The sequence below is a fragment of the Streptomyces sporangiiformans genome (assembly GCF_005768555.2).
In the GTDB taxonomy this organism is placed as follows: Bacteria; Actinomycetota; Actinomycetes; order Streptomycetales; family Streptomycetaceae; genus Streptomyces; species Streptomyces sporangiiformans.
On the sequence record NZ_VCHX02000104.1, the window covers coordinates 1 to 49,962 of the forward strand.

The following is a 49,962-nucleotide window of genomic DNA, read 5'->3' on the forward strand; positions in this document are numbered from 1 at the left end:
TCGCTCTCTCCACTCCCACCGCTCACGCCGCGGTGGGTGACGACCAGCCGCTGGTCGTCGCCCACCGCGGCGCCTCCGCCTACGCCCCCGAGAACACCCTGGCCGCCGTCGACAAGGCGGCGAAGCTGGGATTCCGCTGGGTCGAGAACGACGTCCAGCGCACCAAGGACGGCGAACTCGTGGTGATCCACGACGACAACCTCAAGCGCACCACCAACGTCGAGGAGGTCTTCCCCGACCGGGCGCCGTGGAAGGTCAAGGACTTCACCGCCGCGGAGATCGCACGCCTGGACGCGGGCAGCTGGTTCAGCGCCAAGTACGCGGGCGCGCGCGTGCCGACGCTGAAGCAGTACATGAACCGTGTCTCCCGCAACCATCAGAAGCTCGTGCTGGAGATCAAGAACCCGGCCCTCTACCCGGGAATCGAGAAGGAGACCCTCAAGGTCCTCAGCAACGAGGGCTGGCTGTGGCCGTACAACGTACGGAGCAAGCTGGTCATCCAGAGCTTCAGCGCGGACAGCGTACGGACCGTGCACGAGCTGCGGCCCGACGTCAAGACGGGCTTTCTGGGCACCCCGGCCGTCGCGGACCTGCCCACGTACGCGAAGTTCGCCGACCAGATCAACTCGACGCACACGTCCATCTCCGCCGACTACGTCGCGTCGATCCACAAGCTCGACGGACCGCACGGCAAGCCGCTGGAAATCTTCACATGGACCGTCGACACCGCGGACGGCGCGCGGCGCGTCGCGGACTTCGGTGTGAACGGCATCATCACGAACAAGCCCGACGTGATCCGGGCGGCGCTGGACTAGTTCTGAGGCCCGCTCCCGGGCCTGCCGGTGGCGCGGACGCCCGCATGCGTCCGCGCCACCGGCGTTGTCAGTGGTGCGCCGTACGGTGGACCGCATGAACAGCCATGGGCAGAACGAGCAGCAGGTGGTGTGGACCGTCGTCGGCACCGACATCGGCCCGTTGCTGCTGGCCGCGACCGGCGAGGGCCTGGTCAACGTCGTCTTCCACGCCACGGACGAGGTGCGCCACAAGGCGCTCGACCGGCTCGGATCCAGGCTCGGCGCCGAGCCGGTCGAGGCGCCCGGGTCCCCACTGCTTGCCGAGGCGATACGCCAGGTCGAGGCGTACTTCGCGGGTGCGCGGCACGACTTCGAGCTGCCGCTGGACTGGTCGCTGATCTCCGGGTTCAACCGCCAGGTGCTACGTGAACTGTCGTCCGGCGTTCCGTACGGGACGGTTGTCGGGTACGGCGACCTGGCCGGGCGGGTCGGTCAGCCGGGCGCGGCCCAGGCCGTGGGCATCGCCATGGGCGCCAATCCGCTGCCGGTCGTCGTGCCGTGTCACCGGGTCGTCGAGAGCGACGGCGGCATCGGTGGTTTCGGCGGCGGCCTGGAGACCAAGCGGAAGCTGCTGGCCCTGGAAGGGGTGCTTCCGGAGCCCTTGTTCTAAAGGGCGGGTACTCGCAAGGCACTGGGGAGGCATGGAGCCTCGAGTTCGGGAAAGGCCGTTGCGCTCAGGGCGTCCCGGGTTCCGGGAAAAGGGGGAGACCGCGGTCCGGGAGAAGGGGGAGACTGCGCCGGTGACCACATCCTGCGCTCGCCTGCCCGCGTCCGCCACGGCTCGGTGCACCACTGAGACCGACGTGCGCGCGTTCTGTTGCGCCGCCCCGGGGCGTTCGCGATGACCGCCGTCGAGCGACAGGTCGCCGCGCCTGTCGACGCGGACGGGATACCGGCACTGCGGCGCCGCATATCCGCTGTACTCATCGCGAGTCAGATCCTCGGCGGACTGGGCGTCGCCACCGGTATCGCGCTCGCCGCTGTGCTGGCCCAACAGGTGGCCGGCACCGAGTCACTGGCCGGGCTCGCGCCCACCGCGACCGTCGCGGGGACGGCTCTGCTCTCCATGCCGCTGGCCGCACTGATGACCGCGCGCGGTCGCCGCCCGGGGCTCGTCCTGGCGTATCTCATCGGTGCGTTGGGAGCCGGCGTCGTCGTGGCCGCCGCGACCGCCGGCAGCTTTCCGCTGCTGCTGCTCGGTATGGCGGCGTTCGGTGCGGCCTCGTCCGCGAATCTGCAGGCCCGGTTCGCGGCCGCCGATCTCGCCGAACCCCAGCGGCGGGCCCGGGCCATCTCGAACGTCGTGTGGGCCACCACCATCGGTGCGGTTCTCGGTCCCAACATCGCCGCGCCCGCGGGACGCAGCGTCTCCGGGCTCGGCATACCGGAGACGGCGGGCCCCTTCCTATGGGCCGCCGGCGTCTTCCTCGTCTCGGCGCTCCTGGTCGCGGTGCTGCTGCGGCCCGACCCGCTGCTCACCGCCCGCGCGCTCGCGCCGGTCGAGGAGCAGTCCGCCGACGCGCGCTCGATCCGGGCCGGGCTGGCGGCGGTGCGGGCCTCGCCGCGCGCCCGCCTGGCCCTGGTGACGGTGGCCGTCTCGCACACGGCGATGGTCTCGGTCATGTCGATGACGCCGGTCGACCTCGGCCACCACGGCGCGAGCATCGACCTGATCGGCCTGGTCATCAGTGGCCATATCGCGGGCATGTACGCGTTCTCACCGATCATGGGGCGGCTGTCGGACCACCTCGGGCGGCTCTCGGTGATCGGACTCGCCGTGGCCCTGCTGGCCTGTGCGGCGCTGCTCGCGGGCACCGCGGGCGCCCATCACGGGCAGAGCGCCGCCGGGCTCTTCGTACTGGGCCTCGGCTGGTCGGCGGGCCTCGTCTCCGGCTCCGCGCTCCTCACGGACTCCGTGCCCCAGCCCGCGCGCGCCGCCGCGCAGGGGCTGTCCGACCTGACCATGAACACCTCGGCGGGCGTCGGCGGCGTGGCCGCGGGCCTCATCGTCGCGCAGGCGAGCTACGGCTGGCTGAACCTCATCGCCGCCTGCCTGTTGCTGCCGCTCGGCGCGCTGGCCCTGTTCACCCGGAGCAAGCGCGTCGCAGACCCGGCGACACCGGAGGAGCCGCGCGACCTGCTCTAGGCCCTGTCGGTCGCGCGGCAGGCGGGAACATGCCGACAGGGCCTGGGCCCTGTCGGCCCGGCGCTACTCGTAGTGCCGGGCCTCGAAGACGTTTCCGTCCGGGTCCCGGAAGTAGAAGCTTCGCCTGGCCGTTCCCCGGGCCCCGAACGCGTCGTACGAGAAGTCCGAGACCGGGACGGCCCGCTCCTCCAGACGAGCGCGAAGCTCATCGAAGTCGTCACCCCGAAGGGACAGGCATACGTGGTTGACGGGGTGGCCCGCGCTCTCGTCCGCCCCGGGGACCATGTCCATGCCCGCGGCCAGCGACAGTGGTGCCAGGTCGAAGATGGTCTCCTCGTTGAGGCGTACGGAGGGGAATGACACCTTCCCCGCGGTGAATTCGGTGATTCTGAGAGGTTCCAGGCCGACCGACTTCTCGTAGAAGTCGGCCGAGGCGACCGGGTCGCGCACCCAGAGGACGACATGGTCGAGACGTGCCGAGTTGTCCGTCATGCCCCTAGGCTGCTGCCCTCTTCCGGCCGTCGCAAGGGTTTGGCCGGGCGCGCCGCCCGCCAGGGATGAGGGGAGAACCGACAGACAGGAGGCAGGCGCGTGCTGGTGGTGTCCGAAGAGGTACGGGAGGCGCTCGCCGCGCACCGGCCGGTGGTGGCCCTGGAGTCCACGATCATCGCGCACGGGCTGCCGCGGCCGCGCAATCTCCAGGTGGCGCTGGAGCTGGAGACGGCCGTACGCCAGGAGGGTGCCGTTCCCGCGACGATCGCCGTCCTGGACGGGGAGCCCCGGGTGGGCCTCGACAAGGAGCAGTTGGAGCGGGTGGCGAACGAGGACGCCATGCGCAAGCTCGGCCATCGCGATCTGCCGCTCGCCGTCGCCACGGGCGCGAGCGGGGCGACGACGGTGTCGGCGACAGCGCTGCTGGCCGCGCGGGCGGGCGTCCGGGTGTTCGCGACGGGCGGGCTCGGTGGAGTGCACCGGGAGTGGACGCTCACCCAGGACGAGTCCGCCGACCTGGGTCTCCTCGCGCGTACCCGGATCACGGTGGTGTGCGCGGGCGTGAAGTCCATCCTTGACGTGCCGGCGACCCTGCAGCGCCTGGAGACACTGGGCGTCGCGGTCGCCGGGTACGCGACCGCGCGCTTTCCCGGCTTCTATCTGTCCGACTCGGGGCACCCGGTCGACTGGACGCTGGAGTCGCCCGACGAGGTCTCGGCTGTCATGCGCGCGCAGGACGCGCTCGACGGACCCGAGTCCGCGCTGATCGTCGCCAATCCGGTTCCCGAGGCGGAGCAGCTGGATCCCGAGCTCCACGCGCGCGTGCTGGCCGACGCGCTGCACGCATGCGAGGCGGAGGGTGTGACCGGCCAGGCGGTCACGCCGTTCCTGCTCGACTATCTGGTGCGGCACACCGACGGGGCGTCCCTGAGCGCCAATCTGGCGGCCGTACGCGGCAACGTACGACTCGCGGGCCGGATCGCGGCGGCCTGGGCCGGGGCGTGACCGGGGCAGGCGGAGGCGCGGGCGAGGCCGAGGGGGCCGCGAGAGCGCCGGGCTCGAGCACGAAGGGGCCCGGCTGGGAGACGAGGGGGCCCGGCTGGGAGACGAGGGGGCCCGGCTGGGAGACGAGGGGGCCCGGCTGGGAAGCGACGGGGCAGGGGCGTCATCACGGCGCCCTGCTGGTCGTCGGTGACATCGTCACAGACGTCGTCGCCCGGCATCGAGGACCGCTCGCCTCGGGCACCGACACGGCCGCCGCCATCCGGACCATGCCGGGCGGCGCGGGCGCCAACGTCGCGTGCTGGGCGGCCCATTGGGGCTGTCCGGACGTGCGAATCCTCGGCCGGGTGGGCGCCGACTCGGCGGCGTGGCACGAGCGGGAGCTGACCGCTTCAGGGGTGCGTCCCCAACTGGTCGTCGATCCCACAGCACCGACAGGCACCGTGATCTGCCTGGTGGACGCGGATGCGGCGGCGGAGCGCACCTTCCTCACGGACAGCGGCGCTTCCCTTCGGCTCGACCCCGGTGACTGGTCGCCGTCGCTGCTCGACAACGTCGCGTGGCTGCACCTGTCGGGCTACCTGTTCTTCTCCGAGCCGGGCCGGGCACTGGTCGCGGTGACTCTGGAATCGGCACGCGCGCGTGGCGTGCCGGTGAGTCTGGATCCCGCGTCGGCGGGGTTCCTCTCCGTGCTCGGCGTCGACCGCTTTCTGGCACTCGCCGAGGGAGTCGACGTACTGCTGCCGAGCCGGGACGAGGCCTGCCTGCTCACCGGGCTGCCCGATCCGGGGGACGCGGCGGCCAAGTTGAGCCGCCACGTCCCGCTGGTGGTGGTCAAACAAGGCGGAGCCGGAGCACTGGTGGCCGAGTCGGGTGCCGTAAGGGAGCACGTCCCGGCGGCGCCCGCGACACCCGTCGACACCACGGGGGCCGGGGACGCTTTCACCGGCGCCTTCCTCGCTGCCGTGCTCTCGGGCAGCCGGCCCCGGGAGGCGGCGGCGGAGGGGTGCCGGGCGGGAGCTCGGGCGGTGGAGCGGGTGGGCGGGAGGCCGGAGAGGAACGCGTGACGGCGCCTGGGCTACGGCTTGCGCCCCCACGCCGAGACCAGTGGTGCCGTCGTCAGATCCATGACGCCTGCTGTCACGTTCGCCAAGTGACGCTCGATGTCCTGATCCGAGACAAGGCCCGCCGCTACGAGCTCTTCGCGGACCTGGCCGACCGTCACGGACTCCAGCGCGGCGCAGGCCGGCGAGGCGATCGCGAAGCATGCCTCGGCCTCCACGCGACGCAGTCCGGCCTCGCGGAGCAGGCGCGGGAGTTGCCGTCCGTACGCCAGGTCGGCGCCGCGCTTGGCGAGCAGTTTGTCGCAGGCGTGGCGCAGCTTGTTGGCCAGCTGCTGCTCAGCGCCGTGCTCGTCGGGGCAGAGCCGCGATTGCAGCGCGGGATCGGCGTCCTCGATCAGGAGTCGTCCACCGGACCGCAGCGCCCCGGCCATCGACCGCAATGCCCGTTCCCTGTCCGGCACATGGGACAGGACGAGCCGGGCGTGCACGAGATCGAAGCCGTCGCCCGGCGGCTCGTCCACGCCCACGTCATGGACACGCACCTCGACCGGCGGGCGGGCGACCGAGGCAGCCCACGAGTCGTCGGTGTCGGTCGCGACGACCCGTCCGGTGGGGCCGACCTTCTTGGCGAGCCAGGACACCACGGACGTGCCGCCGGCGCCGACCTCCCAGCAGCGCCAGCCGGATCCGATGCCAAGCCGCTCGATGTGCCGGAACGTCGTGGGGTCGAAGAGGGTGGCGAGGGCCTGGAAGCGCTGACTCGCCTCGGTCTGCCGGTTGTCGAGGAGATACCCGTGGGTTCGCGTCATGCGTAGATCATCCCAGTTGTCCGGCTTGCCCACTATGGCCGACTCTCGCGTTCTTCACGTGTCGCGGCAGGCAGCGGAACGGAACGCTCCATTCCTCCAGGCTTTTCCCGGCCATCGGTACATCCTGGCAAACTGGCCGCGGCAAGGCGCAGAGTGCGGCGCGAGGAGATCCACACGAGGAGATCCAGATGTCCATGGCAGGGAATCTGCGGAAGGTCACGGGCTTGGGCAGGGCCGGTGGGCTTCGCAAGGTGGCGCGGTTGGGACGGCGGCGTGCCCGCGTGGACCTCAGCCACCCCGCCCGGTCCCCACTGGGCTCCTCGGTGGTGAACTGCGTGGCGTACGAGGACGGGGTCAGAGTGCCCGGCGGCCGTGACCTCGTCGAGACGGTGGAGAAGATCCGCAAGGACGGCGAAGGCTTCGTCTGGCTCGGGCTGCACGAGCCGACGGAGGCGGAGTTCTCGGTCATCGCCCAGCTCTTCGACCTGCACCCGCTGGCGGTCGAGGACTCGGTGCACGCCCATCAGCGCCCGAAACTGGAGCGGTACGGCGAGACACTGTTCGCGGTGTTCAAAACGGTCTGCTACGTCGAGCACGCTGAACTGACCGCGACCAGCGAGGTGGTGAACACCGGCGAGATCATGGTCTTCGTCGGCTCCGACTTCGTGATCACGGTGCGGCACGGCCTGCACGGTTCGCTGGGCCCGCTGCGCGAGGAGCTGGAGGCCGACCCCGAGCAGCTCGCCAAGGGGCCGGCCGCGGTACTGCACGCGATCGCGGACCATGTCGTCGATGACTATCTGAACGTCACCGACGCGGTGCAGGAGGACATCGACCAGGTCGAGACCGACGTGTTCGCGGAGAACGGCGCGCGGGCCGACCCCGGGCGTATCTACCAGCTCAAGCGCGAACTCCTCGAACTGAAGCGGGCGGTGGTGCCCCTGAGCCGCCCGATCACGGACCTCGCCACCCGGCCGATACGGGTGGTCGACCAGGAGATACAGGCGTACTTCCGGGATGTCTCCGACCATCTGCTGCGGGTGACCGAGCAGATAGCCGCGTTCGACGACCTGCTCAACTCGATTCTGCAGGCACACCTCGCGCAGGTCAGCGTCGCGCAGAACGAGGACATGCGGAAGATCACGGCGTGGGCGGCGCTGATCGCCGTGCCGACGATGGTCTGCGGTGTCTACGGCATGAACTTCGAATTCATGCCGGAGCTGCACTGGAAGTTCGGTTACGCCTGGGCCATCGGTGTGATCGCTGTCGCCTGCTTCTTCCTGCACCGGGGGTTCAAGCGAAACGGCTGGTTGTGACACACGTGTGCCCCTCGTCCGGCACGGCCGGCCGGACGAGGGCGGCTCGTGCCGGACGAGGGCGGCTCGTGCCGGACGAGGGTGTGTTTCCGGTGTCAGCGTGTCGTGGCCTTCGCGTAGACGCTCTCGGCCCAGCCCGCGAGCTGTTCCTCCGTCAGATGCGCGGCCAGATCGGCCTCGCTGATCATTCCGACCAGGCGCTTGTTCTTGATCACAGGAAGGCGGCGGATCTGGTGGCCCTGCATTTCGCCGAGCACTTCACTGACATCGGCGTCGGCGTCGATCCAGCGCGGCGTGCCCTTGGCCATCTCGCCCGCGGTGACGCGGGCCGGGTCATGCCCCATGGCCACGCAGCCGACCACGATGTCGCGGTCCGTGAGAATGCCGCAGAGCCGTTCGTTCTGGTCGCTGATGGGCAGCGCGCCCACGTTGAGCTCCCGCATCAGCTGGGCGGCACGGTCCAGGGTCTCGTGAGCGGGGATCCACTGGGCGCCGCGGTGCATGATTTCTCCGGCGGTGGTCATGTAATACCTCCCGTTGCCGGCGGGCCGGCGCGGCGCGGGGACGCACCGCTGGTCCCGGCGCCTCTACATTCTCGCCAAGGACGCGGAGATGCGCACCCGGAGTTCGCCGACGTCAGCCGTTCCACGCCGGGTGGCGCGGGTCATCGGCGCGCACCAGGACGTCGGCCGTGTCGCCCGGGGCGACCTCGCTCTCGTAGCGCTCGTACGCGGGCAGCGTCCAGTGTTCGCTCTCGGGGGTGCGCCGCCGCAGGGCGCCCGGGGAGAGGCGTGTGTGGACGGCCAGGTCGAACGGGAACCAGTGGCGCAGGAGCAGCGGGCCGTGCAGCAACAGCAGGGCACCGGGTGGGAGTTGGACGTACGGACTGCGGGTGGCGCGGTCGGCGGCGGGGTCCCAGAGGTCGGGCAGGACACGGCCGTCGCCCGCCGGTTCCAGCGGGCCGAAGACCTCGCGCCACAGGGCTCCGGTGTCGAACCAGCCGTTGTAGTAGGCCTCCACGTCCTGGTGGCCGTACTCGAACCGGAGTGACGCGGGGCGCAGGAAGCCCTCTGCGCCGATGACCAGTGCGGAGCGGCCACGTACGCGCAGCGCCTCGGCCACGCGTTCGGCGAGGTGGCCGGGCTGTGCGGCCGGTGCTCCGTCGAAGGCGATGCGCGGCCAGGGACTGCCGTCACTCGGCTTCAGGTCGAGCAGCCGCTCGGCGAGGAGGTCGCCGAGCCGTTCCCAGGTGATCGCTTCGAGTCGCACAAGGCCCATGATGCCGCGCGGGCCGACATGCCCGGCGGCTCCCGGCTCCGTTCGGCGGCCACTCGGCGGCCGATCGGCATTCGAGGCATACGCTCGGCGTCCAAGACGCGCGCGTATGGCCTCGAGCCTCTCAACCATGGTCACTCTTCTCGTACGGGGTTTCACTTGTAGTGACAGGGAGTGCCGGGCAGGATCTTGGGGTTCGGGAGCGTTCGGCCCGACGGTTCTGGGAGCGGTGCGCCGAGTTGCTGCCCACGGGCTTGCTCTATGCGGGGAGTTGCCATGATCGATGGACCGTACTTCGTGTTCACGTTGCTGGGTGTGCTCGGCACCGGGCTGGTGGCCGGGGTCTTCTGCGCGTTCTCGACGTTCGTGATGAAGGGGCTCGCCGCGCTGCCGCCCGCGCAGGGTGTCGCGGCGATGCAAGCGATCAACGTGACCGCTTTGATGCCGGCTTTCATGGTCGTGTTCGTCGGGTCGGCGGTGCTGTGCACCGTGCTCGCGGTGGTCACGTTCGTGCTGTGGCCCGACGAGGGCACGGTGGAGCTGCTGCTCGGCAGCGCGCTGTATCTGTTCGGCTCGTTCGGAGTCACGATGGTCGCGAACGTCCCGCGCAACGAGGCGCTGGCCAAGATGGACCCCGGCACCCCGGAGGCCGCCGCCTACTGGCCCACGTTCGTGAGCGAGTGGACGATGTGGAACCACGCCCGCATGGTCGCGTCGGCCGCCGCGGCGATCTCGTACGTGCTGGCCCTCACCTGAGGCGTACACGCCGGGCGCGCACCCCTTGGGCACACGGGCCGGTGCATGCCTGAGGCGTGCGCGGCGCGGGCGACGTATCGTGGCGGGGAGAGTCAACCGAAGGCCCTGCTCCCTGCCGCCCGGCCGCCGCCCGGAGGCCGAAGGCCCAAGGGCGCACGGGCCCCCGTACGCGCACGTGAGTGAGACGGCCATGGCCGATCCCAAGGGTTTTCTCAACGCCTCCCGCGAGGAGTGGCCACGCCGCCCCGTCGAGGAGCGGGTCCGTGACTGGGACGAGGTGTACGTCCCCGGGGCACTGCTGCCCATCATCCGCACGCAGGCCGACCGCTGCATGGACTGCGGCATCCCCTTCTGCCACGAGGCCTGTCCGCTCGGCAACCTGATCCCCGAGTGGAACGACCTCGTCTCGCGCGACGACTGGCGCGTGGCGAGCGACCGGTTGCACGCCACCAACAACTTTCCCGAGTTCACCGGGCGGTTGTGCCCCGCGCCGTGCGAGGCGGGCTGTGTGCTGGCGATCAACCAGCCCGCGGTCACCATCAAGAACGTCGAGGCCGCCATCGCCGACCGGGCCTGGGAGGACGGGTTCACTCCGCCGCGACCGCCGGACCGGCTGTCCGGGCGGACGGTCGCGGTGATCGGCTCGGGGCCCACCGGACTCGCCGCGGCCCAGCAGTTGACCCGGGCCGGGCACACCGTCGCCGTGTACGAACGGGACGACCGGATCGGCGGGCTGATGCGGTACGGGATCCCCGAGTTCAAGATGGAGAAGCGGCACCTGGAGCGACGGCTCGGCCAAATGACGGCGGAGGGAACCAAGTTCCGCACCTCGATGGCCGTCGGCAGGGACCTTGGAGCTGCCGAGCTGCGGGCCCGTTACGACGCCGTGGTCCTCGCGGTGGGCGCAACGGCCTGGCGTGAACTTCCTGTGCCTGGCAGGGAGTTGGACGGCATTCATCAGGCGATGGAGTATCTGCCGCTGGCCAACCGGGTGTGCGAGGGAGACCTGGAGGCGTCCCCGCTGTCCGCTGCCGGCAAGCACGTCGTCATAGTCGGGGGCGGCGACACGGGTGCCGACTGCCTGGGCACGGCGGTACGCGAGGGCGCGGCGTCCGTGACCCAGCTGGACATCTACGCGCAGCCGGGCGCGGAGCGCGACGAGGACACCGAGCCGTGGCCGGTGTATCCGAAGATCTACCGCCTGTCGGCCGCGCACGAGGAGGCTCGCGACCTGCGGACCTCGCCCGCGGCGGACGCGGACGCGCGGCTCTTCGCGGCGTCCACGCTCCGCTTCACCGGCGACGCGAACGGACACGTCCGCGCACTGCGCATCGTCGAGGTCGACCCCGAACGCCGGCCGCTCCCCGGCACCGAGCGCTCGATCCCCGCCGACCTGGTCCTGCTCGCCCTCGGCTTCTCCGGCCCCGACCGCACCGACGGCCTCGTCGACCAGCTCGGCCTCTCCCTCACCCCCCGCGGCACGATCAGCCGCGACGCGGACTTCGCGACCAACGTCCCGGGCGTGTACGCCGCGGGGGACGCCGCCCGCGGCCAGTCCCTGATCGTGTGGGCCATCGCCGAGGGGCGGGCGGTCGCGGCAGCGGTGGACCGTCATCTGACGGGGAACTCACGGCTTCCGGCACCGATAGGGCCGCACGACCGGCCGATGACGGTATGAGCCCACGAGGGAATGACGGGGTGGACGCCGCTGTGCGCCCGTCACCGCCTCAGCGGCCGTCCGTCCCCGCCTTCTTCGCCGTCGACAGGGCGATCCGGTTCCACGTGTTGATCGCGAAGATCAGCGCCAGCACATGGGCCAGCTCCTGGTCGTCGAAGTGTGCGGCGGCCTCCGCGTAGACCTCGTCGGGGACTCCCCCGTCGGCCACCAGCGTCACCGCCTCCGTCAGTGCCAGCGCCGCGCGTTCCTGCGCGCTGAAGAAGTGCGGAGCCTCGCGCCACACCGCGACCATGTGGAGGCGGTCCTCGCTCTCGCCCGCCTTGCGCGCGTCGTTGGTGTGCATGTGGAGGCAGTACGCGCAGTGGTTGAGATGTGAGGCGCGGATCTGGATCAGCTCGACCAGCGCGGGGTCCAGACTCTCGCGCGCCGCGGCGTCGAAGCCGATGAGGGCACGGAAGGCCTTCGGGGCGGACTTCGCGAAGTCGAGTCGAGAATTTCCGGCCACTGCGGTTCCCGTCGTCCTGCCTGCTGTGTTCGTCGTCATGCCTATGAATCTATGGGCCGGAAAGACCCCTTGTATGGTTCATTTTCATGGCGGATTCATGGGTCAATTCAGCGGAGCGCATCGGTGCCGACCTGCACCTGGAACTGGAACGGGAGCTGTCGGGGGCGGGCGGTCGCCGCGCCGCCCTCATCCGCGCCCTGCGCGAGGCCGTACGCGGCGGACGCCTCGCCCCGGGCACTCGTCTTCCCCCGTACCGTTCGCTCGCCGCCGACCTCGGTGTCGCCCGCAACACGGTCGCCGACGCCTACGCGGAACTCGTCGCCGAGGGCTGGCTGACCGCGCGCCAGGGCTCGGGCACCCGGGTCGCCGAGCGCGCCGAGCCATTGGACGTCGCCCACGCGCGCGTCCCCAGAAAGACACCTCCACGCGCGCGTGGACCGCGCCACAACCTGCGGCAGGGCACGCCGGACGCGTCGTCGTTCCCGCGTGCCGCGTGGCTCGCTTCGTACCGGCGAGCGCTGAACGCCGCCCCCAACGAGGCCTTCGGGCCCGGCGATCCCGCGGGCCGAATCGAACTGCGGCGGGCGCTCACGGAGTACCTGGCACGCGCGCGTGGGGTACGCACCGAGCCCGGCCGGATCGTGATCTGCTCCGGCTTCGCCCACGCGCTGCGCCTCCTCTTCGCAGGCGCGGTGCTGCGGGGCCCGCTGGCCGTGGAGGCGTACGGGCTGGGCTTCCACCGCGAGTTGCTGACTGCGGCGGGCGTACGGACGGTGCCGCTGTCCCTCGACGAACACGGCGCCCAGGTCGAGGAACTGGGCAAGGAGAGGGCCGTACTGCTCACGCCGGCACACCAGTTCCCGACCGGCGGGCCGCTGCATCCCGCACGTCGTGCCGCCGTCATCGACTGGGCACGCGCGCGTGGCGGCGTGATTCTGGAGGACGACTACGACGGCGAGTTCCGCTACGACCGCAAGCCCGTCGGAGCCGTACAGGGCCTGGACCCTGAGCGGGTCATCCACATCGGCTCGGTCAGCAAGAGCCTGTCGCCCGCCCTGCGGCTGGGCTGGATGGTCCTTCCGGAGCGGTACGTCGACGCCGTACTGGAGGCGAAGGGCGATCGCGAGGCATGGGCGAGCGTCCTGGACCAGTTGACCCTCGCGGACTTCGTGGTCTCGGGGTCGTACGACCGCCATGTGCGGCGGATGCGTCAGCGGTACCGGAGGCGGCGCGACCGTCTCGTCGCCGCGCTCGCGCCGCATATCGAGGTCACCGGTATCGCGGCCGGCCTGCACGCGGTGCTGCGGCTGCCACCTGGAAGCGAGCGGTCCACCGTCAAGGGGGCCGCCTGGCAGGGGGTTGCCCTGGACGGTCTCTCGGACTTCCGCCACCCGGCGGCAACCATGCCCTCCATGGACGGACTGGTCGTCGGCTACGCGACCCCGCCGGAGCATGCGTACGCGGCGGCGCTCGACGCGTTGTGCGGAGTGCTGCCACCGGGGTGAGAGGGGGCGGGACAGAGCGAACGGGGCGGGCGCCGGGGCTCGCGCGACGCTCCCGAGTCCATCGCGCCCCCTTCTGATCCCAGCGGCCCCGTAGGACGACAACCGCCCCACTGTCATCACGGGCCGCTCCCGCCCCAGCACCCGAGGTTACGATGCTGGCGCGTCCCTCGTCCCCGAGCACCCCGGCTCGCTCATGGCTGTCATCGCCCCGTCCTCGCCCCGACTCACACTGCCGACCGGCCGGTCACGCGCGCCCCTGCGCCGAATGCTCCTCCGGGCGCTCGCCACCCTCGCTCTCGGCTATCTCGCCCTCTGGGCGACCGGCGCGCTGAGCATCCTCGCGGTGTCGTACTGGATGCGCGAACACACCCCGCCACCTCCGGGCACCCACCCCGTGCGGGGCATCCACCACTTCCAGCCCGTGGACGCCGACGGGCAGCTCTGGCGCGGTGCTGCCCCCTCCACCGCGGGCTACCGGGCGCTGGCACACCTCGGCTTCACCACCGTGGTCGATCTGCGCGCCGAGGACCTGAGCGCGGACCGGCTCGCCGGCCCCCACAAGGCCGGGCTCGACGTCGTCCGTCTTCCCATCCGGGACGGACAGACCCCGACACCTCACCAGGTGCGACGTTTCCTCGACGTCATCGGCTCGGTGCCGGGGCCGGTGTTCGTGCACTGTGGCGCAGGCGTGGGGCGTACGGGGACGATGGCGGCCGCGTATCTCGTCCACGCCGGACAGGAGTCACCGACGACGGCGGTCCGCCGCAACCTCGCGGTCGGACCGCCGTCGATCGAGCAGATCTACTACGGGTTGAGCCTTGGCCGGGACCACGCGGAACAGCCGCCGTTCCCGGTGATCGCGCTCAGCCGCCTTGTGGACGCGCCACGTCGCATGTGGTCATGGCGGTAGAGCACACGTCGGTCCGGACGGTCCGGACGGTGTCCTGAGAGGGGTCCTCCTCGGTCACGGTCATGAGGTACTCCGTAAGCATCTGCGGCTTCTGCCGTGGTTAGTCATCAATCAAATGCGCACGCATGCGCGATGCGGGGACATCAACAGCCTCAAGAGAGCAGGAAGTCCGCCTCTCCGGCCTTGGCGCCCTGGATGAACGCGGTCATCTCACCGGGGGTGTAGATAAGGGCGGGTCCGTCCGGGTCCGCCGACTGACGGACCGCGATGCGGCCGTCGGCGAGCTTCATCGCCTCCAGGCAGTTGCCGCCGTTGCCCCCGCTCCACGGCTTGTGCCAGCCTTCGCTGCCCAGCTCCCGTGCGGGCATGCCGTTGTAGATCGGCGCGTCGTGTACCCGGGCTTTGATGGGATTCATTCACAGCTCCTTGCGGAGATCGTTGAGGATCTCCTTCGTGCGATGTGCTGTGGCGGCGTGCGCCGCCATGCGGTCCATGACCTCGAGGTGGGTGGCCACCTCGGCACGCGCGTCCAGGTAGACGGCGCCGGTCAGGTACTCGCTGTAGACCATGTCCGGCAGTTCGGGCATGGCAAATCGGAAGAGCACGAAGGGCCCGTACGTGCCCGCGTGCGGCCCTGAGGAGAAGGGGGCGATCTGCAGCGTCACATTGGGCAGGTTCGTGGTCTCGATCAACTTGTCGATCTGTGCGCGCATCACGTCGGGGCCGCCGACGGGCCGGCGCAGCGCGGTCTCGTCCATCACGACCCACAACCGCGGCGCGTCCTCGCGCGTGAGCAGTTGCTGACGTTGCATGCGCAGCGCCACATGGCGCTCGATGTCCTCGGGTCTCGTCTGGCCGAGGGCGCCTGATTCCATGACGCCCCGTGCGTACTCCTGGGTCTGCATCAGACCGGGCACGAAGTGGGGCTCGTACGCCCGGATGAGGGTGGCCGCGCCCTCCAGGCTCACGTACATCGAGAACCAGCCCGGCAGGATGTCGTGGAACCGCTGCCACCAGCCGGGTTGGTTGGCCTCCTCGGCGAGTGTGACGAAGGCCTCAGCTTCCTCGTCGGACACACCGTACGACTTCAGCAGGAGTTGAAGGTACGGGATCTTCAGAGCGACCTCGGCCGTCTCCATGCGGCGGACGGTGGCGGCTGTGACGCGCAGGATGCGCGCGGCCTCCTCGCGCTTGAGCCCCGCGCGCTCCCGCAGGTCCAACAGGCGCCTTCCGAGGACGACCTGACCGACCGTCGGTGCGGACCGCGGCTCGCTCACGTCCACCTCCACATAGTCCTGACAGCCCGGGCGGCGCCCGGTGCGTACCCAGACCGGGTACCCAACTGACGCCGCGCCACATGCTGTTGCGAGCAGTGTGCCATGGCCCTTCTGCGCGTCACACTGCACTCTGCAATTTTCAGAGTGACACTTGCCAAGTGTTCACGGCGGGGAGATAGTGGCAAGCGTGACTCCGCCCGCGCCGTTAAGAGCAGACGCCGCCGAGGACTGGTTCGGTCTCGGTGCCGCCGGGGTGCGCCCCGATGCGGCCCCTCATCGCCGATTCAGCTTCGAGCTGGCCGCGCACCCGGGTTCTGCAGCGCAGGCCCGGCGCCTGACCCGTGCCCGGCTTTCGGGGTGGGCCGTCTGCGAGGACACCTGTGCGACGGCGGAGCTGGTCGTCTCCGAGCTGGTCACCAACGCGGTCGTGCACACGGCGAGCCGCCAGGTGGTGTGCGAGCTGCACGACAGCGACGACCAGGTTCGGATAGCCGTACGTGATGAGGGGTGTGCGCCGGGTGAACCCCACCCGTCGCCGCAGCGCCCCGAGGAGGAGCACGGAAGGGGACTGCTCCTCGTCGCGGCGGTGTGCAGTGCCTGGGGCGCCCAGGAGACCGGTCCCGGACTGCTGGTCTGGGCCGATCTACCGCGCTCGGCGAACAACGGCGCCGAGCCGCGGTCGGATCTGGGCTGGAGTGCGAGGAGCCGGCCGACCCCAGCCGGCTCCTCGCGGACCGAGGCCAGGACGCCGCCCTCGGCCGGACAGGAATGGTTCTGATGGTGCCGCGACCTTGAGATCGGACGGGGGCTGAATGGGTGTGAGGGCTACGTCAGCCGGAACTCCCCGGGTGCTGAACCTGGACACGCTGGTCCGTCTGCGGCGTGGACTGCGGACGTCCCGTGCCGGGTCACCGCAGCAGCTCGCCGTCCCGGAGGGCATGCAGGTGCCCCTCGGCTGCGACGCGGTGGCGGTGCCCGCCAGATTCGGGCCGCTGCTGATGCCCCGGCTGCCGCGCGTCGGGTGCGTGTACGCCGACGGGACCCAGTGGTGGTGGCTCGTCCCCTCCGACTCCGACGTCTCCCTCGAGTGGCCGGCTCCCGCGCACTACGCCACGGGAGCGGTCGTGCACGACGCACCGCGCCAGCCCGACCTCATCCACAAACCCGACAGCGAGATCCCGTACACCCCGCCGATCCCGCTCTATCTGGCGCTGTGCCGGATCATGGGGGCGGCCCCCTCGTGGTCGCGGCCGGTCAGCACCTGATCGGTACGTTCTTCCCCTTCCTTCCCCTTCTCGCTTCTTCCTCCTGTGAGCCTCGGCCTATGAGCCTCGGCCTGTGGGCCTCGGTCACCGCATCAGCGCCCCGCGGATCGTGAGGGCGTGAAGGGTTCGCAGTCTGCGGAGTTCCCAGAGCGCCACAGCGGTCACGGAGACGGGCGTTCCCAGGACGAACACCACGCGCACGATGAACGGCGCACCTTCGTAGGCTCCGTTGACAACGTCGAGGACGGCCATCTCCCACACCAGTACGGTGGCCAGCAGGGGTGGCACCACCTCGTGGATGTCGGCCGTGCGGAAGACGTGCACGAGCGACATGGCGGTGCCGTAGGCCACGAACGGCAGCACCCACAGGAATATGAGCACATGGCCGAATATCACCATCGCCTTACCCGCGGGCGTCAAAGTCCACTGGCTGACCGTCAACACGGCGAACGGGAACGTCGCCATCGCAGCGAAGAGCGCCACGAGGGAGCCGACCGGTTTGGCCGTCCGGCGCAGCAGCACCCGCCTGACGGGCGGGCGGGCCAGAGCGATGAAGCCACCGACCACGACCGGGAAGGTGGCGGCAAGCACGCAGATGCTGAGCCAGGCCTGCTCGCCGCGGTCGCTCGCCACGCCCTGGGCCGAGTCGACGAGCCTGTAGGCGAACATCACCGAGACGACCGCGGCCAGCCCCACGGCCGTACGGATCTTCTGGATTCTGCCGACGGTCTCGTCCTCGACGCGGTCCGGTCGCGACGGCCTGAACACCCGCCGACCGACGGCGATGGGCCCCACCGTGCTCCACAGTCTGCGCCCGAGACCCACGCGAGCGGGCGCGGGCGGGTACGGACCCTGCGGCGGGTAAGGCCCCTGAGGCGGAATCGGGCCCTGCGGCGGGTAAGGCCCCTGGGGCGGATACTGACCCTGCGGTGGATACGGCCCTTGTGGCTGCCCCGACCCCGGCGGATTCCAGGCGTTCATCTGTCCAACTCCCCCGATGATGGCTCTTGCTGACGCGCCCCGGAAGTCTATGAGACGCCTGTGACATCGCATGGTGTCCGAAGTGTGCTGGTCGTGAAGAAATCCCGTTGGCCGCGTAGGTGGATGGTCGCGTTCCTCGGCATGGCAGAGCGCGCGGCGGTATGACACGGCGTGGATCCTCGCGCCGTGTCATACCGGCGCGGATCCTCGCGCCGGGTGTGCTCCGGTCACGCCGGGGCGCACGGGACGCGCGCCTTCCCCGGCGGCCTCCGGCACCGCGATAGTGGCCGTTTCGCCCACGAGCGGGGGAGAGCCGTTGAGTTCAGGATCGACGAAGCGGAAACGCGGCTCGGGCAGGCCCGAGCCGTCCGAGTCGGAGCGGCTGCTGTTCGGCGGCCCGTTGCGCTACGACACCGGCTGGTCGCAACACTCCGACGCGTTCTTGGAACTGGGCTTCCGCGCCATGGTGACGCAGCTGCCCTCGCTCCTCGCGGCCAGCTTCCGCCTGGCCTGGCAGGCGGACCGGCGGGCCGCCCGGACCGTCGTGGGCGCGGAGGTGGGCCGGGGCGTGATCCAGGCGGTGAGTCTGCTCGCCGTCAACGTCGTGCTGGCCCGGCTGATGGCGGACGGGCCCGTGGACGACCGGCTGCGTGGCGCGGTGCCCGCGCTCGTCACGGTCGCCGTCGTGATGCTGCTCGCCGCGCTGCTGCGGGCCGCGTCGACGTACGCCACCGGCCGCCTCGAACCGAAGGTGGAGCGCGTCGCGACGGAGCTGTATCTGGAACGGGCCGCGGCGGTCGAGCTGTCCGCGATCGAGGACGACGCCTTCCACAAGCTGCTGGACACCGCGCAGTACGGCGCCTCGTCGGCCCGGCGCATGATCGCGATCGCCACGCGCGTCGTGAACGCGATGATCTCGCTCGTCGCGGCGGCCGGCGTCCTGACGGTGCTGCACCCGGCGCTGCTGCCGCTGCTGGTGACGATGACCCTGCCGAGCGCGTGGAGCGCGCTGACGATCGCCCGGCGCCGCTACGAATCGTTCCACACCTGGGTGCAGCACGCCCGGGCCGGCCACCTGATCAGCGGGCTGCTGACCGAACCGGCCGCCGCCCCGGAGATCCGCGTCCACGGGGTCGGCCCTTTCCTGCTGCGCCACTACCGCGCGATGTCGGAGTCCGCGGAGGACGAGCAGGCCCGGCTGGCCCGGCTCGCGGCCCGTACCGGCCTGATCGCGGCCGCGTGGACGGGCCTCGCGACCGTGGCGACGTACACGACGCTCGGCGGTCTGCTGCTCGTCGGCGCGATGTCGCTGTCCGTGGCGGGCACGGCCGTGATCGCCATCCGTACGGGCTCCGCGAACCTGGACACGCTCGTCCTGGAGGTCAACAGGCTGCACGAGGAAGCCCTGTTCGTCGGAGACCTGCAACGCCTGTATGCCGAGGCGGCGCGCCGCGCGATCCCGGCCGGCGGCGAGCCGCTGCCCGAGAACCCACGCGAGGTCCGCTTCGAGAACGTCACGTTCACCTACCCGGGCAGCGCCTCGCGCCCCGCCCTCTCCGAGGTGACGCTGACCGTGCCGCTCGGCAAGATCGTGGCGCTGGTCGGCGAGAACGGCTCCGGCAAGACCACCCTGGTCAAACTTCTGTCGGGTCTGTACGCGCCGCAGAGCGGCCGGATCATGTGGGACGACGTCGACGCGGCGACCGCCGACCGGCACCAACTCGCCGAGCGCATCGCGATGGTGGCGCAGGACTTCAAACGCTGGCCGTTCACCGCACGCGTGAACGTCGCGATCGGCCGGACCTCTGCCCCACTCACCGAGGAGCGGTTGTCCTCGTCCGTCACCGAGGCCGGCGCGGAGGAGGTCGTGGCCGATCTGCCGCACGGGTTCGACACGCTGCTGGCCCGCATGTTCAGCGGCGGGCACGAGCTGTCGGGCGGTCAGTGGCAGCGGCTCGGTATCGCGCGGGCCGCGTACCGGCGGGGCGCGATCCTGGTCGTCGACGAGCCGACGGCGGCCCTCGACGCCCGCGCCGAACTGGAGGTGTTCGAGAAGATCCGGGCCCTGGCGGGAACAGGTCAGACGGTCATCCTCATCACGCACCGCCTCGCCTCGGTACGCCACGCCGACCTGGTGTACGTCCTCGACCAGGGGCGTCTCGTGGAGTCCGGCACCCCGGACGAACTCCTCGCCACGGGTGGGGTCTACGCGGAGCTGTACTCCCTGCAGGCCGACCAGTTCGCGGTGAAGGTACCCGGGCCGCGCCCCCGCTCGCGGCTCACTCCGTGAGGTCCAGGTCCCGTACGACCACCAGGAACGCGTCCGACGTCAGATCCATCACGACCTCCGCCATCTGCCCCTCCAGGCGGCGCGCCTGCGCAAACTCCTCCGCCGGCCACGAGCCACGAGGCCCACCGGCGGGAAACCGCTCCAGCACCGTTCGCCCGTTCACCCTGCACCTCCATGTAGCGCTGTTCTCGTTCCAGCGCTGTTCTCATAGAGTTAAACGCCAATCAGCGCGTGAACGTCTCGCAAAGTAACCGTACTGAGACGTAGCTGACACTCTGTTACGTGCCCGTGTGAGTGAACTCTCAGCTTCGTCAGTAGGTCACGGGGAGCGCGAGCAGGCCGCGCGCCCGGAGGGAGGGGCGCCACCGCAGGTCGTCGGGTCCGGTTGCGAGCGCGAGATCCGGGAAGCGCTCCAGGAGTGCCGACAGGGCGATCTCCGTCTCCAGGCGGGCCAGCGGTGCGCCCAGGCAGTAGTGGATGCCGTGGCCGAGCGCGAGATGCCCGGAGGCGTCGCGGCCGAGGTCGAACCGGTCGGCGTCGGGGAAGCGGTGCGGGTCGCGGTTGGCGGCGGACAGGGACAGCAGGACGGTCTCGCCCGCGGGGACAGTGACGTCGCCGATCGTCACGTCCTCCAACGGAAAGCGCCGGATGGCGAGTAGGGCGGGTCCTTCGTAGCGGGCGATCTCCTCGACGGCGGCGGGCAGTCGGGCCGGGTCGGCGCGGAGGGCCGCTAGCTGTTCGGGGTGCTGGAGCAGCGCCAGGACAGCGTTGCCGATGAGCTGCACCGTGTTCTCGTATCCCGCGAAGAGGATCAGGAAGGCGAGCGACATCAGCTCGTCCTCGGTGAGCCGGTCGCCCTCCTCGCGGACCGCGATCAGGTCGGAGAGCAGATCGTCGGCGGGCTCTTTCCTCTTGTCGGCGAGGAGCTGGGTGAGGAAGCCGAGCATCGCCACGGCCGCTTCCTTGACGGCCTGCGGTTTCTCCGGGTCCGGGGTGACGAGCACGTCGGTCCAGGACCGGAAGTCCCTGCGGTGCTCGTCCGGTACCCCGAGCAGGTCGCAGATGACGGTGATCGGCAGGGGCGCGGCGTACGCGGTGATCAGATCCGTGCTGCCGTGCGGCCCGAGCGCGTCGAGGAGCCGGTCGGCGGTCTGCCTGATGGGGACACGCAGTTGCTCGACGCGGCGCGGCGTGAAGGCCCGCACGACCAGGCGGCGGATGCGGGTGTGGTCGGGCGGGTCCATGTTGAGGAGGTTGGCGTCCAGGGCCGGAGGCAGCGCCAAACCCTTGTAATTACCCGGCAGGGCATGGCTCTTGTCCAGCGACAGGAGCGGGTTCCCCAGGGCCTCGCGTACGTCCTCGTAGCGCGTGACGAGCCAGGCGGGCCTGCCGTCCGTGCCGGCGATGCGGTGAACGGGGGCGGTCCCGCGCAGACGCTCGTAGACGGCGTACGGGTCGGCGAGGATGTCTGCGGCCGGGTCCTGGTTCGGCGCGTGCGCCATGTTCGGCGCGTGCGCCATGTTCGGCGTGTGCCCCACGTTCGGCGTGTGCGCCATGTTCGGCATGTTCGGCATGCGCTCCACCCTAGATGTCGTACTCCTGGATCTTCCTGCCGTGGCTCCGGTCGAGCAGGGAGGGCATCCGCTCCCCCAACTCCCCCACGATTCCCGGGACATCGAGCGTCAGCAGCTCGCGCTCACGCATGAGCACCCGCCCGTCGACGATCGTCGTGCGTACGTCGCTGGAGCGGGCGCTGTGCACGAGTGTGGCCGCGAGGTCGTGCACGGGCTGGGTGTGCGGGCCGGTCAGGTCGACGAGGATGATGTCGGCCCTGCGTCCCGGAGCCAGGCTGCCGATCTCCTGGCCGAGTCCGACGGCCCGCGCGCTCTGGAGCGTGGCGTGGTGCAGGGCTTGACGGGACGTGAGCCAGCGCGGGTCGCCCTCGGTCGACTTCTGCACCAGCGCGGTGAGGGCCATGGCGTCCCACACGTCCAGGGAACTGTTCGAGGCGGCCCCGTCCGTGCCGAGCCCGACGGGGATCCCGAGTTCGCGAAGGGCACGTACCGGAGTCGTGGTGGGCCAGGCGAACTTGAGGTAGCCGCGGGGCGCGCTGGCCACGGCGACGCGTCCCGTCGCACCGGCGAGAACGGGCAGGTCGCGTTCCACGATGCCCGTGCCGTGGGCGATGAGCAGGTCGACGTCGAGCAGCCCCGCGCCCTGAAGGATCTCGATCGGCGTACGGCCGTGCCGGGCCAGGCTCGTGTCGGTCTGGTCGCGGTTCTCAGCAGCGTGGATGTGCACCAACAGACCGTGTTCACGGGCGAGTCGAGCGGTGGCGGCGAGGTCGGCGTCGTCGACGGTATAAGGGGCGTGCGGAGCGAGCGAGGTACTGATGCGGCCCGCGGCTCCGCCCCGGTGGCGCAACGCGAACTCCAGTGACCGCTCGCGCCCTTCGGCCCCTTGGGAGGAGAAGTAGGCCTGCCCGAGGTTGGCACGCATCCCGCTCTCCGCGGTGACGGCTGCGACCGTGTCCATCGAGAAGTAGTGATCCGCGAAGCAGGTGACCCCGCCCCGGATCATCTCGGCGCAGGCGAGCCGCGCTCCCAACTCCACGTCCTTGTCCGTGAGGTTGGACTCGATGGGCCAGATGACGTCGTTGAACCACTCCTCGATCGGGAGGTCCTCGGCGATGCCGCGCAGCGCGACCATCGGCGTGTGCGTATGGCAGTTGACGAGTCCGGGCATCGCGACCTGGCCGCGCGCGTCGATGTGTGTCAGTCCCCCGGCGGTGGGGAGGCCGGTCACGTCAGGGAGGCCGGAGAGGTCCTTGGGGTCGGTCGTGACGGCCTCGATGATCCCGTCCCGTACGACGATGGTGGCGTCCTCGACGAAGTCGATCTGTTCATGATCGTCGTGCACGAGGGCGGTGCATCCGGTGATGATGAGATCGGCGGCAGTCTTCGCTTCGGGCGAGATGTCGGACGAGGTCATCACGCCACGGTACGACGGGGTCGTGCCGCCGGGTGACGTTAACCGCGCATCCTGTTCCCCGCCCTGTCGCCGTAACGGTTTCGCGCGCACGCTGGCCACACCATTTCGACAGGCGGCGCTTCGGCAGCGCTTCCGGAAGGGAGCCCGGCATGCTTCTCGGCACATGGAACCTGGAGAACCTGTACCGGCCCGATGGGGAGTTCGGCCCGAAGACCGAGGCCGAGTACGAGGCAAAACTCACCTCCCTGGCCTCCACCATCACCGCACTCGACCCGACGCTGCTCGGCGTGCAGGAGGTCGGCGACCCGGAGGCGCTGGAGGACCTGGCCAAAAAGCTGGACGGCGACTGGCATGTCGCGCTCTCGGAGCACCCGGACGGCCGCGGCATCAGGGTCGGCTTCCTCAGCCGCGACGTCGTCCCGCGGGTGCTCGCCGACACGACCGCGTTCCCCGCGCTGCTCCGGCCCGTCCAGGGCGACGACGAAGGCGAGCCCGTGTCCCGGGCGGGCCGTGGCTTCCTGGCCGTGGAGATCGCCACGCGGGCGATGACGCTGAAGGTGGCGGTCTGCCATCTGAAGTCGAAGCTGCTGACGTACCCGGGTGGCCGCTTCAACCCGCGTGACGAGGGCGAACGGGCCCGCTACGGCGCGTACGCCCTCTACCGGCGGGCCGCCGAGGCGACGGCGCTGCGCGAGCTCGCCGACCGGCTTCTGGACGGCGACGGACGCGATCGCGACGTGGCGGTGCTCGGCGACCTCAACGACGAGGTGGGCGCCGCGACCACACAGATCCTGCTCGGCCCGCCCGGTTCCGAGATCGACAGGCCGGGATTCAAGATCAAGGACAAGGGCGACCGGTTCCGCCTGTGGAACGTAGCGCCGCTCATACCCGCCGAGCAGCGCTTCTCACGGATCCACGAGGGGCGTCCCGAACTCATCGACCACATACTGACCAGCCACCGTCTGGTGCACCGCATCACGGCCGCCGGTACGGGGCTGCCGGGCACGAAGGCGCCCGAGCTGCCGTCCGTGGGCCCCGAGCCCGGCAAACGAAGGGGCAAGCCGGCGTCGGACCACGCGCCGGTGTGGGTGCGGATACAGCCCTGACCGCTCGTGGTCCTTCGTGTTCCTCGGGAGCGTCTTCCTCAGGTGGCGTTCGCCAACTCCTGCCGCCGATAGGCCTCGTTGAGGCGCAGGGTGTCCTCCAGGACCGTGTCCTCGACCATGCGCCCCCAGCGGATCCGTACCCACTGAATGGCCTCGTTCTCGTACGCGCTGCCGTCCGCGAGCGTTCCGCGGACGCGCAGCCGCGTCACGACGGTGGTGTTCCAGGGCCAGCCCTTGACGACGACGTCCGTGAGCGTGAGCCGCAATCCCGGGAAGACCCGCTCGAAGCGCTCGAACCAGTCGGCGAAGGCCTCGCGGCCGTGCAGGTCGGCGCCCATGGGTGTGTCGCCGACGAAGCGGAAGTGCACGTCCGGGGAGGCGAGTTCGACGGCTTGACGGTAGGCGCCGTCACCGCTGCCGACGGTGCGCCACATCTTGCGGACCTTGCTACGGACGACGGCGTGGTACATCCGAGCCCTCCCTGATCTGACTCGCCAACTGACTTGCTGATTGCAAGCGACTGTCTCCGTCGAGGCTAGGCAAGTCCCTTGCAAACCACAAGGAAGTACGGTGGTGGGTGTGAGAAGCGAACGTTTCGCAGGAATGCACTGCTCGGTGGCGCGGGCCTCGGCAGTCGTGGCCGACCAGTGGACGGTGCTGATCCTCCGCGACCTCTTCCTCGGCCTGAACCGCTACGAGGATCTGCGCGCCGACCTGGGGATCGCGACCAACATCCTGGCGGACCGGCTCGATCACCTGGTCGCCGAGGAGGTCGTGGAGCGGGTCGCCTATCAGCAGCGGCCGGCGCGCTACGAGTACGTACTCACGTCGGCGGGCCGGGAGTTGTACGGGGTCGTACTGACCCTTCTCACCTGGGGCGACCGGCATCGGGTGGTGGCGGGGCCGCCGTTGGTCCCGGTGCACAGCGCGTGCGGCCGGCCGGCCGATCCGCGGGTCACGTGCGGGCACTGTGGGGGTGAGCTGACGCCCGAGGATGTGACGCACACGGCGGGCCCGGGCGGGCGGACGGCGCCCGGGACGGCGTTGGTGCACACGGTGCTCAGGCGCTGAGCAGGTTGGCCGGGGGCTCCGCGAGCCCGGCCCGCTCGCGCTGCTCCACGAGTTCGTCGAGGAGCGTGGCGAGACGCCCGGTGTGCCGTGGGGTGAGCCGCCCCGTGTCGTCGAGGTGGACGGCGCAGGCGGTGGTGGTGTCCACGAGACGTTCGAGCGTGGCGGCGACCTCGTCGGTGCCTTCCGTGTGCCGTGCCAGGGCGGGAAGTTCGGCGGAGGCGCGGTCGATCGCGGCACGGGCCTCGGCCAGCGTCCGATAGGCCTCGCGGCGCAGTGCCCAGCGCGCGGCACGGTCGTCGGCCCCGCTCAGCACGTGCGCCAGGTAGGCGTGTGCCGCCTCGGTCGCACGCCCCAGCCGGGCCCGTACGTTCCCGCCGCGCTGCCCCGGCACCGGCAGATGCCCGACGAGCAGCACGATCGCGCAGGCCAGCAGCGTCTCGCCGATCCGGCTCCAGGAGGCCTGCGGATCCCCGCCCACCATGACGAGTGAGAGCACCAGGACGGTGACGACGGCGGTCTGGGCGGCGAAGTGCCGCGTGGCGACAGGAATCAGCGCGCCACTGAGGGCGACGAGCGCCACGAGGCCTTCCGGTCGGGGCAGCACGGCGGCGAATCCGGCGAAGACGACGGCACCGAAGAGGGTGCCCGCCGCCCGGTTCAGTACGCGCGAGACGAGCGGCCCGAGGTCGGGCTTGACGAGGAAGACGGTGGTGGCCGGGAGCCAGTACCAGTGCACGTGGTGCAGCGCCTGCGCGACAGCGGCACTCGCGCCGAAGCACAGGGCCACCCGAAACCCGTACTCACGGCCACCGGCGCCGGTGATGGTACGGATCAGGAGCGGGACCTTGGCCCGGAGGGGACGCAGGCGCGGACCGTAGCGCGCGGTCCGCTGGGTACCGAGATCGAGAGGGCTGGTCTCGGAAGCGTCGCCGTGCGAACTCCGTGCCCCCGGAGAGCTCTTCGGGGAGTTGGTCCCGGAGTTCTTCCCACCGCCCCGGTCGAAGGCCTCGGCGGCATGCAGCAGGGCGTCATCGAGGGCGCGCAACCCCGGAACGGACCGCGAGGGCGCGGGCAACGGCCCGCAGGGCTCCCCCGTCCGTACGGCGACGGCGAGCCGCCGCGGGCCCTCCGCCGCCCGCTCGGGCAACGCGTCCTCCGCCCACGCGAGCGCGGTCGCCGCCTCGGCGAGGGGCAGGGCGGCGGCGTACTGCGCCCGCAACCGCCGCTCGGCCGAGGAACTGGCGTACCGCCGCAGCCGGGGCCCCGCGAGCGCGTCCTGAGCGTGATCGAGCGCGGCGGTCAGCGCGGCACGCCGCGCCGTGGCCGCCTCGTCGCCCACGGCGGAGAGCAGCGCCGCGATGGCGTCGTACACGGCGGCAACGGCGTCCCGCTCCCCGTCGAACCGAAAATCACTGACCAGGGCCGAGGGCGTGGGCAGCGCAAGCCGCAACACAATCAGCCAGCCCGCACCCCCGGCGAAGAACAGCGCCCGCTGCCACCCCGCCTCGGGCAACGGCATCCCGGCCCCAATGGCGGCAGCCACCAGCAACTGCGTCCCGGCACCCGACGCCACGGTCCCCACAGCGCTGACAGCCCCGGCGACGAGTCCGAGCCCGGTCAGCCCCAGGGTCAGCACCACCGCTCCGGCGTGCGCCCCGAGGTACGTCCCGAGGAACAACCCCGCGGCCCCGGCCAGCGCGGGCACACCGAGCCGCTTGACCGAAACCCTCCGGCTCCCGGGCCGGTCATTGATCCCGGCCAGCATGGCCCCGAGCGCGGCCACGACCCCGACGGAAACCCGGTCGACCAGAACAGCCGCGAGCAACAACGGCCCAGCGGCAAGCGCACCACGCACGACCGCACTCCACGGCACAGGCCCCCTCTGCGCACGGAGGGCATGAGCAAGCCATGGCGGCAGAGCAAGGGCGAGGCGGGACACGGGGCTCCTGTCAGGACGAGGGCGGGGGTGTGCCTTCGGGCGACGTCGGCCGGGCGGTGGGTGGGTGTGGTCTCCACGGTAGATCGCGGTCCTGGAGGAACTGGAACGCGGATGTTTCCACGATGTGACGATCCTCGGGAGACCCGCGTTCTTTATGAACGCAATCGGGGTGTGGGGGCTGTTGAGCGGGGGTGAATGTACGCAATCGGGAGCGGGCTGGGGGCGTAGCCGGCCAGGGCAGTTGGAGCAGATACGGGAACGGAAGGCCGCCCAGCGTGGTGGCTTCGCCGACCGGATCGTCTGGAGCGGCAACGCGGAGGCGGAGGAGCCGGGCGGGTCGCCGTGACGGGCGGCGCGCGGACCACAACAGACGCCGTGCCGCAGCTCGTCGAAGGCTGGGGAAACCGGCATATGTCGGCTTTCTGTGCGGGTTCGGGGGACTTCCCAGCGGGGACGAGGTCTGTGACGATGCCGACTCTCTCGGGGGGACGCACGGGGGTGAGGTCTGATGATCCGAAGGTCGCTGGAGTTACTCGGCGCTGCGATCGTCACCCTGTTTACGCTCGGGCTGATCGTCCTGTTCGCATTAGTCGCAGTGGGGATCATTGACCTGCCCGAATCGAAAGGGTCGACGACGACGCCGTCCGGCCCTTCCGATCCCTTCTGGCACCAGCGTTACCAGCACGATGATCCATTCTGGCCTCCGCCCGCCCCTGGCATGCCTGGCGGGCCGCAGCTTCCTATGAGGTGAGCACTGCACCTCGATGCTGCCGCTGGTGGGGGGCCGGGCCTCGGCCCCGGTCATCATCGGGTCCGCTACCGCGCGGCCGGTCCGGCGAGCCGGGCGACGCGGGCGCGGGTTGCGCCCTCGGTCATCGTGGTGCCACCGGGCGTGCGTAGGCCCGGCCGCGCACGGGCGCGATCCGGGCCGGTCAGCGTGTGTGCGTCAGTAGTTTCCGTTGGAGAGGATCTCGCCGTCCTTGTCGTAGACGGTTACGAGGCCGTTGTCCGATTCGTAGCAGGACGCGAACGCGGAAGCGATCAGCTTGCCGTCGCCCGTGTGCGGGCCCATGAGCCCGCCGGTGAAGTCGGTGAACACCTCAGGCGCGTCAAGGATGTTGTTCTGCTCGTCCGCGCCGGTCACCTTGGTGACGTGGCCGACGGCCTTCTTCTCCGAGGCGGTGCCCTCCTTGGCGACGCAGTCCTTGAACTGCTGAGCCTGGCTCTTCTGCGGCTCGTCGGCCTTCTTCGGCTCTTCCTCGGCAGGTGCTGCCTCGGCCGGCGCTTCCTGCTCGTTGACTTGCGAGTTGTCGTTGGCGGTGACGGTCTCGCCCTTGTCGTCGTCCGGGGAGGAGCCGCTGTTGGCCGCTACGCCGAACACGATGATCACGGCGACCGCACCGAGGACGCCCGCAATGATCTTCCCGGCGTTGCTCTTCTTCGGAGGAGGTGGCGGGGGCGCTCCCCAGCCGGGGTACTGCTGCTGTCCCTGCGGGGCTCCCCAGCCTGGTTGCTGAGGTGCTCCCCAGCCGGGTTGTTGCTGCGGGTACTGCGGCTGATTCATGGCGCCCCCCTGGCGTTGTACGAGGGGCAGGAATCTAGCTGATGTGGGGGAGTTGTGAAGGAGGTCGGGTGGTTCTGTGACTCATGGGTGACATTGCCGGAAACGCAGAACAGCCCCCTGAACGTCGGAGGGTTGAGAGAGGCCGAGCAACAAGCGGCCGCCGGGGTCCCTGCAGCACCGGCGTCCCCCGACGGCGAGTCAGGCCGTGACCCCCTCCTCGTCGACGCCCTCGCCGAGGACTGGGGTGTCGCCCCTCACCCGACCGCTCCCGGAAAGACCGTAGGGGCCGAGTGCGCCAGGGAAGCGTCCGACTTGATGTATTCCCGGTTGAGCCGGGAGGAATTCGGAGCATGTTCCTGGGCTGAATGACTCCACGTCCGCGAGGCCCACGCGGCAGGGCGAAATTGCGCCGCGAGGCGCTCTGTTGCATTCAGCCCCTTCACAGCAGCGTCGCCGCCACCGCCACGCAGCTCACAGTGGCGCGCGAGTTGAGGCTGCCGGTCGTGGCCATACGGGGGCCACCGGCCCCGGAGGGGGTCCGGTCACGGACCCGGCAGAGGCGGCCGCCTGGGGGCGCCGACTCTTCGGCTGACCGGCTGGATATCGCCGACGGCCAGTTGGGCATTTGGCATCCGATATGGGACAAATCCAGGACTCCTGCAACCCAAAGAATTTCAGGACGGAAAGACGCTGGCCAAGGCGGCGATTCGCGCCAACTCCGCATCTGTATACGAACTTTGGACGCATGGAACTCGCCGACCCTGGATAGCGATGCGCTCAGACCGCACGGCTCCTGAGGCCGGGGGCCTGAGCCGTGCGAGGCTGCTGCGCCCGGGCGTGATTCCCACAACCGAAGGGTTCCTCCACCGTGCAACCGGCCCAAGAGTTCGGCGACAACCCCGTCGAGGTACGAGAAACCGGGCACTACACCGAGGAGTACGTCCCCAGCTTCGTCGAGAAATGGGACTCACTCATAGATTGGGAGAAGAGAGCAGAGAGCGAAGGTAATTTCTTCATCGACCTGCTGCGTAAGTGGGGCGTGAAGAGCGTGCTCGACGTCGCCACGGGGACCGGCTTTCACTCCGTGCGGCTGCTGTCGGCCGGATTCGAAACAGTAAGTGCGGACGGCAGCGCGGAAATGCTGGCGATGGCCTTCGAGAACGGCACCAGGCAGGGGGGCCATATCCTGCGCGTCGTCCAGGCGGACTGGCGCTGGCTCAACAGGGACGTCCACGGTGAGTACGACGCCATCGTCTGCCTCGGCAACTCCTTCACGCATCTCTTCTCGGAGCGCGACCGGCGCAAGGCACTGGCCGAGTTCTACGCAATGCTCAAGCACGACGGAATCCTCGTTCTGGACCAGCGCAATTACGATGCGATTCTGGACGATGGGTACACCAGCAAGCACACGTATTACTACTGTGGTGACGACGTCACCGTGGAGCCGGAGTATGTCGACGAGGGTTTGTGCCGCATGCGATACAGCTTCCCGGACGACTCCGTGTATCACCTCAATATGTTCCCTCTGCGGAAGGAATACGCCCGTCGGCTCATGTCCGACGTAGGCTTCCAGCGCATCCAGACCTACGGCGACTTCCAGCACACCTACCGGGGTGAGCAGCCGGACTTCTTCGTGCATGTGGCGGAGAAGGAATACCGGATGGATGACGAGAAGGAGGGGCGATACACCGGTGCGGTCAGCACCGCCCGCAGTTACTACAACTCGTCTGACGCCGACACCTTCTATGCCACGGTGTGGGGCGGCGAGGATATCCATATCGGCCTCTACGAGCGCCCCGGGGAGCCCATCGCGGACGCCAGCCGCCGTACCGTCCAGCGGATGGCCTCGAAGCTGGAGCTGACACCGGAGTCCGTGGTGCTCGACCTCGGCTCGGGCTACGGCGGTTCGGCACGGTATCTGGCCGAGACGTACGGCTGCCGGGTCCTCGCCCTCAACCTCAGCGAGGTGGAGAACCGGCGGCACAAGGAGTTCAACTCGGCCCGCGGTCTCACCGGCCGGATCGACGTCATGGACGGGTCGTTCGAGGACATCCCGTACCCGGACGCCTCGGTCGATGTCGTCTGGTCCCAGGACGCTTTCCTGCACAGCGGAAACCGCGTCCAGGTGCTGGCGGAGATCGCCCGGGTGCTGCGGCCGGGCGGCCGTCTCATCTTCACCGACCCGATGGCGGCGGACGGCTGCCCCATAGGTGTTCTGCAGCCGATTCTCGACCGCATTCACCTGGACGACATGGGCTCACCCGCCTTCTACGCACGCGAGCTGACCCGGCTCGGCTTCACCGCCGTCGAAGGCGGCTTCGAGGAGCACCGCGAGCAGCTGGTGACCCACTACACGCGCGTCCTTGAGGAGACCCGACACCAGGAGGCCGAAGGGCTGGCCAGGAAGGTCAGCCACGAGTACCTCGCCCAGATGAAAAAGGGCCTCGGCCACTGGATCGACGGCGGCCGCAACGAGGACATCACCTGGGGAATCTTCCATTTCAGGCGCCGCGACAACGGCTAGCCGCCGAAGATCGCCGGGATGAAGAAGGTGTCCCTGACGCGGGCGGGGAACGGTTGGCGCCACACTCGACGAGCTCCGCCGAGGACGTACCCCGCCGGCGAGGCGTTACGACCCGCGTGCCGCCTCTCCGATCGTCACGTACTGCGGCTTCTGGCCCTCGCCGTTCAGCCCAGGTCGGACATGTCGAGTACGAAGCGGTAGCGGACATCGTTGCGCCGGAGACGGTCGAGGGCCTCGTTCACACGCGCCGACGGGAACAGCTCGATGTCGGCGGTGATGCCGTGCCTGGCGCAGAAGTCCAGCATGGTGGCGGTCGCGAGCCTGCCGCCGCTGCCCGCGGAACTGAGTCTCTTGCGCCCCACGAGCAGGTCGGTGGTCTCCACGGTGATGGATCCGAGGTGGCCGAGGTGGCTGAGCGTGCCGTCCATGGCGACCAGGCGCAGATAAGGGCCGAGGTCGTGCGGAGCGGAGATGGTGTCGATGACGACGTCGAACCGGTCGCGGGCGTCGGCCATCTGTTCCGGGTCCGTGGAGACGATGAGACCGTGGGCGCCGAGACGACGAACGTCGTTGGCCTTGTCCGGTGAGCGGCTGACAACCGAGGTGTCGGCGCCGAGCGCCACGGCGATCTTGACCGCGAGGTGGCCCAGGCCGCCCAGTCCTGCCACGGCGACGCGGGTTCCCGGCCCCACACCGAGGGCGTGCAGCGGTTCCCAGACAGTGATCCCGGCACACAGCAGAGGAGCAGCGGCGGCCGGATCCAGACCGGCGGGAAGAGGGTAGGCGAACCGGTCGCGGACGACGTACTCGCGGGAGTAGCCCCCCAGAGTGGTCGATCCGTCGTGTCGGTCGACGCCGTCGTAGGTCAGGGTCGGGAAGGCATGGCAGAAGTTCTCCTGGCCGGCCCGGCACATGGCGCACTCGCCACACGAATCGACGATGTTGCCCACCGCGACCTGGTCGCCGACGGTGAAGTGAGTGACGGCGGGTCCGGTCTCCGTCACCACGCCCGTGAACTCGTGCCCCGGCACCAGGGGCCGGCTTCCTTCGCCGTCCCGGGCGCTGACGGCGTGCAGATCGGTGTGGCAGACACCGCAGTAGTCCACCCGGACCGCGAGGTCGTCGGGGCGCAGGTCGCGCCGTTCGAGTGGCGTCCGCCGTAGCGTCGTCGACGAACGTTCCACCTGCCAGCCAACGGTGTTCCTCATGACGTCTCCCCATAGACAGACTGGTTGGTCTATTTCAGAGTAGGGTCATCTGACACCCCAGGCAAACCAACTGTTCTGTTTGGTAGCGTGGGGACATGGCAGACCAGCCCCTGACCTCGCGCGGAGCTGCGACGTACCAACGCATCCTCGATGTGGCGACCCAGGAGTTCGCCGAGCATGGGATCGCCGGAGCGCGCGTCGAACGGATCGTGGCCGGCGCACGCACCAACAAGGCGCAGCTCTACGCCTACTTCGGCAGCAAGGAAGGGCTCTTCGACGCCATCTTCTTCGGCTCGCTGGAGCGGATCGTGAATGTCGTCCCGATCGACGCCGCCGACCTCGCGGACTGGGCGGTACGCCTCTACGACGAGTATCTCCGCCGCCCCGACCTCATCCGACTGGCCACCTGGGCACGCCTGGAGCGGCGCCCGGCCGGCCACCTGGTCGATGCCCCCGACCGCCTCGACGACCACAAACTGCGCGCCATCGCCGAGGCCCAAGCTGCCGGCCTGGTACGCCAGGGAGACCCGTTCGACGTCATGGCCGTGGTTATCGCCATGTCCATGGCCTGGTCACCGGTCAGCAATGTCTACGCGGCGACCGCACAGGAGCCCCCCGAACTGCACGAGCGGCGTCGCGCCCTGCTCCGCGAGAGTGTTCACCGCGCCATGACGGCCGACTGATCGCCCCGTCCAGTCATCCGCGTGCCTTGCGGTGGTCGGCTCCGGGTCTGGGTCTGGGTCTGGGTCCGGGTCTGGGGGAGGTCGTCGAACAAGGACGATGAGTTCTCGGCGCACGTCAGGTCTACACATCGTGAGCAGCCCTGCGACTTGGATGGGAGCGCGGCATGAGCAGTCGCGGATCTGATGGCGAGGCCAGTGCCTCGGAGCCGGAACTTGTGCATCTGGACCCGGCGACGACAGCGGTTGTCCGTGGTGTCGTCCCGATGGCCGGCCTGCGGGACTTCTTCGATGCTTCCTTCGGTGCCCTGGCCCGGGCCATCGAGGCGCAGCGAATCACCATGCTGAGCCCCGCCTTCGGCCTCTACCACGGGTCGCCGGGAGAGACCCTGGATCTGGAGGTCGGGTTCGTCACGGACCGGGCGGTGCGGCCGGAGGCCGGGGTCGTTCTCGGTTCCCTGCCCGGAGGCCGGGCCGCGCGGCTGACGCACTTCGGGTCCTTCGACGGTCTCGGGTCTTCCTGGGAACGGCTGCGCTCCTGGATGCAGACGCGGGGGCTGCCCGCCGGAGAGGACCGGTGGGAAACCTACGTCACGCGGCCCTCCCCGGACATGGACCCACGTGACCTGCGTACCGAACTCACCTGGCCAGTGGCGGACTGACACACCACCCTGGGAAGCGCCGACGCCGTACCGGTTTTCTGCCGTGCCCGTGCCCGTGGCCGTGGCCCGCACAGCGCTAGCGTGGGGCCCCATGATCGTACGTGCAGCAACTGATCCCGGATTCACGGGTGTTCGACGCTGAGAAGGTCGGCGAGACACTCATGGACATCAAGCCGGGGCTGCCCGGGACGGACAACTTCCAGCACTGGCCGCCGTGGCGGCCGCTCGTAGTCGAGACCGCCCGCCGCGTACTCGACTACACCGGCGGCACTCTGGTGATGCCCATGGCTGTCCTGGTCGAGCAGTACTGGCGCGAGATCAGCACGGGCCTCGCCCAACATGCCATTCCGGTACGGCACTTCGTCCTCCACGCTGACCAGGACACCCTCCGCGGGCGCATCGAGGGGGACACCGTTCTTGGACCCTCCCCGTTCCGCCTCAAATACCTCGAGCCCTACGCCGAGGCGGCCCCCGTACGTGGCTGCACGGCGAGGCCGAGGTCGTCGACACCACGCACCTCACGCCCGCCCAGGCCGCCCTGCAGATCGCAGAGGCCGTCAACGGTGTCGAGCAGCGCCGTTAGAGTCACCGGATGCACTCCTCTCCCGCCCGCCTCGTCCGTGAATTCCACCTTGCCTTCGGACTCGACGCTCGTACGACGCCCACCGAGGTCTCGCAGGAACTCGCCGCCCACCGCGGGGAGTTGCTGGCCGAGGAGGCCGCCGAAGTGGCGGAAGTGTCCGTCACCGGCCCACTCGACAGGCTCGCGCACGAGTTGGCGGATGTCGTCTACGTCGCGTACGGCACCGCGCTCGTCCACGGCATCGACCTCGACGCGGTGATCGCCGAGATCCATCGCGCCAATATGACGAAGCTGGGTCCCGACGGGCGGGTCAGCCGACGGGCCGACGGGAAGGTCCTCAAGGGGGATCACTACCGGGCACCGGATGTGTCGGAGGTCCTGCGTCGGCAGGGCTGGGAGGAGAGGGAGCCGCTTTCGGTGCGCGAGCACACCGACAGCTGATCGGGGCGGCCCCGCGCAGTGACAAGCCCGTCGTGGTCGGCGAGGTCGCCGCGTTTCCCCTCTGTCCGCTCATGGTAGAAGTCGGTTGCGCGCATGCATGCGCATACAACTGAGGGGGGAGCAACGTGGCACGCAATGAGATCGGCGGCCGGTTAGGGGAGGAATTCTTCACCCCCGGCAGTTCGTCCTTCACGGAGTTTCTGACCGCTCACCGGCCGGACATGCTGAGTACGCGGCGGCTCCTCCCCGAGGGCGTGCGGGCCGCACCCGACCAGTTTCCGCACGGCACCACGGTGCTCGCTCTCACCTACCGCGACGGCGTCATGATCGCCGGTGACCGCAGGGCCACGATGGGGAACCTCATCGCGCAGCGCGACCTGGAGAAGGTGCATCCCGCGGACGACTACACCGCGGTGGCCTTCGCGGGCACCGTAGGGCTCGCGGTGGACATGGTGAAGCTCTATCAGGTCGAGCTGACGCACTTCGAGAAGATCGAGGGCACCCCGATGACCCTCAACGCGAAGGCGACCCGGCTGGCCGGCATGATCCGGCAGAACCTCGGCCAGGCCATGCAGGGCCTCGCCGTGGTGCCCCTGCTCGTCGGCTACGACGACAAGGCCCCCGACGGTGAGAACGGACGAATCTTCAGTTTCGACGTCACCGGAGGCCCTTACGAGAAGCCGCACTTCCACGCCGAGGGCTCCGGCTCCCCCTACGCCCGGGGCGCGCTGAAGAAGCTGTTCCGGGAGGGCATGTCCCGACGCGAGGCGGCCCTGGCCGCGCTCCAGGCTCTCTACGACGCGGCCGACGACGACTCCGCGACCGGCGGTCCGGACATCAGCCGCCGGATCTACCCCATCGTGTCGGTCATCACCGAGGAAGGCTTCGAACGGCTGCCCGGGTCGGAGACGGCGGAGCTGAGCCGCGAGATGGTCGAGCAGCGCCGGAGCCGGCCGGACGGACCGGCCGCCGCGGCCCTTTGACCGGTCGGCGCAGTCCTTGACCGACCGGCGCGGTCCTTTTGGCTGACCTCTTCGCAGCCCCTTGGCCGACCGTCGCCGCCCGGATATTCGGATGCGCGACGACCCCCGCCACCCGCACGATCGGCAGGTTGTTCCTCTGCAAGCCGCCGTTTGCCGAGACTCCGCCGCGCCGATCCGGGAGGCCCCATGCTCCACCGCGTCACCGTCCCCACCCTCTTTCCGCCCCCGACCTACTCCCACGCCTCCGTGGTCGAGGCAGGCACCCGCCTCGCGTTCCTCGCCGGGTCCGTCCCGCTCGACGCCGACGGAAAGATCGTCGGCGCGGGCGACCCCGTACGGCAGGCCGAGCAGGTCATCGCCAACCTCTGCGAGCAACTACGCGCCATCGGGAGCGACTTGGGGCACGTCGCGTACACCGACGTGTACGTCGTGACGAGCGAGCCCGCCGTGCTCTCTCAGGTCTGGGACGTCGTGGAGGCCTCCGGTCTCAGCACCGGCCCGCACTCGTCGACACTCCTCGGCGTCGCCTGCCTCGGCTACACGGGTCAGCTCGTGGAGATCACCGCCACGGCCGTCGTGCCCGAACCGGGCACTCAGGCCTAGGGTCACCCCATGCTGATGGAACACCGCGGGCGGCGCCCCGTCGTCCCCGCCTCCGCCTACGTCGCGCCGAGCGCCGTCCTCTGTGGGGCCGTCACCCTGGGCGAAGGCGCCCGCGTGCTGCACGGTGCCGTACTCACCGCCGAGGACGGCGAGGTACGCATCGGTGCGAACGTCGTCGTCATGGAGAACGCGCTCGTACGGGGCCGGGCACGGCACCCCGCGATCATCGGCGATGCCGTGCTCATCGGCCCGCGCGCCCACATCAACGGCGCCCGTATCGAGGACGAGGTGTTCGTGGCCACCGGCGCCTCGGCGTTCCCCGGAGCCGTCGCGGGCGCCGGTTCGGAGCTGCGGATCAACTGCGTGCTCCACGTCAATTCCGTACTCCCGCCCGGCACCGTCGTACCCATCGGATGGGTCGCCGCAGGGGCCCCGGAAGCACAGCTCTTCCCACCCGACCGGCATGACGAACTCTGGGAGGTGCAAAGGGAGTTGGACTTTCCGGGAACCGTCTACGGTGTCCCGCGCGGCACTCCGATGCGGGAGATCATGGCCCGCCAGGCGGACTACTTCGGCGCCCACCTCGGCGATCAGCCGTTGGATGAGCCGCCGCCGACCGCCCCGTAGAAGGTCTTCACACGCCTGGCCCCGGTGATCCTGGCCCTGGTCCTGCCCCCGGTCCTGGCTTTGCCCCGGGCCGCCAAGTCCGCCTCTTGGGCAGCGGTTTCGCGTAGCTGCCCGCCCGGCTCGTCGTCAGCCCCAGGTTGACCAGTGACTCGGCGAGTTTCACGGCCGCGGCGACCCCGTCGACGACCGGCAGCCCCAGCTTGTCCCCCACCAGCCGCTGGAGCCCCGTCATCCCGGCGCAGCCGAGCACGAGCACCTCCGCGCCGGCGTCACGGGCCTGTACGGCGGCGGCCACGAAGGCCTCCTCCGTGCGTTGTGTGTCGCCCAGGTCGAGTACGCCGAGCCCCGTACCCACGACGACGGCGCAGTTCTGGGCGACTCCCGCCGCGTGCAGACTGTCCTCGATCTGGCCGCGCGAGCGCTCCAGCGTGGTGACGACGCCGTAGCGACGCCCGAGCAGGCACGCGAGGTGGGCGGCGGCCTCGGTGATGTCGACGACGGGTACGTCCACGAGTTCCCGTACGCCCTCGCGCCCGTGCTCGCCGAAGCCCGCCATGACGACGGCGTCGTACGCGCCGTCGTATGTGCGCAGCGTGTCGATGACGGCCGCCGCGGAGAGGTAACTGTCGAGCCAGCCCTCTACGGACTCGGGTCCCCACGCCGGGGTCAGTCCGGTCACGGTGGTGCCCGGGCCTGCGGCGGCCCGGGCACCTCGCACGATCTCCTCGGTCATCTCCTGCGTCGTGTTGCAGTTGGTGACGACGATCCGCACGTTCAGCCCTCCGCCAGTTTCTCGCCGGAAGCGGAGGCAGAGGCCGAGGCGGAACCGGAGGCCGGCGGCTCCGGTTCGGCGGCGGCGCGTTCGGAGCGGCACAACACCATGTACAGTCCCGCGGCCATCGCCGTTCCGATGAACCACGAGTACGGGGCCACCGCGTTGAAGTCCTTGTCCAGCGCGAGGACCGCGGAGACCGCCGCCGAGGGCAGGAACGCCCACAGGGCCTTGGGGTTGACGCCCTTGCGGTAGTAGTACGGCGATCCCGGCTCGGCGTTGAAGAGCTGGTTGACGTCGATACGACCGCGCTTGACCCAGAAGTAGTCGAGCATGATCACACCGAACAGCGGTCCCAGGAAGGCGCCGAGGCCGCCGAGGAAGTAGTTGACGACCGTGGGGTTGGAGAAGAGGTTCCACGGGGTCACGACCAGCGCGGCCACCGTGCTGATCATGCCACCGACCTTGAAGGTGATCTTCTGCGGCCAGACGTTCGCCAGGTCGTACGCCGGTGAGACGAAGTTGGCGACGATGTTGACGCCCATGGTGGCGATCGCGAAGGTCAGCGCGCCGAGCACCAGCACCCAGGTGTTGCCGATCTCGGCGACGAGGTGGGCCGGGTCGGTGATGGCCTTGCCGAACACCTCGATGGAGCCCGCCGTGACGATGACCGACACGACCACGAAGGCGGTCGAGTTGATGGGCAGGCCCCAGAAGTTGCCGCGCTTGACGGTCTTGTAGCTGGGCGCGAAGCGCGAGAAGTCGCAGAAGTTGAGCATCAGCGTGCCGTACGTCGCGAGGACCAGCCCGATCGCGCCGAACCACTGCCGCCACTGCTCACCCGCGGATACCGGGTTCGGGGTCGAGGTGAGCGAGATTGTCCAGTCGGCCTTGGCGAGGATCCAGATGGCGAGCGCGATCATGACGATCCAGATGGCCGGGCCGCAGAAGTCCTGGAACTTCCTGACGGATTCCATGCCCTGGCTGATGATCATCGCCTGGACCAGCCACAGCGCGATGAACGACATCCAGCCCAGCCCGTGGAGGCCGAGGAAGGAGTTGTGGGTCCAGGACTCCAGGCCGGGCCACGCCGCGAGCAGCATGACGTTGACGGCGACGGATGCCAGGTAGGTCTGGATGCCGTACCACATGATGGCGATGACGGCCCTGATCAGCGCGGGGATGTTGGCACCCCAGACGCCGAAGCTGATGCGGCTGACGACGGGGAAGGGCACGCCGTGGCGCTGGCCGATCTTCCCCATCCAGTTCATGCCTATGTAGATCAGGACGAAGCCGACGAGCAGGGATGTGAAGACCTGCCATACGTTCATGCCGAGGACCAGCAGTCCCGCCGCGAAGGTGTAGTTGCCGAGGTTGTGGACGTCGGACATCCACATGGCGAAGAGGTCGAAGACCTTCCAGTTGCGCTTGCCGGCGGGTGCGAGGTCTTCGTTGGTGAGCCGGGGGTCGGGGACGAACTCGGTTTTGCCGGGGGCTGCTGTCGGGTCGGCGAGGGACACGAGACCTCCATGGAGCGAGGGGGCGGAGGACGGGGAGTGGGGGACGTGGGGGACGTGGGGGCTTGGGGACGTGGAGAGAGGCAGGCTTGGGGAAGCCTTTGGTATACCAAACTTGCGCCATAGTGCTCCCGCCAACGACATCCGGCAATGCCCGTACCGTTACGACTGGGTNCTTTGGTATACCAAACTTGCGCCATAGTGCTCCCGCCAACGACATCCGGCAATGCCCGTACCGTTACGACTGGGTAAAACAGCCACTGGCTCAGCGAGGATGGACTCATGACAACGGTGGAACCGCTGGGGGCCGTGCGTGAGCGGGTGCTGGCCACGCTGCGTCAGGAGATCATCACCGGTCGGCTTCGGCCCGGCGACCGGCTCGTCGAGCGCGAGCTGGCCGACCGCTTCGCGGTTTCCCGGGTCCCGGTCCGCGAGGCGATCCGGGCCCTGGTCGCCGAGGGCTTCGTCGTCTTCGCGACACCGCGCCGCACGGTCGTACGCCGACTGACCCCCACTGACGTCAAGGAACTCTTCGAGCTCCGCGAGGCCCTGGAGGTGTACGCCGCCGGTCTCGCCGCGCAGCGTGCCACACGGGCCGACCTCGCCGAACTGGAGGAGCTGCTCGACCGCGCGGCGATCGCGACCCGCGCCCAGGAAGCGGAGACGATCACCGAGATCAACACGCGCGTCCACGAACGCATCCTGGCGATGGCCGACAACACGCTGCTCGTCTCGGTCATGGAACCGGTCGGCGGCCGGATGCGCTGGCTCACCCACCAGAACGAGGAATGGCCCCGGCTCCTCGTCGAGCACCGCGATCTGTACGCCGCCATCGCCTCCGGCGACCCCGAACGCGCCCGCGCCCACGCCCTCACGCACGTCCAGGCCAACTACCGGGCGACGGTGCGCCAGCTCTTCGGCGACACCGAAGCCGGCACTGGATCCGGCACCGGATCCGACACCGGCCTCGAGGGACATGAGTAGGCAGGGCAGGGCGGGGCTGGGCGCTAGCGGGGCGCCGCGTACTTGTCCGTCGCCGCGACCAGTGCGTCCACGACGCCCGTCGCCCCGGCGTTGTGCCCCACGTCGTCGATCATGACCAGCTCACTCCCGGGCCAGGCCTGATGAAGGCGCCAGACGGTGCCGAGGAGGTTGCCGAAGTCGAGGCTGCCCTGGACGAGCGTGCCGGGGATGCCCTTCAGGAGGGGCGCGTCACGCAGAACGACGCCCTGGTCATTGCCTTCGCCGAGGAAGTGGTCGTTGCCGAAGTAGTGGGTGACGGTGCGCGCGAAGGACAGGCGGAACACGGGGTCCTCGTAGCGTGGGACGGAACGGGGCGGCGCGGGAGCGAAGGCCGTCTCCCAGTCGGTCCAGGCGCGGGCCGCCCTCGCCCGCAGGCCGGGATCGGGCGACTCGATCAGCCGGTTGTACGCCGCCGCGAGGTTGCCGTCGCGCTCGTCCTCGGGGACCAGCTCGAGGAACCGCTCGAAGGCCTCGGGGAAGATCTTCCCCAGCCCCCGGGTCAGCAAGGTCACTTCGCGGGAGGCGGCGGTGGCCACACCGGTGAGCACCAGCTCGGACACGGCTTCCGGATGCGTCTGCGCGTACCGCAGCCCGAGCACGGAACCCCACGACACACCCCACACCAGCCATCGGCCGATACCGAGATGGTCCCGCAGCAGCTCCAGGTCCGCGATCAGATGTGCGGTCGTGTTGACGCTCATGTCCGTCTCGTACGCGCTCGCGTGCGGCGTCGAGCGGCCGCAGCCGCGCTGGTCGAGCAGGACGATGCGGTACGCGGCCGGGTCGAAGTAGCGCCGGAAGCCGGGGTTGCAGCCCGAGCCGGGCCCGCCGTGCAGCATCACCGCGGGCTTGCCGCGCGGATTGCCGCACACCTCCCAGTACACGTGGTTGCCGTCACCGACGTCGAGCATGCCGTGGTCGTACGGTTCGATCTCCGGGTACAGGGGCATCGGGCGACCCTAGCCCGCGTACGGGCTGGTCGGAAGCCCTGCCGCCTCGGCGGCCGTACGCAGCACGGTCCGCAGCATCTCGGGCGTGAGTCGCCCGGTGAAGGTGTTGCGCTGGCTGACGTGGAAGCATCCGAAGAGCTCCACGGGCCTGTCCCCCTCCCCCGGGCTCTCCAGCCCCACCCGCGCGCCGTGGGAGAAGGCCGGCCGGGGCCGGGGCACGGTCCAGCCCGCCTCGGCGAACGCGGGCAGCGCGGCCTGCCACCCGAAGGCCCCGAGCACGACGACCGCCCGGAGGGTGGGCTTGAGCAGCCGTAGCTCGGTCACCAGCCAGGGGCGGCAGGTGTCGCGCTCCTTCGGGGTGGGCTTGTTGGCGGGCGGCGCGCAGTGCACGGGCGCGGTGACGCGCACGCCGTACAGCGTCAGCCCGTCGTCCGCGCTCACGGACGTCGGGCGCGACGCCAGCCCCACGTCGTGCAGCGCCGCGTACAGCACATCCCCGGACCGATCGCCCGTGAACATCCGCCCGGTCCGGTTTCCGCCGTGCGCCGCGGGAGCGAGCCCGACGACGAGCAGCGACGCGTCCGGCGGCCCGAAGCCAGGCACCGGGCGGCCCCAGTACGTCCAGTCGGCGAAGGCGGCCCGCTTGGTCCGGGCCACCTCCTCGCGCCAGCCGACCAGCCGCGGGCAGGCCCGGCACCGGGCGACACGCGCATCCAGCTCGGCCAGGCTCCGGTCCATACCCTCCACCGTAAGGAATGACCGCACGGAATGACCGTACGGAACGCTTTGAGCCACAGAACGGTGTGACCGGCGAAAAAGTGAGTAGTCCGGTGACGGGTGCTCACGTACGGTCATCCGCATGGGAACTCTGTGACAGCCCCGCGCCCGACCGCGTAGAGCTCTGCTCCGCCGTCGCGGCACTCACTCGTCCTCGCGAACCGTTCTGTCGGCATGGCCGAGAACAGGGGCTTTCACATGCGTGCGTTACCTTCCATGCATTCCATCCATTCCGAACACTCCTCACACTTCGCCCGTTCCTCCCAGCTTTCCTTGCACGGTGTCACCAAGCGGTACGGCGACCGCACCGTGCTCGACCAGGTTTCCTTCAGCCTCGCTCCCGGTGAGAAGGCCGGCGTAGTCGGTGACAACGGGGCCGGGAAGTCCACGCTGCTCCGGCTCCTCGCCGGCGAGGAGCGGCCCGACGTGGGTGAGCTGACCGTGGCCGCGCCCGGCGGGACCGGGTACCTCGCCCAGACGCTCGGCCTGCCGGCGGAGGCCACCGTCCAGGACGCCGTCGATCTGGCGCTGGCGGAGCTGCGTGCGCTCGAGTCGGCACTGCGGCGGACCGAGATCGCGCTGGCCGAAGCGACCTCGGACGCGGAGTTGGAGGATGCCCTCGCCGCGTACGCGCGGCTGACCGAGCAGTACGAGGCCCGCGACGGGTACGGCGCCGACGCTCGCGTGGATGCCGCGCTGCACGAGCTCGGTCTGCCGGGGCTGGCCAGGAACCGGCGGCTGGGGACACTCTCCGGCGGCGAGCGGTCGCGGCTGGCGCTGGCAGCGACGCTGGCGTCCCGGCCGGAGCTGCTGCTGCTCGACGAGCCCACCAACGACCTCGACGACCGGGCCGTCCGCTGGCTGGAGGAACATCTGCGGGCCCATCGCGGCACCGTCGTCGCGGTCACCCACGACCGGGTGTTCCTGGAGCGGATCACCACCACGGTCCTGGAGGTCGACGGCGGTCGCGTCTCCCGCCACGGCAACGGCTACGCCGGATACCGCGCCGCCAAGGCCGCCGAACGCCGACGGCGGCAGCAGCAGTACGACGAGTGGCGTGCGGAGCTCGACCGCAGCCGCAGGCTGGCCGAGGCAGGCGTCGCTCGCCTGGACGGCATCCCGCGCAAGATGCCGAAGGCCTGTTTCGGGCACGGCGGATTCCGGATGCGCGGGCGTGCCCACGGCGCGATGAGCCGTATCCGCAACGCCAAGGAGCGGGTGGAGCGGCTCACCGCGAATCCGGTCACGCCGCCGCCCGACCCGCTGTCCTTCACGGCCCGTATCGCCACGGCGGGTGGGGCCGGCGGGATGGGCGGGACTGGCGGGACGGGCGTGGCGCCGGCCGCGGAGCTCGACGGTGTGGTGGTGGAGGGCCGGCTGCATGTGCCGGAGCTCCGGCTCGGCCCGGCCGAGCGGCTGCTGGTCACCGGTCCCAACGGGGCGGGCAAGAGCACCTTGTTGCGGGTCCTGGCCGGGGAACTGCGGCCGGACGCGGGCGTGGTGGTCGTTCCGGGGCGTGTCGGACACCTGCGGCAGGAGGAGACGCCGTGGCCGCCGGGACTGACCGTGCTGGAGGCTTTCGCCCACGGCCGCCCCGGCGACCGGGACGAGCATGCCGACCGGCTGCTGTCGCTCGGCCTGTTCGAGCCGGAGGCGCTGCGGCTGCGCGTCGGGGAGCTGTCGTACGGACAGCGCCGCCGCATCGAGCTGGCCCGGCTGGTCAGTGAACCGGTGGACCTGCTTCTGCTGGACGAACCCACGAACCACCTCTCGCCGGCACTCGTGGAGGAGCTGGAGGCGGCGCTGGTCGCCTACACGGGCGCGCTGGTGCTGGTCACCCACGACCGTCGGATGCGCTCGCGGTTCACCGGGTCCCGGATGGAACTGCGCGAAGGTGCCGTGGCCGGCGGGCGGTGAACACTCGCCCGCCGCCCGTTCAGAGAAGGGGCGGAAGCCCTGAGCGGGAGCAGGGAGCCGGGAGCCGGGAGCAAGGGCTGGGAGCGGGCAGCCGGAACCGAAAAGGGTTCCGGCTGACCGCTCCCCGAGGGCTAAGGTCGAAGCATGGCTTCAGGGACTCAGGGGAACGGGGCGAAGGCCTCCGCCGCCGACACCGGCTCCGTCGGCGCGAGCGGCTGCGTGAGCGCGGACGGCTCCGCCGAGGCGGTGGCCGCCGCAAAGGCTGCCGCACCCGCGAACGGCGAGACCGTTCGCGTCGACAGCTGGATCTGGTCCGTTCGTCTCGTCAAGACTCGCTCGATGGGCGCCACCGCCTGCCGCGGCGGCCATGTCCGTGTGAACGGTGAGCGCGTCAAGCCAGCACACGCGGTCCGTGTCGGCGACGAGGTGCGGCTGCGCCACGGCGGCCGCGAACGGATCGTCGTCGTGAAGCGCCTGATCCGTAAGCGGGTGGGAGCCCCGGTCGCCGCCGAGTGCTACATCGACAACAGCCCACCACCCCCGCCCCGCGAAGCCGTCGCCCCCGCGGGCATCCGCGACCGCGGCACAGGCCGCCCCACCAAGCGCGACCGCCGCGAAATGGAACGGCTGCGCGGCCTCGCGGGCCCCGGCCCCTCCGGCACAGGACCTGGCCCCGGCCCCGGCCCCGGCCCCGGCACACCTTGACCTCGGCGGTCGAGCACGGGGGCCGTGCCGGCTGCCACCACCCGCCACGGCCCCCGTGCTCACGCCGGTCGTCGGCCCATGTGCTCACGACCGCCGTCGTATGAGCCGCAGCAGTTCGGCGTTGTGCCCCCGCCTGGCCCAGGCGATCAGGGAGAGCGGGACGATCAGGATGAGCGGAGTCGCCGCGTACTGCCCGTCGAAGACGGCGACCTGCGTGATGAACGCCCCCACCATCAGCGCACTCAACGACAGCGCCGCCACGGACGACAGCACGGGGATCAACAGCGCGACAGCGCCAAGCAGTTCAAGCACTCCGATGCTGTACATGCCCGCGCTGCCCCAGCCGATCTTTTCGAAGGGCTCGACCGCCGACGGGTGGGCGATCAGCTTGGGCAGCGCGCTCGCGAGGCCGTAGAACAGCGCGAGCACCACCTGCAGGGCGCGCAGCGCGATCCGGGCACGCCGGCCACGAGCGGTCGCGGACTCGGCGATGACGGTACCGGAGGTCGCGGAGGCGACGGCCGCGGCAGAGGCGGCGGAGCTGACGGAAGCGGTGCTCTCGGACATGGGGATCTCCTGTGTGAAGCGGTTCGCGTTGCTGTCACAGAGGCAGACCGGCCCGACGCCCGAAACTCATCGCCCGCGCCACAAGCCATACGCCGCCACAAGCCACACGCCGCTCCAAACCCCAAGCCGCACGCCGCACAGACTTCAGTGCCGAACGGCGAGAACCAACCTCACGCCCTCACAGGAACGACCCGCACCCACACCTCGTCCTCCGTCAGATACCGGTCCACCTTCAGTCCCGCCTCCGCCAGCGCCCCCTCGAACTGCTCCTTCGTGAGCGGGCGGGCAAGGAACGTCTGGGTCCACATCGCGTCCGGGAAGACATACTCCGCACGCACCGAGTTCACCCCGTCCCCGACCGGCTCCGAGGACACCACCCGGATCGTGAACTCGCTCGGATCGCCCCTCCCCGAGCCTTCGGCCGGGGATACCGCCATCGCCCTTCGCTCGCGCGGCAGATTCGTGTGGTAGTCCTCCCCCTCGCGCTGAATCAGCACGCACCCGTCGTCCGCGACATGGCTCCGGCACACATTCAGCATCCCGCGCCGCACCTCGACATCGCCGCTGTGCACCAAGAACGACGCGAGCGTCACCACGTCGAACTTCTCTCCCAGGTCGAGCGACTCGATGGGGCCGCATATCGTGCGCGCCCCACGCACCCGCTCCAGCATCTCGGCCGACTCGTCCACGGCCGTGACCGTGAACCCCCGCTCCAGCAGCGGATGCGTCATCCGCCCTACACCGCAGCCCAGTTCGAGGATGTGCGCGCCCGCGGGCACGGCCGCGGTGATGATGTCCGGCTCGCCCCACAGGGGCAGGCGCGAGTACAGCTCCACCGCGCAGCCGTCCGGTGTGATCGCTCCGGGCCCGGTCCCCTCGTATCCCTCACGCATCTCGATCGTCATACCCGTCCAACGGCCCGTTCCCGACGCCCCGTTCCCCCTCGCCGCCGTATCACCCGTTCGAGTTACCACGCGAACCAGCCATGGCCGCCGTACCAGTGACCGCCTGCCCGTAGGTGATCCCCGACGGCCCGCTGCACACCGGTATGCCTCGGCAGCCCCTCCACCGGCAGTTCCGGATCGCCGAAGACGAAGCCCAGGGGGCCCTTGTCGTCCGCTTGTGTCTCCTGGTAGGCGACCTGAAACCGCTCCTGGAAGCGGACGATGTTGGAGTCCGCCGGCAGATACCGCTTCAACTGCGGGTCGAGCAGCCAGGAGTGGCAGACCACCACCGTGTACCGCTCGTCCGGATAGTGCCGGGCGAAGAACTCCCGTGCCAGGCCCAGCGAGTAGTCGCAGGCCTCCGGCGACAGGGGCCCGCGGAAGTCGGCGATGTGCAGGCTCAGACAGAGGTCGCCCGGCCCGGTCTCGATGCCCGTGGCCGCGGCCGCCCGTCCCGTGCGCCCGCCGAGCCGCGCACGCTGGAACTGCAGGCGCCCCAACTGGTACAGCTCACCGTGGAAATGCAGGGCGAGCCACCATGGGACGAAGAGTCCGCAGGTGCCGAAACGCCGCCGGTGCACGGCCATGTGCCGGCCCAGATCCGCGAGGGTGCGCCGGGAGACCTCCTCCGGGATGCCCCGGGCCCGGTGGTACGCGCGCACGTACGGCAGCGCGGCGACGAAGACGAACGCGTGGAAATTACGGCCGAGAGGTCCCGTCGACTCGGGAAACGCGGGCGGCTCCCACCCCTTGCCGATCTCCCCCATGTCGCGCACGAACCGGCCGACGCACCGCCGCAGCAGCCTCATCGCCTCCGGATCCGCCGCCAACGCACCGCGCAGCGCGACGAGTTCATTGATGAACTCGTGCGGCACGGTCAGGTCGAGGAGTACGTCCGGCAGCTCGGCCGCACCCGGAAGGACCACATCCGGAAGGACGGCATCGGGAAGGACCACATCCGCGAGTGAAGCGGGATCGGGGTCCCCCCGGCCTGAGGCTGGAGGCGGGTCGCCCTCCCTCTCCAGGTCCCTCAGCCACTCGGCGAGCCTCTTGTCCGCCCGCAGCGCCTCCAGCAGCACAGCCCGCTCCCCCGTTCGTCCGCCATTGGTGACCGTGCACCACGAAGAGTACGTTTTCGAGTAGGAGGAGTGAGCCTGATGCGTACCGGCAGTGAACCCGCGACCGCACGCAGTGCGCTGCGCGCGCGCCTTTGGCTCAGTCTGTTGGGTCTGGTCTGGGCGATCGCGGGGACCGTGGCGTTCGCCCTGGTCGGCCGGCCCGGATGGGCAGCCGCCTTCGGGGCGCTGTGGCTGATCATCACGATCGATCTGGCGATGATCCTCCGGCACATCCGCCAGGGACCCCACTACCAGCCGGGACGCGATGTCCCGCCGTACCGGCCGCCGGACCCCAGGCTCTAGGAGCCTAGGCCCAGCACCTACTCGCCCCGGCCGTCACCGGCCCCCGGAAGGACCTCAGGAGTCAGGAGTCGAACCGGGCCGCGGCCAGATACTCCGGCTGCGGGTCCAGTGCCGCGGCGAGCCGGAAGTGGCGGATGGCCTGATGGGGGCGGCCCGAGCGCTCATAGGTGCGGGCCAGCGCGAAATGCGCGAACGCGTTGTCCGGCTCGCGCTCCAGCACGATCGTGAACTCCAGTTCGGCGGGCCGCAGTTGGGCGGCCGCGAAGAAGGCACGCGCACGCAGCAGCCGCGCCGCGGTGTTCTCCGGGTGCGCGGCGACGACTCCGTCGAGCAGCTTCACCGCGCCCCGCGGATCACGCGCGGCCAGCAACTGCTCGGCGGCGCGGAAGTCGATGACATGCGTCTCCGGAGTAGGTCCGGTGGAACCTCTGATCTCGGGCACGCCTGAGTCCTTCCCTCACTGCCCCCGTTCAACGCCCCGGTCGGGGCCCGCTATTCCAAGGGCGTCCGCTCCTGCGCCCGCCGCACCAGCTCCGCCCACACCTCTCGTACACGCCGCTCCAGTGTCTCCAGCGGTACGTCGTTGTCGATGACGATGTCCGCCGTCGCGAGGCGCTTCTCGCGGGTGGCCTGGGCTGCCATACGGGCGCGGGCCTCCTCCTCGGTCATCCCCCGCAGCCGTACGAGACGGTCGAGCTGGGTCTCCGGGGCGGCGTCGACGACCACGACGACGTCGTACAGCGGAGCGAGGCCGTTCTCTGCGAGCAGCGGGACGTCGTGCACGATGACGGATTCCTGCGCGGCGGCCTCTTCGAGTTCGCGGGAACGGGCGCCGACGAGGGGGTGCACGATCGAGTTCAGCACCGCGCGCCGCTCTGCGTCCGCGAAGACGATGGAACCGAGCTTCGGCCGGTCCAGGCTGCCGTCCGGGGCCAGCACGTCCTCCCCGAAGGCCTCGACGACCGCCGCCAGACCGGGAGTTCCCGGCTCGACGACCTCACGCGCGATCTTGTCGGCGTCGATCAGCACGGCACCGTGCTTCACCAGCAGCCGCGACACCTCGCTCTTGCCGGCGCCGATCCCGCCGGTCAGGCCCACCTTCAGCATGCTCGAAAGCTTAGGACCTGCCTCGGACAACGCCACCGACAGGGCAACCCCGGCGGCCCGGGGCGCCCCTACGCGTCGCCTTCCCGCTCCGCCAGGAAGCGCTCGAACTCGAGCCCGATCTCGTCCGCCGACGGGATGTCCGCGGGCTCGGCGAGCATGTTGCCCCGCGTCTCGGCGCCCGCGGCCGCGTCGTACTGGTGCTCCAGCCCCTGGACGAGCGAGACGAGTTCCTCGTCGCCCTCCTGGATCTGCCGGTCGATCTCGGTCTGGGTGCGGTGCGCCTCGGTGCGCAGGGAGTGCGCGATACCGGGCAGGACCAGGCCGGTAGCGGCGGTGATGGCTTCCAGGACGGTCAGTGCGGCGTCCGGGTACGGGGAGCGGGCGATGTAGTGCGGGACATGCGCGGCGACGCCCAGGACGTCGTGTCCGGCCTCCATGAGGCGGTACTCGACCAGCGCCTCGGCGCTGCCGGGCACCTGGGCCTCGTCGAAGGGGCTGCGGTGGCCGGGCACCAGTTCGTTGCGGTTGCCGTGCGGGGTCAGGCCGACGGGACGGGTGTGCGGGACGCCCATGGGGATGCCGTGGAAGTTGACGGACAGGCGGACGCCGAGCCGCTCCACGATCTGCTGGACGGCTGCCGCGAAGCGCTCCCACTCGACGTCCGGCTCGGGTCCGGAGAGGAGCAGGAAGGGGGCGCCTGTGGCGTCCTGGACGAGCCGGACGTCGAGCGTGGGCTCTTCGTAGTCGGTCCAGCGGTCGCGCTTGAACGTCAGCAGCGGGCGGCGGGCCCGGTAGTCCACGAGCCGGTCGTGGTCGAAGCGGGCGACGACCTGGTGGGGCAGCGAGCCGAGGAGCCGGTCGACGATCTGGTCGCCGGTCTCGCCCGCGTCGATGTATCCGTCGAAGTGGTAGAGCATGACAAGTCCCGCCGAGTCCTGCGCCAGCGCCATGTCGACGACGGCCAGGCCCTTCGGCTCCCATGCGTACAAACCCTGCGGATCAAGCACTGTGACCGCTCCTCCTCGTGTCCGTACTCGACAACGCGCTCTGGGACACGGGCATTCCCGGCTCACACCGCTTCCTGGCCCTCTTACTGGCTTTTCATCAGCACTGGCTTCTCATCAGCTGCGCCGGACCCTCCACGCGCGCGTGGAG

Annotated in this window: 51 protein-coding genes and 1 pseudogene; 27 read left to right on the forward strand and 25 right to left on the reverse strand. The window is 70.1% G+C overall.

The window, feature by feature from the left end; all coding sequences use genetic code 11:
• The 3 genes from FGD71_RS12275 to FGD71_RS12285 all read left to right on the forward strand — a co-directional run.
• Window positions 1-815: glycerophosphodiester phosphodiesterase (locus tag FGD71_RS12275; protein ID WP_119100442.1), on the forward strand; the 815-nt coding region annotated here is incomplete at its 5' end.
• Between the two features lie 94 nt (window positions 816-909).
• Window positions 910-1,464, forward strand: coding sequence for a methylated-DNA--[protein]-cysteine S-methyltransferase (locus FGD71_RS12280; RefSeq protein WP_119100443.1), 555 nt, complete (start codon window positions 910-912; stop codon window positions 1,462-1,464).
• Between the two features lie 231 nt (window positions 1,465-1,695).
• Entirely contained in the window at window positions 1,696-3,000 is a 1,305-nt protein-coding gene (locus FGD71_RS12285) for an MFS transporter (RefSeq protein WP_119100487.1), read from the forward strand.
• A 63-nt stretch (window positions 3,001-3,063) separates the two neighbouring features.
• On the opposite strand, the gene FGD71_RS12290 is transcribed toward FGD71_RS12285, so the two are convergent.
• A complete protein-coding gene (locus tag FGD71_RS12290) occupies window positions 3,064-3,492 on the reverse strand; it encodes a VOC family protein (protein ID WP_119100444.1) in 429 nt (142 codons plus the stop codon).
• Between the two features lie 99 nt (window positions 3,493-3,591).
• On the opposite strand from FGD71_RS12290, the gene FGD71_RS12295 reads away from it, so the two are divergent.
• Together FGD71_RS12295 and FGD71_RS12305 are read left to right on the forward strand one after the other, a co-directional pair.
• Window positions 3,592-4,497 carry a pseudouridine-5'-phosphate glycosidase gene (locus FGD71_RS12295; protein ID WP_119100445.1) on the forward strand — a complete coding sequence of 302 codons (906 nt, stop codon included), beginning with the start codon at window positions 3,592-3,594 and terminating at the stop codon, window positions 4,495-4,497.
• 173 nt (window positions 4,498-4,670) lie between these two features.
• Window positions 4,671-5,561, forward strand: a complete 891-nt coding sequence (locus tag FGD71_RS12305) for a carbohydrate kinase family protein (protein WP_119100488.1) — start codon at window positions 4,671-4,673, stop codon at window positions 5,559-5,561.
• 11 nt (window positions 5,562-5,572) lie between these two features.
• Here the strand turns inward: FGD71_RS12305 and FGD71_RS12310 are convergent, their stop codons facing one another.
• On the reverse strand, window positions 5,573-6,367 hold the full coding sequence (locus FGD71_RS12310) for a methyltransferase domain-containing protein (protein WP_119100446.1): 795 nt from the start codon (window positions 6,365-6,367) through the stop codon (window positions 5,573-5,575).
• A 188-nt stretch (window positions 6,368-6,555) separates the two neighbouring features.
• On the opposite strand from FGD71_RS12310, the gene FGD71_RS12315 reads away from it, so the two are divergent.
• Window positions 6,556-7,683 (forward strand): magnesium and cobalt transport protein CorA, encoded by a 1,128-nt coding sequence (locus FGD71_RS12315; protein ID WP_119100447.1) that lies wholly within the window; start codon window positions 6,556-6,558, stop codon window positions 7,681-7,683.
• Window positions 7,684-7,778: 95 nt separating this feature from the next.
• Here the strand turns inward: FGD71_RS12315 and FGD71_RS12320 are convergent, their stop codons facing one another.
• Both FGD71_RS12320 and FGD71_RS12325 read right to left on the reverse strand, forming a co-directional pair.
• Window positions 7,779-8,207, reverse strand: coding sequence for a CBS domain-containing protein (locus tag FGD71_RS12320; protein WP_119100448.1), 429 nt, complete (start codon window positions 8,205-8,207; stop codon window positions 7,779-7,781).
• Between the two features lie 112 nt (window positions 8,208-8,319).
• Window positions 8,320-8,961: a nucleoside/nucleotide kinase family protein gene (locus FGD71_RS12325; RefSeq protein ID WP_181359182.1), complete on the reverse strand. Its 642-nt coding sequence runs from the start codon at window positions 8,959-8,961 to the stop codon at window positions 8,320-8,322.
• A gap of 273 nt (window positions 8,962-9,234) precedes the next feature.
• Between FGD71_RS12325 and FGD71_RS12330 the strand changes: the two genes are divergently transcribed.
• Complete coding sequence (locus FGD71_RS12330) at window positions 9,235-9,714, forward strand: anthrone oxygenase family protein (RefSeq protein ID WP_119100449.1); 480 nt, start codon at window positions 9,235-9,237, stop codon at window positions 9,712-9,714.
• 190 nt (window positions 9,715-9,904) lie between these two features.
• Complete coding sequence (locus FGD71_RS12335; RefSeq protein ID WP_119100450.1) at window positions 9,905-11,392, forward strand: glutamate synthase subunit beta; 1,488 nt, start codon at window positions 9,905-9,907, stop codon at window positions 11,390-11,392.
• 49 nt (window positions 11,393-11,441) lie between these two features.
• Here the strand turns inward: FGD71_RS12335 and FGD71_RS12340 are convergent, their stop codons facing one another.
• Window positions 11,442-11,936: a carboxymuconolactone decarboxylase family protein gene (locus FGD71_RS12340; protein WP_119100451.1), complete on the reverse strand. Its 495-nt coding sequence runs from the start codon at window positions 11,934-11,936 to the stop codon at window positions 11,442-11,444.
• Window positions 11,937-11,983: 47 nt separating this feature from the next.
• Between FGD71_RS12340 and pdxR the strand changes: the two genes are divergently transcribed.
• Window positions 11,984-13,402, forward strand: a complete 1,419-nt coding sequence (gene pdxR, locus FGD71_RS12345) for a MocR-like pyridoxine biosynthesis transcription factor PdxR (RefSeq protein ID WP_119100452.1) — start codon at window positions 11,984-11,986, stop codon at window positions 13,400-13,402.
• Between the two features lie 193 nt (window positions 13,403-13,595).
• Window positions 13,596-14,312: a protein-tyrosine phosphatase family protein gene (locus tag FGD71_RS12350; RefSeq protein ID WP_119100453.1), complete on the forward strand. Its 717-nt coding sequence runs from the start codon at window positions 13,596-13,598 to the stop codon at window positions 14,310-14,312.
• A gap of 152 nt (window positions 14,313-14,464) precedes the next feature.
• Here FGD71_RS12350 and FGD71_RS12355 read toward each other — a convergent pair whose 3' ends face one another.
• Both FGD71_RS12355 and FGD71_RS12360 read right to left on the reverse strand, forming a co-directional pair.
• Complete coding sequence (locus FGD71_RS12355; protein ID WP_119100454.1) at window positions 14,465-14,728, reverse strand: DUF397 domain-containing protein; 264 nt, start codon at window positions 14,726-14,728, stop codon at window positions 14,465-14,467.
• Window positions 14,729-15,589 (reverse strand): helix-turn-helix domain-containing protein, encoded by an 861-nt coding sequence (locus tag FGD71_RS12360; RefSeq protein WP_119100490.1) that lies wholly within the window; start codon window positions 15,587-15,589, stop codon window positions 14,729-14,731.
• A gap of 178 nt (window positions 15,590-15,767) precedes the next feature.
• Here FGD71_RS12360 and FGD71_RS12365 point away from each other — a divergent pair, with 178 nt between their 5' ends.
• Together FGD71_RS12365 and FGD71_RS12370 are read left to right on the forward strand one after the other, a co-directional pair.
• Entirely contained in the window at window positions 15,768-16,367 is a 600-nt protein-coding gene (locus FGD71_RS12365; protein ID WP_119100455.1) for an ATP-binding protein, read from the forward strand.
• Window positions 16,368-16,401: 34 nt separating this feature from the next.
• On the forward strand, window positions 16,402-16,854 hold the full coding sequence (locus FGD71_RS12370) for a hypothetical protein (protein ID WP_119100456.1): 453 nt from the start codon (window positions 16,402-16,404) through the stop codon (window positions 16,852-16,854).
• A gap of 84 nt (window positions 16,855-16,938) precedes the next feature.
• Here FGD71_RS12370 and FGD71_RS12375 read toward each other — a convergent pair whose 3' ends face one another.
• A complete protein-coding gene (locus FGD71_RS12375) occupies window positions 16,939-17,649 on the reverse strand; it encodes a hypothetical protein (protein WP_240436548.1) in 711 nt (236 codons plus the stop codon).
• Window positions 17,650-18,151: 502 nt separating this feature from the next.
• Here FGD71_RS12375 and FGD71_RS12380 point away from each other — a divergent pair.
• A complete protein-coding gene (locus tag FGD71_RS12380) occupies window positions 18,152-20,125 on the forward strand; it encodes an ABC transporter ATP-binding protein (RefSeq protein WP_119100457.1) in 1,974 nt (657 codons plus the stop codon).
• Here the strand turns inward: FGD71_RS12380 and FGD71_RS12385 are convergent.
• The 3 genes from FGD71_RS12385 to FGD71_RS12395 all read right to left on the reverse strand — a co-directional run bounded on the left by FGD71_RS12385 (window position 20,115) and on the right by FGD71_RS12395 (window position 23,116).
• The gene (locus FGD71_RS12385; protein ID WP_119100458.1) at window positions 20,115-20,288 is read right to left on the reverse strand and encodes a hypothetical protein; all 174 of its coding nucleotides are present in this window, start codon (window positions 20,286-20,288) and stop codon (window positions 20,115-20,117) included. The two genes, FGD71_RS12380 and FGD71_RS12385, sit on opposite strands and share 11 nt — an antisense overlap.
• Before the next feature lie 148 nt (window positions 20,289-20,436).
• Window positions 20,437-21,627, reverse strand: a complete 1,191-nt coding sequence (locus tag FGD71_RS12390) for a cytochrome P450 family protein (protein WP_119100492.1) — start codon at window positions 21,625-21,627, stop codon at window positions 20,437-20,439.
• Between the two features lie 82 nt (window positions 21,628-21,709).
• Window positions 21,710-23,116 (reverse strand): amidohydrolase, encoded by a 1,407-nt coding sequence (locus FGD71_RS12395; RefSeq protein WP_119100459.1) that lies wholly within the window; start codon window positions 23,114-23,116, stop codon window positions 21,710-21,712.
• Between the two features lie 149 nt (window positions 23,117-23,265).
• Here FGD71_RS12395 and FGD71_RS12400 point away from each other — a divergent pair, with 149 nt between their 5' ends.
• Entirely contained in the window at window positions 23,266-24,222 is a 957-nt protein-coding gene (locus FGD71_RS12400; protein ID WP_119100460.1) for an endonuclease/exonuclease/phosphatase family protein, read from the forward strand.
• 38 nt (window positions 24,223-24,260) lie between these two features.
• On the opposite strand, the gene FGD71_RS12405 is transcribed toward FGD71_RS12400, so the two are convergent.
• Window positions 24,261-24,692 (reverse strand): nuclear transport factor 2 family protein, encoded by a 432-nt coding sequence (locus FGD71_RS12405; protein ID WP_119100461.1) that lies wholly within the window; start codon window positions 24,690-24,692, stop codon window positions 24,261-24,263.
• 109 nt (window positions 24,693-24,801) lie between these two features.
• Between FGD71_RS12405 and FGD71_RS12410 the strand changes: the two genes are divergently transcribed.
• Window positions 24,802-25,293 (forward strand): winged helix-turn-helix transcriptional regulator, encoded by a 492-nt coding sequence (locus FGD71_RS12410; protein WP_119100493.1) that lies wholly within the window; start codon window positions 24,802-24,804, stop codon window positions 25,291-25,293.
• Here the strand turns inward: FGD71_RS12410 and FGD71_RS12415 are convergent.
• Window positions 25,283-27,232, reverse strand: a complete 1,950-nt coding sequence (locus FGD71_RS12415; RefSeq protein WP_119100462.1) for an FUSC family protein — start codon at window positions 27,230-27,232, stop codon at window positions 25,283-25,285. The genes FGD71_RS12410 and FGD71_RS12415 overlap by 11 nt on opposite strands.
• Before the next feature lie 946 nt (window positions 27,233-28,178).
• Complete coding sequence (locus FGD71_RS12420; RefSeq protein WP_119100465.1) at window positions 28,179-28,796, reverse strand: hypothetical protein; 618 nt, start codon at window positions 28,794-28,796, stop codon at window positions 28,179-28,181.
• 868 nt (window positions 28,797-29,664) lie between these two features.
• Between FGD71_RS12420 and FGD71_RS12435 the strand changes: the two genes are divergently transcribed.
• A complete protein-coding gene (locus tag FGD71_RS12435; protein ID WP_119100466.1) occupies window positions 29,665-31,320 on the forward strand; it encodes a glycine/sarcosine N-methyltransferase in 1,656 nt (551 codons plus the stop codon).
• Window positions 31,321-31,484: 164 nt separating this feature from the next.
• Here FGD71_RS12435 and FGD71_RS12440 read toward each other — a convergent pair whose 3' ends face one another.
• Window positions 31,485-32,528, reverse strand: coding sequence for an NAD(P)-dependent alcohol dehydrogenase (locus tag FGD71_RS12440; protein WP_119100467.1), 1,044 nt, complete (start codon window positions 32,526-32,528; stop codon window positions 31,485-31,487).
• Window positions 32,529-32,623: 95 nt separating this feature from the next.
• On the opposite strand from FGD71_RS12440, the gene FGD71_RS12445 reads away from it, so the two are divergent.
• From FGD71_RS12445 to FGD71_RS12475, 7 genes and pseudogenes are all read left to right on the forward strand, one after another.
• The gene (locus tag FGD71_RS12445) at window positions 32,624-33,211 is read left to right on the forward strand and encodes a TetR/AcrR family transcriptional regulator (protein ID WP_119100468.1); all 588 of its coding nucleotides are present in this window, start codon (window positions 32,624-32,626) and stop codon (window positions 33,209-33,211) included.
• Between the two features lie 164 nt (window positions 33,212-33,375).
• Entirely contained in the window at window positions 33,376-33,870 is a 495-nt protein-coding gene (locus FGD71_RS12450) for a GyrI-like domain-containing protein (RefSeq protein ID WP_119100469.1), read from the forward strand.
• 161 nt (window positions 33,871-34,031) lie between these two features.
• Window positions 34,032-34,453: pseudogene (locus tag FGD71_RS48760) on the forward strand (ATP-binding protein).
• Window positions 34,454-34,462: 9 nt separating this feature from the next.
• A complete protein-coding gene (locus tag FGD71_RS12460) occupies window positions 34,463-34,894 on the forward strand; it encodes a pyrophosphohydrolase domain-containing protein (RefSeq protein WP_119100470.1) in 432 nt (143 codons plus the stop codon).
• 125 nt (window positions 34,895-35,019) lie between these two features.
• Window positions 35,020-35,877, forward strand: coding sequence for a proteasome subunit beta (prcB, locus tag FGD71_RS12465; protein WP_119100471.1), 858 nt, complete (start codon window positions 35,020-35,022; stop codon window positions 35,875-35,877).
• A 186-nt stretch (window positions 35,878-36,063) separates the two neighbouring features.
• Entirely contained in the window at window positions 36,064-36,480 is a 417-nt protein-coding gene (locus FGD71_RS12470) for a RidA family protein (protein WP_119100472.1), read from the forward strand.
• A 9-nt stretch (window positions 36,481-36,489) separates the two neighbouring features.
• Window positions 36,490-37,107, forward strand: a complete 618-nt coding sequence (locus tag FGD71_RS12475; RefSeq protein WP_119100473.1) for a gamma carbonic anhydrase family protein — start codon at window positions 36,490-36,492, stop codon at window positions 37,105-37,107.
• A gap of 7 nt (window positions 37,108-37,114) precedes the next feature.
• Here the strand turns inward: FGD71_RS12475 and FGD71_RS12480 are convergent, their stop codons facing one another.
• Together FGD71_RS12480 and FGD71_RS12485 are read right to left on the reverse strand one after the other, a co-directional pair.
• Window positions 37,115-37,879 (reverse strand): aspartate/glutamate racemase family protein, encoded by a 765-nt coding sequence (locus FGD71_RS12480; protein WP_119100474.1) that lies wholly within the window; start codon window positions 37,877-37,879, stop codon window positions 37,115-37,117.
• 2 nt (window positions 37,880-37,881) lie between these two features.
• On the reverse strand, window positions 37,882-39,399 hold the full coding sequence (locus tag FGD71_RS12485; protein ID WP_119100475.1) for an NCS1 family nucleobase:cation symporter-1: 1,518 nt from the start codon (window positions 39,397-39,399) through the stop codon (window positions 37,882-37,884).
• A 279-nt stretch (window positions 39,400-39,678) separates the two neighbouring features.
• On the opposite strand from FGD71_RS12485, the gene FGD71_RS12490 reads away from it, so the two are divergent.
• Window positions 39,679-40,380 (forward strand): GntR family transcriptional regulator, encoded by a 702-nt coding sequence (locus FGD71_RS12490; protein ID WP_119100476.1) that lies wholly within the window; start codon window positions 39,679-39,681, stop codon window positions 40,378-40,380.
• A gap of 23 nt (window positions 40,381-40,403) precedes the next feature.
• Here FGD71_RS12490 and pip read toward each other — a convergent pair whose 3' ends face one another.
• Both pip and FGD71_RS12500 read right to left on the reverse strand, forming a co-directional pair.
• Entirely contained in the window at window positions 40,404-41,369 is a 966-nt protein-coding gene (pip, locus tag FGD71_RS12495; protein ID WP_119100477.1) for a prolyl aminopeptidase, read from the reverse strand.
• Window positions 41,370-41,378: 9 nt separating this feature from the next.
• Window positions 41,379-42,107: a uracil-DNA glycosylase gene (locus tag FGD71_RS12500; RefSeq protein ID WP_119100478.1), complete on the reverse strand. Its 729-nt coding sequence runs from the start codon at window positions 42,105-42,107 to the stop codon at window positions 41,379-41,381.
• Window positions 42,108-42,362: 255 nt separating this feature from the next.
• Between FGD71_RS12500 and FGD71_RS12505 the strand changes: the two genes are divergently transcribed.
• Together FGD71_RS12505 and FGD71_RS12510 are read left to right on the forward strand one after the other, a co-directional pair.
• On the forward strand, window positions 42,363-44,063 hold the full coding sequence (locus FGD71_RS12505; RefSeq protein WP_119100479.1) for a TlrC/CarA/OleB/SrmB family ABC-F type ribosomal protection protein: 1,701 nt from the start codon (window positions 42,363-42,365) through the stop codon (window positions 44,061-44,063).
• Window positions 44,064-44,207: 144 nt separating this feature from the next.
• Window positions 44,208-44,768 carry an RNA-binding S4 domain-containing protein gene (locus FGD71_RS12510; protein WP_119100480.1) on the forward strand — a complete coding sequence of 187 codons (561 nt, stop codon included), beginning with the start codon at window positions 44,208-44,210 and terminating at the stop codon, window positions 44,766-44,768.
• Window positions 44,769-44,852: 84 nt separating this feature from the next.
• Here FGD71_RS12510 and FGD71_RS12515 read toward each other — a convergent pair whose 3' ends face one another.
• From FGD71_RS12515 to FGD71_RS12525, 3 genes are all read right to left on the reverse strand, one after another.
• Window positions 44,853-45,335: a DoxX family protein gene (locus FGD71_RS12515; RefSeq protein ID WP_119100481.1), complete on the reverse strand. Its 483-nt coding sequence runs from the start codon at window positions 45,333-45,335 to the stop codon at window positions 44,853-44,855.
• Window positions 45,336-45,505: 170 nt separating this feature from the next.
• Entirely contained in the window at window positions 45,506-46,240 is a 735-nt protein-coding gene (locus FGD71_RS12520; RefSeq protein ID WP_240436549.1) for a class I SAM-dependent methyltransferase, read from the reverse strand.
• A gap of 62 nt (window positions 46,241-46,302) precedes the next feature.
• Window positions 46,303-47,358, reverse strand: a complete 1,056-nt coding sequence (locus FGD71_RS12525; protein WP_119100482.1) for an acyltransferase domain-containing protein — start codon at window positions 47,356-47,358, stop codon at window positions 46,303-46,305.
• A gap of 78 nt (window positions 47,359-47,436) precedes the next feature.
• On the opposite strand from FGD71_RS12525, the gene FGD71_RS12530 reads away from it, so the two are divergent.
• The gene (locus FGD71_RS12530) at window positions 47,437-47,700 is read left to right on the forward strand and encodes a DUF6343 family protein (protein ID WP_119100483.1); all 264 of its coding nucleotides are present in this window, start codon (window positions 47,437-47,439) and stop codon (window positions 47,698-47,700) included.
• A 61-nt stretch (window positions 47,701-47,761) separates the two neighbouring features.
• Here the strand turns inward: FGD71_RS12530 and FGD71_RS12535 are convergent, their stop codons facing one another.
• The 3 genes from FGD71_RS12535 to FGD71_RS12545 form a co-directional block, all read right to left on the reverse strand.
• The gene (locus FGD71_RS12535; protein ID WP_119100484.1) at window positions 47,762-48,142 is read right to left on the reverse strand and encodes a tetratricopeptide repeat protein; all 381 of its coding nucleotides are present in this window, start codon (window positions 48,140-48,142) and stop codon (window positions 47,762-47,764) included.
• 50 nt (window positions 48,143-48,192) lie between these two features.
• Window positions 48,193-48,807 (reverse strand): dephospho-CoA kinase, encoded by a 615-nt coding sequence (coaE, locus tag FGD71_RS12540; protein WP_119100485.1) that lies wholly within the window; start codon window positions 48,805-48,807, stop codon window positions 48,193-48,195.
• 68 nt (window positions 48,808-48,875) lie between these two features.
• A complete protein-coding gene (locus FGD71_RS12545; RefSeq protein WP_119100486.1) occupies window positions 48,876-49,814 on the reverse strand; it encodes a PAC2 family protein in 939 nt (312 codons plus the stop codon).
• Window positions 49,815-49,962 lie beyond the last annotated feature (148 nt).

Coding starts and splice junctions, on each gene's coding strand:
- FGD71_RS12280 (WP_119100443.1), top strand. CDS start 910: ATGAACAGCCATGGGCAGAACGAGCAGCAGGTGGTGTGGACCGTCGTC.
- FGD71_RS12285 (WP_119100487.1), top strand. CDS start 1,696: ATGACCGCCGTCGAGCGACAGGTCGCCGCGCCTGTCGACGCGGACGGG.
- FGD71_RS12290 (WP_119100444.1), bottom strand. CDS start 3,492: ATGACGGACAACTCGGCACGTCTCGACCATGTCGTCCTCTGGGTGCGC.
- FGD71_RS12310 (WP_119100446.1), bottom strand. CDS start 6,367: ATGACGCGAACCCACGGGTATCTCCTCGACAACCGGCAGACCGAGGCG.
- FGD71_RS12315 (WP_119100447.1), top strand. CDS start 6,556: ATGTCCATGGCAGGGAATCTGCGGAAGGTCACGGGCTTGGGCAGGGCC.
- FGD71_RS12320 (WP_119100448.1), bottom strand. CDS start 8,207: ATGACCACCGCCGGAGAAATCATGCACCGCGGCGCCCAGTGGATCCCC.
- FGD71_RS12325 (WP_181359182.1), bottom strand. CDS start 8,961: ATGGGCCTTGTGCGACTCGAAGCGATCACCTGGGAACGGCTCGGCGAC.
- FGD71_RS12330 (WP_119100449.1), top strand. CDS start 9,235: ATGATCGATGGACCGTACTTCGTGTTCACGTTGCTGGGTGTGCTCGGC.
- FGD71_RS12335 (WP_119100450.1), top strand. CDS start 9,905: ATGGCCGATCCCAAGGGTTTTCTCAACGCCTCCCGCGAGGAGTGGCCA.
- FGD71_RS12340 (WP_119100451.1), bottom strand. CDS start 11,936: ATGACGACGAACACAGCAGGCAGGACGACGGGAACCGCAGTGGCCGGA.
- pdxR (WP_119100452.1), top strand. CDS start 11,984: ATGGCGGATTCATGGGTCAATTCAGCGGAGCGCATCGGTGCCGACCTG.
- FGD71_RS12350 (WP_119100453.1), top strand. CDS start 13,596: ATGGCTGTCATCGCCCCGTCCTCGCCCCGACTCACACTGCCGACCGGC.
- FGD71_RS12355 (WP_119100454.1), bottom strand. CDS start 14,728: ATGAATCCCATCAAAGCCCGGGTACACGACGCGCCGATCTACAACGGC.
- FGD71_RS12370 (WP_119100456.1), top strand. CDS start 16,402: ATGGGTGTGAGGGCTACGTCAGCCGGAACTCCCCGGGTGCTGAACCTG.
- FGD71_RS12390 (WP_119100492.1), bottom strand. CDS start 21,627: ATGGCGCACGCGCCGAACCAGGACCCGGCCGCAGACATCCTCGCCGAC.
- FGD71_RS12395 (WP_119100459.1), bottom strand. CDS start 23,116: ATGACCTCGTCCGACATCTCGCCCGAAGCGAAGACTGCCGCCGATCTC.
- FGD71_RS12400 (WP_119100460.1), top strand. CDS start 23,266: ATGCTTCTCGGCACATGGAACCTGGAGAACCTGTACCGGCCCGATGGG.
- FGD71_RS12405 (WP_119100461.1), bottom strand. CDS start 24,692: ATGTACCACGCCGTCGTCCGTAGCAAGGTCCGCAAGATGTGGCGCACC.
- FGD71_RS12420 (WP_119100465.1), bottom strand. CDS start 28,796: ATGAATCAGCCGCAGTACCCGCAGCAACAACCCGGCTGGGGAGCACCT.
- FGD71_RS12440 (WP_119100467.1), bottom strand. CDS start 32,528: ATGAGGAACACCGTTGGCTGGCAGGTGGAACGTTCGTCGACGACGCTA.
- FGD71_RS12445 (WP_119100468.1), top strand. CDS start 32,624: ATGGCAGACCAGCCCCTGACCTCGCGCGGAGCTGCGACGTACCAACGC.
- FGD71_RS12450 (WP_119100469.1), top strand. CDS start 33,376: ATGAGCAGTCGCGGATCTGATGGCGAGGCCAGTGCCTCGGAGCCGGAA.
- FGD71_RS12460 (WP_119100470.1), top strand. CDS start 34,463: ATGCACTCCTCTCCCGCCCGCCTCGTCCGTGAATTCCACCTTGCCTTC.
- FGD71_RS12470 (WP_119100472.1), top strand. CDS start 36,064: ATGCTCCACCGCGTCACCGTCCCCACCCTCTTTCCGCCCCCGACCTAC.
- FGD71_RS12475 (WP_119100473.1), top strand. CDS start 36,490: ATGCTGATGGAACACCGCGGGCGGCGCCCCGTCGTCCCCGCCTCCGCC.
- FGD71_RS12490 (WP_119100476.1), top strand. CDS start 39,679: ATGACAACGGTGGAACCGCTGGGGGCCGTGCGTGAGCGGGTGCTGGCC.
- pip (WP_119100477.1), bottom strand. CDS start 41,369: ATGCCCCTGTACCCGGAGATCGAACCGTACGACCACGGCATGCTCGAC.
- FGD71_RS12500 (WP_119100478.1), bottom strand. CDS start 42,107: ATGGACCGGAGCCTGGCCGAGCTGGATGCGCGTGTCGCCCGGTGCCGG.
- FGD71_RS12505 (WP_119100479.1), top strand. CDS start 42,363: ATGCATTCCATCCATTCCGAACACTCCTCACACTTCGCCCGTTCCTCC.
- FGD71_RS12510 (WP_119100480.1), top strand. CDS start 44,208: ATGGCTTCAGGGACTCAGGGGAACGGGGCGAAGGCCTCCGCCGCCGAC.
- FGD71_RS12515 (WP_119100481.1), bottom strand. CDS start 45,335: ATGTCCGAGAGCACCGCTTCCGTCAGCTCCGCCGCCTCTGCCGCGGCC.
- FGD71_RS12520 (WP_240436549.1), bottom strand. CDS start 46,240: ATGACGATCGAGATGCGTGAGGGATACGAGGGGACCGGGCCCGGAGCG.
- FGD71_RS12530 (WP_119100483.1), top strand. CDS start 47,437: ATGCGTACCGGCAGTGAACCCGCGACCGCACGCAGTGCGCTGCGCGCG.
- coaE (WP_119100485.1), bottom strand. CDS start 48,807: ATGCTGAAGGTGGGCCTGACCGGCGGGATCGGCGCCGGCAAGAGCGAG.